The organism is Streptomyces sp. NPDC056128 (genome assembly GCF_042263835.1).
In the GTDB taxonomy this organism is placed as follows: Bacteria; Actinomycetota; Actinomycetes; order Streptomycetales; family Streptomycetaceae; genus Streptomyces.
This window is the reverse complement of sequence record NZ_JBHJVQ010000008.1, coordinates 177,425-232,687: the sequence shown is the minus strand read 5'-3', so window position 1 is coordinate 232,687 and position 55,263 is coordinate 177,425. Positions and strand designations below refer to the sequence as shown.

The following is a 55,263-nucleotide window of genomic DNA, read 5'->3' as shown; positions in this document are numbered from 1 at the left end:
GTCCGTCATCGGTGACCGACACCGTCACCTCGCCCGCGCGGTAGGCGAGTTCGACGGTGGCGTCCGCTCCGGGGGCGTGCTTGAGCACGTTGGTGAGCGCCTCCTGCACCACCCGGTAGACGCACAGCTGCATGCCGGACGGCAGTGGGCGCGGCGCACCCGTGACTCGCAGTTCCACGCGCACGCCGCCGGCGCGCACCCGGGTGACCATCTCGTCCAGCTGGTCGAGGCCCGGCGCGGGGGCGGAGTCCGCGCCCTGGACGCCTTCGGCGCGCAACAGGCCGAGCATGCGGCGCAGTTCGGCCAGGGCCTCGCCGCTCGCGCCCTCCACGGTGTCGAGGGCGGTGCGCGCGGTGCGGGCGTCGGAGTGGAAGACGAAGCGGGCGAGGCCGGTCTGGACGTTGATGACGGCGATGTGGTGGGCGACGACGTCGTGCAGCTCACGGGCGATCCGCACGCGCTCCTCGGCCACCTCGCGCCGGGCCCGGTCGGCCTGTTCGGCACGGAGCTGGCGGGTGAGTTCGGCGGTCCGGCGGGCGACGTACCCGAACCGCCAGAGCACCAGCGGGAATCCGACGGCCTGCCCCACCACGGACGCCATCGCCTCGGCACCGGCGACCACCCCGGCGTAGATCCAGACGCCCGCGAGCAGGGCGGCGCAGGCGGCGGCGGTGCGGGTGGGGCGCAGGGAGGCGACGGTGTAGAGGGCGAGCATGGGACCGAAGGAGCCGACGACGGGCCAGTAGCCGAGGGTGACGTACAGCGCCCAGCAGGCGTGGACGGTGAGGCAGACGGTGACGGGGGCCCGGGTGCGCAGGGCGAGCGGGAGGGTCAGCAGGGCGACGAGCGACCAGGCGCGCGGATCGAGCGCGGGCCACCCCTGGGCGACGGCCTCGGTGCCGAGCAGGACGGCAACGGTCGTCAGCGCCGCGGCGATCAGGCCGTCGGCCGCCAGGGGATGCAGGCGCATTGCCGCAGCGTAGGTCCACCGCCCGGCGTCGGCGTCATCCTTTCGCGGTACCGCGGAAGTTGCAGGAACCGGCCGGGTACCGCGGCGGGTTGGGTTCCGTCTCCACCCACGGCCCGATTCCGCGATCGGCCGCGCGGCCTTAGGTTCTCGGTGCGGGCGATCCACAGGGGGTGTGGCGGTCCGTCCGCACGCGGGGGAGGAGGGCGGGCCGCCGCACGGGGTCGTACTCGGGTCGTCCGGCCCCGGCTCCGCGTCCCCGGCGGGCTCAGTACCGCGGATGCACCAAGGTCGACGGGGGCAGATCCGGGATCCGGGTGCGGGACGCGGCGCGGGCGTCCCGGGTGAGCGACCGGGGCGTGAGGGTGCGCGGGCGGGGGCCCGGTGCCGTACCCAGGCGCAGTGCGGGGGGCGTGCGGGCGGCCAGGAGGAAGCCCCAGTCGCGGGGGGCGCCGGGGCCGGCGGCCGTGCGGTCGGGGCCGGGCGCGAAGCCGTCGTCCCGGGCGGCGACGCGGTAGGCGACGGTCGGCAGTCCGGCCGCGCGGAGCGTCGCGTCCACCGTCCAGAAGGTCCGGGGGCGGGCGGCGGCCGGGCCCGCGTGCACGGCCAGCCGCCCGTCGGGGGCGAGCACCCGCCGCAGCAGGCCGTAGAACTCCTGCGAGTACAGCTTGGTGCTGGCGGTGATGCCCGGGTCGGGCAGGTCCGAGATCACCACGTCGTACGTCGCGGAGGGCGTCGACCGCAGCCGCCGGAAGGCGTCCTCGGTGGTGACGTGGACGCGCGGGTCGCCGTAGGCGTGCTCGTTGAGGGTGGACAGGCCGGGGTCCTGCCGGGCCAGCCGGGCGAGCCCCGGGTCGAGTTCGACGACGTCGACGCGCCGGACACCGGGGCGCCGCAGTACCTCCCGCGCGGCGAGGCCGTCGCCGCCGCCGAGGATCAGCACGCGCGCGTGCGGGCCGCTCATCGCGGGGTGCACCAGGGCCTCGTGGTAGCGCCGTTCGTCGCTGCCGCTGACCCGCAGCCGCCCGTCCAGGAAGAGGCCGAGGGACCGGCCGTCGGGGTCCCCGGTGAGGACGACTTCCTGCACGCCGGTCCGGACGGCCACCCGGACGTCCTGGCCGTACACGGCCTGCCGGGCCGCCCGTTCGAAGTCGTCGGCGAGGACGGTGGCCGTGGCGAGGAGGGCGAGGACGAGGACGTTGGCGGTCAGCAGCAGCCAGCGGGCCCGGCGCGTCAGGTCGCGCCGGAACAGGCCGAGGACCAGGGCGGCGCCGACGACCACGTTGACGGTGCCGGTGAGCAGCGCGCCGGTGAGCTGGCCGAGGAAGGGGAGCAGTACGAAGGGGAAGGCGAGGCCGCCGACGAGGGCGCCGACGTAGTCCGCGGCGAACAGGTCGGCGACGGCGCCGCCCGCGTCCTGCCTGCGCACGCGCTGGATCAGCTCCATCAGCAGCGGCACCTCGGCGCCGATCAGCACACCGATGGCGAGCGAGAAGGCGACCAGCAGGAAGCGCGGGCCGTCGGCCCACAGGCCGCCCCAGCCGCCGGTCCAGGCGAAGACGGCGTACAGGATCATCGCGCTGGAGCCGCCGACGAGGGCGAGGACGGCCTCGACCGCGCCGAAGCCGGCGGCGGCCAGCCGGCGCAGCCGTTTGGCGGCGAGCGAGCCGAGGCCCATGGCGAAGACCATGACGGACAGGACGACGGACGCCTGGGTGACCGAGTCGCCGATCAGGTACGAGGCGAGGGCTACCAGTTCGAGTTCGTACACCAGCCCGCAGGCCGCGCAGACGAACACGCCCGCCAGGACCAGGAACCGCGCGAGGGCGGGCCTAACGGGCAGCCGCGCGGGCGCCTGCGGACCGCAGGGGCCGCCCCAGGACGGCGGAGAGCCGGGCGGGGCGGGCGCGTGCGGATCGATCACGGAGTGACGTTACGTCACTCCCCCACTGCGCTTCGTCACCCACACGTGTGAAACTGGCGTCGCGTTCGGCCCCACAGGTTTATCCGGGAGCGGCCCGGCGGCGCACCGCTCCCCGCCCGGCGGCGCCCCCCGGCTCACACCGCGGACGGTCTGAGCTGCGACGTCGGCACCCGGACGCCCACGCGGGTCCGGGTCGCCACCAGCTGCCCGTCCTGCGGATAGGCGTGCCAGGTGCGCCAGTGCACCTGCCCCTCGCGCCGCTGGGCCAGCAGCGCGGTGAAGGCGTGCGGGCTGCCCGGGAAGACGCCGGCCAGACCGTGCGGGTGGTCGGAGACGAGGGCCAGCAGCTCCTGGGCGCGGCCGGCGAAGGAGCCCGGTGTCAGTACTTCCACCCGGGCGGCGAACTCGTACTCCCAGTCGCCCACCCGTTTGGCGACGCCGAGCGGCAGCGGGGTGCTGCTGCCGGGGATGCACGCCACCGTCTCCGAGCAGCTGCCCCGCTCCTCCTCGAGGAGCACTTGATGGGAGGCGCCGAGGAGTCTCAACTGCAGTTTTGCGTCCGTGAGTTCGACATCGAGACAGGCGAGCGCGGGCAGGGGCTCGCGCCCCAGGGCCCAGGCCAGGTCTGCGGCGCGCGTGTCGGTGTAGGCGGTGTTCAGGGTCGTGAGCATGGATCGGCTCCGCAAGCACACAAGGAGAGGAAGGTGTGGGGCCTGCGCATCCCGGCGACTGCCGGGGATGCGGCCCGCTCAGCCCAGTCGGCCGGTCAGGAGGGGGGTCAACAGGTCGTCCGAGGAGCTGCGTTGGTGAAGGAGAGGGAATCATGAACTTTGGCGCCGCCACAGCGTTTTTACCCAACTTCGTGGCGTTTCCATCCCTCAGGGGGCTCCACAGCTCAACTGTTCAACCCGGGCGCGCACCCCGCCCGAACAGAGTGCGCCGGTGTGCGGAAGCGCCCGCCGGGCGTACTGCCCGACGGGCGCTCTTGGTGGGGCCCGGGGCCCGGTCCCAGGTGTGGGCCCCGTGGCGGGGATGCGGTTCCCCCTGGCTGGAGCTCAGCTGCCCCGTGTCAGCTGCCTCCACCGCATCCGCCGCCGCCCCCTCCTCCCCCGCAGGACGACCCGCCTCCGCAGGACGAGCCGCCACCGCAGGAGTGGCTTCCGTGGTGCCCGCCCGAGGACGAGCCACCGCCGCTGTCACCGGCCCACCAGCTGCCGCTGTTGCCGGGGCTCGGGTCCGTCCACCCCGAACGCCTGCCGCGCCGCGACCGGACGGTTCGGTCGACCCGCCGGCCGACCACGATTCCCCTGATCACCAGGGCCGCGACCACGATCAGGATGATGACTGTGACCATGACTCCACCCTCCTTCCATTTCCGGGCGTACACCCGGAAGGTCCCCCGAAGCAGTCCCCCGTCGGATGCCTCGCTCTGTCGGAATCTGTCGTGAAGCTCGTTGCGTGAACGGGAGATGCCCCTCGCCGCCGCGGCCCAAAGCAGAGTTGAGGAAGTCCAGAGCTTCGGCGCAGGATGACCGCCATGACCTCCATGAGCTCCAGCGCCCGCCCCCTTCTGAACCGCCGGCTGGCGGAGTTCGGAACGACGATCTTCGCCGAGATGTCCGCCCTGGCCCTGCGGACCGGCGCGATCAACCTGGGCCAGGGCTTCCCGGACACCGACGGCCCCGAGGAGGTCCGGGAGGCCGCCGTACGGGCCCTGCGCGACGGGCACGGCAACCAGTACCCGCCGGGACCCGGCGTCCCCGAACTGCGGGCCGCCGTCGCCGGCCACCAGCAGCGGCGCTACGGCCTGTCCTTCGACCCGGACACCGAGGTCCTGGTCACGGCCGGTGCCACCGAGGCCATCGCCGCCTCCCTGCTGGCGCTCCTCGAGCCCGGCGACGAGGTGATCGCGCTGGAGCCGTACTACGACTCGTACGCGGCCTGCATCGCGATGGCGGGCGGCACCCGCGTACCGGTGACCCTGCGTCCGCACGTCACCGACGAGGGCGCCGCCTTCCGCCTGGACCTCGACGAGCTGCGCGACGCGGTCACCGACCGCACCCGGCTGCTGCTGCTGAACACCCCGCACAACCCGACGGGCACGGTCCTGAACCGCGCCGAACTGGCCGCGATCGCCGAGCTGGCCGTGGAGCGGGACCTGCTGGTGGTGACCGACGAGGTGTACGAGCACCTGGTCTTCGACACCGCCGAGCACATCCCGCTGGCGACCTTCCCGGGGATGCGCGAGCGCACGGTGACCATCGGGTCGGCCGGCAAGACGTTCTCCTTCACCGGCTGGAAGGTCGGCTGGGTCACCGCGGCGCCGGCCCTGGTCACGGCGGTCCGCTCGGCCAAGCAGTACCTGACCTACGTGGCCTCCGGCCCGTTCCAGTACGCGGTCGCCGAGGCCCTGGCGATGCCCGAGTCCTACTTCACCGCCTACCGGGAGGACATGCGGGCCAAGCGGGATCTGCTGGCCGCGGGTCTGACGGAGGCGGGCTTCGGCGTGTTCCGGCCCGCCGGGACGTACTTCGTCACCACCGACATCCGCCCGCTGGGCGAGAGCGACGGCTTCGCCTTCTGCCGGGGCCTGCCGGAGCGCGCGGGTGTCGTCGCCGTCCCCAACGCGGTCTTCTACGACCACCGGGAGGCGGGCGCGCCCTACGTCCGGTTCGCCTTCTGCAAGCGGATTCCGGTGCTGGAGGAGGCGGTGGGGCGGCTCAAGACGCTGGCGGGGTGAGCCGGCGCGGGACGACGGGCCGGGTCAGGACAGGGAAGAGCCCGGCCCCCCGTGCTGCCGGGGACCGGGCTCGCCGCACGTGGGGCGGACTACTCGCCGTCCTCGTCGGTCGGCTTCTCCGCCTCGTTGACCTCCTGCTCCAGGCCGAGCTGCTCCACGAGCCACCGGTCGAACTCGATGGCGGCCCGCACCCAGCTGACCGTCGAGGAGACGAAGTGCTCCAGGCTGACGCCCATGCCGATCAGCATCTGCGCCTCGCCGATCAGGCGGACGGTGCCGTCGTCGTGGGTGTGGGAGTACACCTTGGGCCACAGGGTGCGCCGGTTCCAGTCGTCGACCGACTCGAGCAGCTGCGGCTTCTCGTCGATCTGGTGGGGCCGGTCGTAGAACGTCCGCACCGAGAAGACCTGCTGGTCACCCTCACCGCGGAACATGAAGTACGTACGGAACTGCTCCCACGGCGCCGCGAGGTCGCCCTCGTCGTCGACGACGTACTTCAGCTCCATCTGTTCGAGGAGCTGCTTCACAAGATCCTGATCCGGGACGACGGGGCCCGCCGGTCCTTGGGGCTGCGGCTCGGGCTGCTTGCCCCCGAAGTTCGGAATCGAGGACGGGTCGATGGTCACCGTGAATTTCCCTTCGTACGGATCTGGCCATCCTCCCCCATGCGGGGAGGGGCGTGGCAAGCCCGCCGGGGGCCTGTCAGCCCTGGGCTGACATGATCCGGCCGGTCGGGTGGATGTTCGACGGACGGAGGCGGGGGCGATGGCGCGCCACCGAGGGCGGGCGGGGGCCCACCAGTGCGCGCACGGTGCAGGGCTTCCACGACATCCACTACAGCGCCGCCTTCCGCATGCACCGCACGGGTGTCCAGGACTGGCTGATACACACCTGTCCGGACGTGCGGGTGCGGGTGCGGGTGGTGCACGAGGACGCCGGGACGGCGCTGGTGCGGTTCACGGCGTTCACCCTGTGACACACGGCGGCCCGCCACCCACGCGGGGTGACGGGCCGGGCGGTGTTCAGAGCGTCTTGCCCTCCGCCGCGGGTCCCACGATCAGGCCCTCGCCGAACCGGTCCACACGGACGGCGTCGCCGTCCTTGATCTCGCCGGACAGGATCTCCCGGGCCAGCCGGTCGCCGATCGCGGTCTGGACGAGGCGGCGCAGCGGGCGGGCGCCGTACGCCGGGTCGTTGCCCTCCTCCGCCAGCCAGGCCAGGGCCTCGTCGGTGACCTCCAGGGTGAGCCGGCGCTCGGCGAGGCGCCGGGACAGGCCCTCGATCTGGAGCCGCGCGATCCGGCCCAGCTCCTCCTGGCTCAGCGCCGAGAAGACCACGAGGTCGTCGAGCCGGTTGAGGAACTCCGGCTTGAACGAGGTCCGGACGACCTCCAGCACCTGCTGCTTCTTCTCCGCCTCGCCGGTGGTCGGGTCGACCAGGTACTGGCTGCCCAGGTTGGAGGTGAGGACCAGGATGGTGTTGCGGAAGTCGACGGTGCGGCCCTGTCCGTCGGTGAGGCGCCCGTCGTCGAGCACCTGGAGCAGGATGTCGAAGACCTCGGGATGCGCCTTCTCCACCTCGTCAAGGAGCACGACGGTGTACGGCCGCCGCCGCACCGCCTCCGTCAGCTGGCCGCCCTCCTCGTACCCGACGTAGCCGGGCGGCGCGCCCACGAGCCGGGCGACGCTGTGCTTCTCGCTGTACTCGCTCATGTCGATGCGGACCATGGCCCGCTCGTCGTCGAAGAGGAAGTCGGCGAGTGCCTTGGCCAGTTCGGTCTTGCCGACGCCGGTGGGGCCGAGGAAGAGGAACGACCCGGTCGGCCGGTCCGGGTCGGCGATCCCGGCCCGGCTGCGGCGCACGGCGTCGGACACGGCCCGTACGGCCTGCCCCTGCCCGATGAGCCGCTTGCCCAGCTCGTCCTCCATCCGCAGCAGCTTCTGCGTCTCGCCCTCCAGCAGGCGGCCGGCCGGGATGCCGGTCCAGGAGGCCACGACGTCGGCGATGTCGTCGGCGCCGACCTCCTCCTTGACCATGGTGTCCTTGGCAACCTCCTCCTCGGCCTCGGAGGCGGCCTCCAGGTCGCGCTCCAGGGTCGGGATCTCGCCGTACAGCAGCTTGCTGGCGGTGTCGAAGTCACCGTCGCGCTGGGCCCGTTCCGCCTGCCCGCGCAGCTCGTCGAGCTTCTCCTTCAGCTCGCCGACCCGGTTGAGGGACTGCTTCTCCTTCTCCCAGCGGGCGTTGAGGCCGCGCAGCTCCTCCTCCTTGTCGGCGAGGTCGCGACGCAGCCGCTCCAGGCGCTCCAGCGAGGCGGCGTCGGTCTCTTTCCCGATCGCCAGCTCCTCCATCTTCAGCCGGTCGACGGCGCGCTGGAGTTCGTCGATCTCGACGGGCGAGGAGTCGATCTCCATGCGCAGCCGGGAGGCGGCCTCGTCGACGAGGTCGATGGCCTTGTCGGGCAGGAACCGGGAGGTGATGTACCGGTCGGACAGGCTCGCCGCGGCCACCAGCGCACTATCGGCGATCTGCACCTTGTGGTGCGCCTCGTAGCGCCCCTTGAGCCCGCGCAGGATGGCGATGGAGTCCTCGACGGTCGGCTCGGCTACGAGCACCTGCTGGAACCTGCGCTCCAGCGCGGGATCCTTCTCGATCCGCTCCCGGTACTCGTCCAGCGTGGTCGCACCCACCATGCGCAGCTCACCACGCGCGAGCATGGGCTTGAGCATGTTCCCGGCGTCCATGGCGGAATCCCCGCCGGCCCCCGCCCCCACGACGGTGTGCAACTCATCAATAAAGGTGATGATCTGCCCGTCGGAGTCCTTGATCTCGGCGAGCACGGTCTTCAGCCGCTCCTCGAACTCACCCCGGTACTTGGCGCCGGCCACCATGGCGCCCAGGTCCAGCGCCACCAGCCGCTTCTCCTTCAGCGACTCGGGCACGTCCCCCTTGACGATCCGCTGGGCGAGCCCTTCCACGACGGCGGTCTTGCCGACGCCCGGCTCACCGATGAGGACGGGGTTGTTCTTGGTACGCCGGCTGAGCACCTGCACGACGCGGCGGATCTCCTGGTCCCGCCCGATGACGGGGTCGAGCCTGCCCTCCCGGGCGGACGCGGTGAGGTCGGTGCCGAACTTCTCCAGCGCCTTGTACTGGCCCTCGGGGTCGGCGGTGGTCACGCGGCGTCCACCCCTCGCCTTGCGGAAGGCCTCCTGCAACTTCTTCGCACTGGCACCCTGCCCCTCCAGTACCTCACCGGTCGCGCCGCCCTTCGCGGCGATGCCGAGGAGCAGGTGCTCGGTGGAGAGGTACTCGTCCCCGAGTTCCTTGGCGCGTGCCTGGGCGTCGGCGACCACGGCGAGCATCTCACGGCTGGGTTGCGGCGGTGCGACCGTGGACCCGGTCACGCTGGGCAGCCCGCCGACGATGCGTTCGGCGCCGCTCCGTACGGCGGCCAGGTCGGCCTCGACGGCGGCGAGCAGGTCGGTGATGTTCTCGTTGTCCTGCCCCTGGAGCAGAGCCAGCAGCAGGTGGGCGGGGGTGAGGTCGGCGTTTCCCTCGGTCACGGCCCTGCTGCTGGCCGCGTTGATGGCGTCCCGGCTCCGGTTGGTCAGCTCGGCGTCCACGTTCTGGCTCTCCTCCGTGTCTCCATGTCTCCCAGTGCTGACTCAAATAACGTACACAAAGTTGAGTCTATTTCACTCAAGGAGTGCGGCGGGAGGTGTGCCCACATAACGACAGCGGCGTCACCGTGTTCAGGTCACGGTGACGCCGCTGCCGGGGGGAAGCACCTGAGCGATTTGTTACGACGGGGGAATCGCGTCAGGCACTGCGGGGGGTGGCCGAGATGGTCCTGATGTCGGAGACCTCCGGCGGCGCGAGCCGGTGGTCCCGCTGGTCCAGGTTCACAAAGATCATTCCGTATCGGATGGCGCAGCGCACTGGCTGCGGCGCCCCCCGAGGCCGCCGCAGACACCGGTACGCCCGCACGTCACCGTCCTCGTCCAACGTGACGACGACCGGCTCGCCGAAGACGGTCACCATCAGGGAGTCACCGGGGTGGGGGATCGCGGTGACCAGGTCGATGAAGTGCCAGCCGGAGCGGTAGGCGGTGGCCATTTCTCGGCGGAAGGAGCGGTCGTCGGGTGGCGTCGTCATGTCAGGACCACGCACTGTCGTCAGTGAGAGCTTCTCCGGCCGGGGAGGCGGCTACCGCTTCCACAGACCAGGCGCTGTCCGCTCGGGCGTCACCCTTCGCCACAGAGAGGCCACTCAGTGTTCCGAAGGCCACAACGGCGGAGAAGGCGGCGACAAGCACCGAGCGAAGCATTCTCTTAGACATAGTCGGCTTCGTCCTCACTTGAAGGTCCCCTCTTCCCCCGTCGGATAAGACGATGGCTCATTCAGGCACGTCATGGCCACACAATCGGTGCATCATGTTCCTGCACGTTCAGGACCCTGGGGGGTGGAGATTTGACAACAAATCAGGCCAAAGCGACACATCCCCATGCAGTTACTGAACTGTGTGAGGAGGGGGCGCGCCTGTACGCGAACGCGCTGCGCACTGGACGTATCGCACGCGCCGAGGCGGAGCCCGTCCCCTGCCTGATGGAGTTCGCCCTGCTCCACCCCGACCCCGACGATGCCAACTGGCTCCTTCCCGTGGCACCCGCGGTCGCCCTCGCACGGCGGCTGAATCCGATCGAGCACGAGATATCCGAGCGGAGGCGGACGTCGATCGAGCTGGCCGCGGCCTTCGAGCCCTTCATGGCGCTCAGCGCGCAGGGCGCGGCGCCGACCCACTCGATCACCGTGCTGGAGGGACTCGACCGCATCAACGCCGCCCTCGATCTGGCCACGGACCAGTGCCTGATCGAAATGCTCACGGTCCAGCCGAGCGCTCGGCACCCCGAACGCCGTCTCATCGAGGCGCTGGAACGCGACCGGACTCTCATCGAGCGGGGTGTGCGGATCCGCACGCTCTACCAGCACACGGCGCGGTACAGCCCCGAACGCCTGGCCTACGTGGACCAGTTCCCGAACGGGAAGGCCGAGTACCGCACCATCGACGAACTCGTCGAGCGGCTCATCATCTGCGACGAGACCGTGGCCTTCATCCCCATCCGGGACGACCGCCAGGTCGCCCTGGAGATCCGGCACCCGGGTCTCGTCCGCTACCTGATCAAGGTGTTCGAGTTCATCTGGGGCCGCGCGGTGCCACTCACGGCCGGCGCACCGTACGAGACCGCCCCCGACGGCATCACCGACATCCAGCACTCCATAGCCAAGCTGCTGGTCGAAGGCCACGTCGACGAGGCCATCGCCCGCCGCCTGGGCATGAACGTCCGTACCTGCCGTGCCCACATCGCCAAACTGGCCCTGGCGCTGGGAAGCGGGAGCCGCGCTCAACTCGGCTATTTGATAGCCCAGTCGGGGATCCTGGAACAGGACCAGCATGGACTCGCGAATGAGGCCGGCCCGTGACCGGGGAGGCGCGTGACCCGAGGGGGGAGCGCCCGATCGAGCCGCACCTCGACCACGGTCCGGAGGAACTCTGCGCGGCGGGGACGGACCTCTACACACAAGCTCTGCGTGAAGGCCGCGTGCCCGCCCGGGAGGCTCTGGCGGTGCCCTGCCTCACGGGCTACGGACTGCTGCAACCTACGGTGGGCAACCTCGACTGGCTCGAACCGGTCGCCCCGGCTGTCGCACTGCACCGGATGCTGGACTCCTCGGCACAGCGTGTCGCCGCGGAGCGGCGGCGGGAAGCCCGGCTGGCCGCGACGTTCGAACCACTCATGCTGGTCGACGGCCGCCGCACGGCGGGAGGGGACGCCGGGGCCGTTCGGGTCCTCAACGGAGTCCCGCAGATCAACCAGGCCATCAGCGAGGTCATGTCCGACGCGACGAGCGAGCTGCTGTGCATACAGCCCAACGCCCACTACGGCGACCGGCGCGGGGAAGTGGCCCAGACCCTGTCCATGCGCCGGGACCAGGACATGCTCGACCGCGGCGCCCGCATCCGCACGCTCTACCAGCACACACAGCGTCACCTGCCGATGGTCAGGGCCCGTTACGAGCAGTTGCGCGGAGACGCCGAGGCACGCTCCCTGGACGAGGTGACGGACCGGCTCATCGTCGTCGACCGCAAGATCGCCTTCATCCCCGCCGACGGAGAAGCCACGCTGGCCCTGGAGGTCCGCCACCCCGCCCTCATCTCGTACTTCGTGACCACCTTCGAGCGCCTGTGGCGGCTCGCCACGCCCATGCATCCCCAGGCTGCGCAACGCCCCTCTCTGGGCGGCATCACGCCCCGCCAACGCACCATCGCGTCCCTCCTCGTCGAGGGCCACACCGACGCCGACATCGCAGAGCGCCTCGGCATGAACGTCCGTACCGCCCGCGTCCACATCGCCAAACTCGCCGCCACCCTCGGCAGCGAGAGCCGGGCTCAGCTCGGGTACCTGATCGCGGAGTCCGGGATCCTCAGGAAGGGAGTCGTCGCTCAGTGAGGAACTCACACCTGGCACACGGACCGGAAGAACTGTGCGCTACGGGACTGGAGTTGTACCACAGAGCGCTACGAGAGGGTCACGTAGCTGCCCCGGCCGTCGAAGCCGCGCCCTGTCTGATCGACTTCGGCCTCCTGCACTTTGCCGTCGACTACCTCGAACGTCTCGAGCCGGTCGCTCCGATCGTGGCCTTGCAGCGGCTGCTGCGCACATCGGACGAGCGCATCGCCGACGAGCGCCGGCGCGGACAGCACATAGCCGATGCTTTCGCGCCTTTCATGAGCCTCGTCCCGCCCGCCCTGGCGGACCCGGCCGCCTCCACACTCAATGTCATCAGTAGCAAGGATCGAACCAGCCAGGCCATCGCCGAGGCCATGGCCACGGCGAGGACCGAGGCACTCACGATTCAGCCCTACCGTCCACACCTCACGAGACGTCCTGAAGTCCACGACGCCGCGGTGACACGGGACCAGGCGTTCCTCGACCGCGGCGGACGAATCCGTGCTCTCTACCAGCACACCGTCAGGCACTCCCCTTACACCCGTGCTCGATATGACCACCTGACCGGCGACGTCGAAGCCCGCACCCTCGACGAAATCACCGAACGCCTCATCATTGTGGACCGCACCGTCGCCTTCATCCCCGCCAGCGCCGACCGCTCACTCGCCCTCGCAGTCCGCCATCCGGCCCTCATCGACTATTTCGTCAACACCTTCGACCGCCTCTGGCACCTGGCCACCCCCATGCACCCACTGGCGGTCCACGAACCAACCCTCAACGGCATCACCCCCCGCCAACACGCCATAGCCGCCCTCCTCGTCGAGGGCCACACCGACGCCGACATCGCGGAGCGCCTCGGCATGAACGTCCGTACCGCCCGCGTCCACATCGCCAAACTCGCCGCCACCCTCGGCAGCGAGAGCCGGGCTCAACTCGGCTACCTGATCGCCGAGTCGGGCATCCTCAAGACGGTAGACGTCGCTCGGTGACGCTCTCGCACTCGACACACGGACCAGAGCAACTGTGCGCCACAGGACTGGATCTGTATCGCCAGGCGCTGCAGCGAGGACACGTATCGCCCGCCGCTGCTGAAGCCGCACCCTGCCTCGTCGACTTCGGGCTCCTACACCTGTCACTCGATGACCACGACAGACTCGAACCCGTATCTCCGGTGGCCGCGTTGCACGGGCTGCTGCGCGCCTCCGGCGAACACATCGCCGACAAGAGGCGCAGCGAGACACATCTGATCGAGACCTTCAGCAAGCTCATAGAGTCCGACACCCGTCCTCGGACCGCCGAAGACACCCCAACCCTGAAGGTGCTCAGCGGCAAGGAACGCATCGGGGAGGCCATCAGCAGATCGATGGTCGTCGCCTCTGAGCAGGTCCTCACGGTCCAGCCGCACGACGGTCTCGTCAGGCCGCCCTTCCACCACCACGAAGCCGCCATGGAGCGGGACCAGGCGTTCCTCGACCGCGGAGGCCGCGTCCGCGCCCTCTACCAGCACACCGTTCGCAATGCCCCCTACGTCCTCGCGCGCTACGAGAAACTGACCGGCGACGTGGAGGCCCGGACTCTCGACGAGATCACCGAACGCCTCATCGTCGTGGACCGCACGGTCGCCTTCATCCCCGCCAGTGCCGATCGCTCGCTGGCCCTGGAAGTGCGGCACCCGGCCCTGCTATCCCACTTCATCACGACGTTCGACCGGCTCTGGCGCCTTGCGACGCCCATGCACCCCGAGACCGTCGAGCGTCAGTCCTCGGACGGCGTCACCCCCCGCCAACACGCCATAGCCGCCCTCCTCGTCGAGGGCCACACCGACGCCGACATCGCGGAGCGCCTCGGCATGAACGTCCGTACCGCCCGCGTCCACATCGCCAAACTCGCCGCCACGCTCGGCAGCGAGAGCCGGGCTCAGCTCGGGTATCTCATCGGGCAGTCGGGGATTCTTGACCGGGAAGGATGACGGGGGCCGGCACGCCCTGTGAGGTGCCGTCCAGGCCCGCCTGGGCTATGCGGACGCCCAGCTGGGTACGGCTCGCCGCGCCCAGGGTCTCCGAGAGGCGGGCGATGTGCGCGCGGGCCGTGCGGACGCTTATGCCCAGCCGTTCCGCGATCACCGCGTCCTGGTGGCCCTCCGCCAGCAGCGCCGCGATGGACTGCTCGCGGTGCGAGATGCCCTCGATGCCGGTGTCGGGGAGGGCGGCGGAGAGCGGGATCGCGAGGCGCCAGAGGCGTTCGAAGACCGTGACGAGGTAGGCGACGATCGCGGGGTGGCGCAGTTCCAGGGCCATGGTGCGGTCGGTGTTGGCCGGGATGAAGGCGACCGTGCGGTCGAAGAGGATGAGACGGTCGATGACCTCGTCCAGCGTGCGGGCCTCCACGGCGTCGCCCATCAACTCGAGGTAGTTGAGCAGGCCCTGGCCGTGCCGGGCGACGTGCGTGTACAGGTCCCGCATCCGCACCCCGCGCCCGCGCAGCGCCAGCGCCCGGTGAAGCCCCTCGGAGAGCTCCGCCTCACGCCGGATGCCGCCGGGCTGCACGGTCAGGACCTCCGTCGTGCACGCCTGCGTGGCCTCGTCCATGGCGGCCTGGATACGGGCCAGCCCGTCGAGGACCCGGATCGCCGAACTCTCCGTCCCGGCGGAGGAGTGGATGAGCCGGCCGAGCCCCGCGTACCACTCGAAGGCCTCCACCGCCGAGCCCACCCGCCGCTGACTCGCGCTGACCTCGTCGTGGACCCCGCGCAGCAGCCGCGTCATGACCTCCTGCGGAGAGGTCGGCACCAGCCAGTCCATGTCGTCGGGGTCGGGGTGCAGCAGGGCCAGTTCCAGGAGGCAGGGGACCGGTTCGGCGTCCTGGCGCGGCACCCGGCCGCGCCGTACGGCCCGGGAGTACACACGGTCCCCGGCCGCGCACAGCCGGTCGGCACCGTGCGGATGCTCCTGAGCCCCGTGCCCGGCCATCGCCCATCCCACCCCCGGTTCCGGCTCCTCCGCAGCGCAACTATGCGCGGCCGGGACCGGCTCCGCAACACGGCTCCTCCCCCACCGCAGGTGAGTATGCGCCGTAATGACCCTTTACGCACGCCCCCCGGTTCCGCTCATTGCAACAAGCTGAAGGTGTCGCGGGGTTGTACGCAGCGTGCATGCTGGGTGACGGCGGAGCATGACCGGCTCCGTCTGCCGTACTGAGGCCGCCTTGCCGTCGCGTGGGCAAGGCCAAGGGCCCGGACGGCGCGTGGGGGTGCGCATGGGGGAGGACAGAGATCGTGATACGCGTAGGCGTACTCGGCCGGGAGCCGCTGGAACGAGCCGGGGTCAGACGTGTGCTGGAGGAGGACACCAGGATCCGGATCGTCTGCGAGAACTCGGACCCGGCGTCCCCTCTGATCAGGACGTCCCGTCCGGACGTCCTGATCAGCATTCACCGCAGTGCGGACGAGGCGCTCGACGCTCTCCGGCGACCGAAGCCGGCTTCATCGGGGGCGACTGACGCCCCGGCCTCCGCTCCCGCACACGTCGTACTGGTCGACTCCTTGTCGGAATACGGCACACGCATGCTGCTCCGCCACGGAGCGCGCGGGATTCTGCTGCGCGGCAGCTCCGTACGGCACCTGCCGTGGGCGGTCAGGGCAGCCGCCGAAGGCACCGTCGCCCTCGGACCGGTTGCCGCCCGGTTCCTCGTCGATCAGTACGTCCGGCCCGGCCGCATGGCGGACGCGGTGGTCGCCGCGCGGGGGATGCTGAAGAAGCTCAGCGCCCGTGAGCGGGAGATCGCCCGGTTACTGGCAGACGGCGCCTCGAATCCCGACATGGCCGAGGCACTGGGGATCAGTGCGCACACTGTGAAGGACCACATCCGCGGGGTCTACGCCAAGCTCGGTGTCGACAACCGCGTCCAGGCCTCCCGGGTCGTGTGGCAGGCACAGATGCCCGAAGAGCCGACTACGAGCACGCAGGCGAGGAACTTCGTCGGCTGCGCGGGCCCGCAGGCACCGTGACGACCGCTCGCGCGGCGCGCGTTCCCCGGGCGCGAGCGGCGCGGGGCACGGCGGTGGCAAGGTCAGCCGTCGTACGGCGGGAGGCGCCGCCCCCGGCTCTCGGCGACGTTGAGAACGTCCGTCAGACTCTCCACGAGGCGGCGGATGATCCAGCGGAGTTCATCCACTGTGAGACCCGGTGTGTCCTCGACCACTGGACGCGCCAGTTCCACCACGGCGGCTGCCGACTCGATCTGCTCCTTCTCGACTCTGTCAGCCAGAAGGGAGAGCGGGCCGGCCGTGGCTTCGGTGATCAGGTACGCGGGCTTGCCTCCGGATCCTTTCCAAGGCAGTAGGCGGACGATGCCGGTGTGGCTCATGTCGTCAGCTCCTCGGTGGCTGATGGCTGTGCCCCGCCTCGATCTCATGGATCTTGATCGCTCGGTGCCCGTATGGCCTCAGGTCGCAGATGAGCTGCGGCGAAGGCTCGACGCGGGCCAGTACCCGCCCGCTACGCGCTTCCCGGCGGTGAACGAACTGGCTGCCGAGCTGGACGTGGCACCGAGCACGGCACAGAAGGCCGTGGCCGCTCTGCGGGCGGAAGGACGGCTCTACACCGTTCTGGGACAAGGCTCGTTCGTCGCGAGGCCGTGAGGCACCCCGGGGGGTGGACGACCTTGTGCCCCCCTTTGTGCCTCCCCCCGTCGGGGTGGGCCGCCGCCGGTTTCCGAGCAGACGCAGCCCCGGCCCACCGCCGCGAGACGCCTCGCCTCAGTCGTTGCGCGGGCGCCACACCAGTCCCGCGGCGGAGGCCGTTCGGGCGCCCCACCACGCCATCACCGCGGCGCACGCCAGACCGGCCGCGCCCACCGCCGACAGCGCGGACAGCCGGTCGGCGGAGTCGGCCATCAGCGGTGTGGTCACGTACCACGTCACGGCGACGGCCGCGCACACCGCGAAGGCGGTCGGCGCCAGGAGGGACCAGACGGAGACGGCGTAGTAGACGCGGCCGTTGCCGCTCAGTACCGAGACCGGCCCCAGTTCGCGGCCGGTCCGGACGAACTGGGCCACCGAGCCGATCCCCGCCACGACCACGATCACCAACACGCCCGCCACGGAGAGCAGCTCGAGCCACCGCTGGGCCGCGATGCCCTCGCCGCTGCCGCCGAAGGTGCCCGCCATCGCGAACACCTGGACGTCCGTCGCCATCGCCACGTGCGCGTTGGCGGCCTGGTGCACCCGTGACAGCGACAACTGCCGTTCGTCCCGGGCCAGGACCACCAGGGCCGCTTCGTCGGACGTACGCACGGTCTTGGACACGTCACCCGTACGGGCGTGGAGGTCTGCCCCGACGGACCGCTCCAGCTCGGCCGCAAGGGCCAGACCGGCGTGCCGGGTTCGCAATTCGACAGGGGCCGCGGCCGGACACGTGACTCCCAGGTCCCGCCACACCGGGCAGTCCGCGACGAGATCGATCCGCCCCGACCGGGAATCCCTCGTCATGGCCAGGGCATGCACCCCCGTCCCCAGGTCCCGTTCGAAGGAGGCCACGTCTGCGGTGGTCGTGGACAAGGTGGTCGACACCCGCAGGACGCTGGTGCCGAGGTGGTCCTCCACGGCGTGGACCCGGTCGCTCATGTCCGTGAACAGGCTGATCGCGATCTGGCCCTGCGCGGCCAGTCCGATCGCGACCACCACCGCGGCCACCAGCCGGGCCACCGGGCGCGCGCCCACCGCCAGCCGCCGGCCCGCGACCAGCATGCCCACCCGCCCGCGCGCGGCGCCCAACCGGGCCAGTGAGGGTCCGGTCGCCGCCACCACCGCGCCGGCCACTCCGGGCAGCAGGGCGATGGTGATCACACTCCCGGCCGCCAGGACCGGCAGGCGCAGGTCGTACGGAGCCAGCCCGGTGCCCCGGACCGTGCCGAAGAGAGCCACGGGGAACAGCCACAGCATCCACTCGCGACGCCGTCCGGCGGCCACGGGCCGGGTCGAGCCACCTGGCCGGTGGCGCGGCTGGAGCAGTACCACCGCGGCCAGAACCGCGAGCGGTACGCCCAGCAGGGCGCCCACCAGACCGGGGAGCGCGGCGCGCGCGTCCGGTTCGTACAGCACGAAGTCGACGACGGGCAGTGGCACGTCGGTGAGGAGTACGGGGGCGACCGCCACGGCCGCGGCCGACGCCCCGAGCGCCACGGGAAGGAACGCCTCGCCCACGGTGAACCAGGCCCGGGCGGTGGCGGAGGCGCCCAGCGCGGTCAGGACCGCGGCCCGCCGGTCCCGGGCCGCGGCGCCGACCCGGGCGGCGATCACGACGAACAGGCCGGCGGGAAGGCCCACCATCGCGAGATAGGCCCAGTGGAACTCCTTCGGCCCGAAGTTGTACATGTGCTCACCGAGCGACGGTGTCCAGGAGACACCGAATCCCGAGGCCCTGGTCATGTTCCCGGGGTCCAGTCGCTCCTCCGTCGGCCGTACGTACGCGAAGTACTCGCTCGGCGACTCCAGGCCGTCCGGGGCGATGGTGCCCACGCTCCGGCCGTACTCGCGGCGGACCTGGGGCCCGAGCGCCTTCAGGGCCGGGGAGAGCACGGCCTGTCCGGGCTCCGGCCAGCTGTTCAGGCCGGGGGGCAGGGGTGCCTGCGGGTTCAGGGGCTCGATGTAGACCACGTCGTACTGGCGGTCGCCGGCGCTCGCCAGCGTCGCCCGCCACAGCAGAGCGGCGGAGCCGGTGTCGGCGACTTGCGGCCAACGGGCCTGACTGCGCTCGGTCCGGCCGTCGAAGGAGGACACCGCGAGCAGGAATCCGCAGACGGTGAGGACGGCCACGGTGGTGGCCGCGAACAGCGCGAAGTACCGGATGCGGCCCGCTTCGGCCGCCCCGGACGCGGCTCGCCCCATGCGCAGCAACTGCCCCCGCAGGGCACCGCCGTTCACCGTGCGTCCTGCGCCTGGACCAGACGCCCCTCGTGCAGGTGCAGCCGCACATCGGCACGGCCCGCCACCAGGGGGTCGTGCGTCACCACCACCAACGCACACCCGTGTTCGCGCGGGGTACTGAACAACAGGTCGGCCACGGACTCCCGTTGCTCTCCGTCCAAGGCTCCGGTCGGTTCGTCGGCCAGCAGCAGTTCGGGGGTGTTGACCAGGGCGCGGCCCACCGCGACGCGCTGCCTCTCGCCGCCCGACAGGTCACGCGTGTCCGCGGCCCCGGGCACACCGAGGCGGGTGAGCAGGGACTCGGCGCGGGAGCGGGCTTCGGCCACCGCCTCCCCGGCGAGCAGGCTCGCGATCATCACGTTCTCCACCGGCGTGAGTTCGGGCAGCAGCTCGCCGAACTGGAAGACCATGCCCACGTGCCGCCGCCGGTGCGCGGCGAGGGCCCGCGCGGACAGCCGGGTCACGTCCTGCCCCACGACCTCCACACGACCCGACTGCGGGCGAATCAGCCCCATGACGCACATCAGCAGGGTCGACTTCCCGCTCCCGGACGGCCCCATCACGGAGACGGAACTACCCGGCGGCACGGTGAGATCGGCACCGGCGAGCAGACTCCGGCCGGACACGCCGTAGACCACCTCGCTCAGCCGCAGAACAGGGGGACGGGGGGTTGAGGTCACGCGGAGCTCCCTTGGTCGGGGGGATCACTCGATGTGTACGTCGCTGACAACGCATGCCTGACCGAGGGGCCGGGTCGGCCCCTCGGTCAGGCAGTGGTCGGGCTGCGTGGGCGGGACTGCGTCAGCCCGAGTGCCAACTGGTGTGCCAGTCGGGCAGGTTGTTGCGGGCCACCGTGCCGCGGGCCTTGTAGATCTCGGAGTGCCTACCGCTCTCGACGGTGCCCCTGTTCCCGTCGTTGTCGGAAGGACCGTTCGGGCCGTTCTTGTTCCACAGGGTCAGCTTGGTGCCCGAGTGGGCCACACGGTAGTACTCCGCCTTCACCCAGTGGCTGGAACCCGTGTCCTTGATGTTCATGATGGACCGGTTGCCCTCGGTCCAGAACCGGAGTTCGCCGCTGTAGGAGTGCGGGCCGATCTCGTACGCGAAGGCGGGCGTCGCCGTGCTCAGGGCCAGGGCGGCGATGGCCCCGACCCCGAGCCGTCGAGCGATTCTGACGTTCACTGAAGTGTGTCCCCTCGTCTGACGGAGTACCCGTGCCGCGACAGGCGGCAGGGAGGGAAACGCACCGCGGAGAGCCGTGCGTTTCCTGTGGCTCCCAGACTGCTCGGGGACGATCGAACGGAGAATCCACCCGTTGGGGGGTGTGAACGCGCCCCCCGCCCTGCCGGGGGGGTGGACTGCCTACTTCAGGCCGATCTCCGCGCAAGCGTCCGCGTACTTCGCCGTGCAGATGTCGCTGACCTTGTAGAAGCCGTCCGCGATGACCGTCTCGTCGATGTTGCCCTGGGTGAGGGCGACGACGGGGACGAGCTGGGCGGGGATGCCCTTGTGGGTGGGGCTGTCGACCTTGTCGCGGGCGAGTGCGTCGAACTGGATGTCCCGGCCCTGGACCCGTGCCACGGCCATCTCCGCGGCGTTCTCGGCCTCCTGCGGGTAGGACTTGTAGACGCTCATGTACTGCTCGCCGGTGACGATCCGCTGCACCGCGGCGAGTTCCGCGTCCTGGCCGGTGATCGGCGGCAGGTCGGTGACGCCCGCGTCCTCCAGGGCCTTGATGATGCCGCCCGCCATGCCGTCGTTGGCGGAGTAGACGCCCGCGATGTTGTTCTTGCCGATCTTCTCGATCGCCTCGGTCATGTTCGCCTCGGCGTTCTCCGGCTTCCAGTCCTTGGTGTCGAAGGACTGGGCGATCGTCACCTTGCCGTTCAGCTCGGACATCGCGCCGGCCTTGAACTGCTTGGCGTTCGGGTCGGTGGGCGAGCCGTTCATCATGACGACCTTGTCGGAGCTGTCCGCGCCACCGAGCGCGTCGAGCAGGGAGCGGCCCTGCACCTCGCCGACCAGCTCGTTGTCGAAGGAGATGTACGCGTCGATCGGGCCCTCGGCCAGCCGGTCGTAGGCGATGACCGGGATGCCGGCGTCCTTGGCCTTCTGCACGCCGTCCCCGATGGACTGCGAGTCGACCGCGTCCAGCACGATCACGTCGACCTTGTCGTCGATCATCTGCTGCATCTGCTCGGCCTGCTTCGACGCGCTCGCCTCGGCGTTGGCGTACTTGACGTTGCCCGCGTCGTTCGTGAGCTCGCCGACCTTGGCCTTGAAGAAGGGGTAGTCGAACTGCTCGTAGCGCGTGTTCGCCTTCTCCGGCAGCAGCAGCCCCACGGTGATGTCGTTGCCCTTGGTCGGGCTCGCCTCGTCGCTGCTCTCCGTCGCGCCGAGCACGCCGCAGCCGGCCAGCACGAGGGACATCGAGGTGGCAGCCATGGTGATGGCGATACGGCGCATGTGAGGGCTCACTTCAGGTGCGATTCGGGACGTGGGTACAGCAGTGCGACCCATGTGACTGAAAAGCCAACGCTTCACCCACCATCGGCGTCAAGGGGAACCACTTAACGAGATGGGCACAGTACGTTCCACTTATCCGGCGAAAGTTCTGCGAACAGTGTGCGGAGATCTTCCGGGAGCGCTCTCACGCCCCGGTCACACCTGGGTGCACAACGCGCGGGCGCCCATGGGCGTCTGACGTACTGAGCCCCGGTCGCACACCGACCACCTGACGCATACCGACCACCCGTCAGCCACCGCACGGCGAAGGAAGACCGCATGGCCCACGTCACCGAGGACGCGCGCTTCGGCGCCCTGACCGTCCGGCTGGACACCGGCCTCGGGGAGGTCACCGTCGAGGGCGACGCGCTGCCCCGCGTCGAGCTGCGCCGCGCGGAGGGCACGGAGACCGACGAGCACACCCCCGTCGGCACCCGGGACGGCAGCCGGCTCACGCTGACCGTCGACGGCGAGGAGGCCGTGATCAGCCCGTCGAAGGGGCGGCTGACCCGGCGCTCGTTCGCCGTCGACGTCCGGTACGCCGGCCGCACCTGGCGCCTGGTGCCCGACTCGGCCCTGGGCAGCCGCCTCTCGCGCGACGGGGAGCACGTGGGGGACTTCTCCGGTGACGGCGAGGGACGAGGCCACGTGCGGGCGGAGTGGCGCGAGGACGCCGGGTGCGAGGCCCTGGACGCGTCCCTCGGCTACGCGCTGGCCACCGCGTTCGGCACCGGCGCCCAGTCCATGTGGACGCTGGCCGTCGACGCGGCCGGCGAGCTGCTTCCCGGCTGACGCCGGCTCGGGGGGGCGCGAGCGGGTGGCGCACGCGAAGGGGCCCGGGAGCGGCGCGCTTAGTGCGCGCCCCCGGGCCCCTTCAATGGCGCCGTCAGTCCGACTGCTGCCGCTTGGGCCGCCACACGACCAGGGCGCTGGTCTGCTGCACCTCCTGGTACGGGACCAGGTCACGGCGGTACGACGCGTGCACCGCCGCCTCGCGCTGGCGCATCGCCGTCGCCGCCCCGTCGAGGGCGTCGGCCATCTCCGCCACGCGGGCCTGCAACGCGGCGACCTGGTTCTCCAGTTCGATGATGCGCTTGATTCCGGCCAGGTTGATTCCCTCGTCCTGCGACAGCTGCTGCACCGTGCGGAGCAGCTCGATGTCACGGGCCGAGTAGCGCCGGCCGCGCCCGGCCGTGCGGTCCGGGGAGACCAGGCCGAGGCGGTCGTACTGGCGCAGGGTCTGCGGGTGCAGACCGGAGAGCTGGGCCGCCACCGAGATGACGTAGACCGGGGTCTCCTCGGTCAGTTCATACGGGTTGCGTCGACGACCGTCCATCCCCATCAAGCTCCCTTCGCGGCCTGGAACAACTCCGCCCGCGGATCCTCGTCCGCGGTCGCCTCGCGATACGCCTCAAGCGCGTCACGAGCCTTCCCCGTCAGGTCCTTCGGAACACTCACCTCGACGGTGACCAGAAGGTCGCCCCGGCTGCCGTCCTTGCGGACCGCGCCCTTGCCGCGGGCCCGCATGGTACGCCCGTTGGGCGTGCCCGGCGGAAGCTTCAGCGTGACGGGCGGACCGCCCAGGGTCGGCACCCGGACCTCGCCGCCGAGGGCCGCCTCGGCGTAGGTGACCGGGACGGTGACCGTGAGGTTGTCGCCCCTGCGGCCGAAGACGGAGTGGTCCTTGACGTGCACGACCACGTACAGGTCGCCTGCCGGGCCGCCCCGCTCGCCCGGCGTGCCCTTGCCGCGCAGCCGGATGCGCTGCCCGTCCGACACCCCGGCCGGGATGCGGACCTGCATCGTCCGCGAGGACTTGGCGCGTCCGGAGCCCTTGCAGACGTCGCAGGGGTCCTCGGCGATCAGGCCGCGGCCCTTGCAGTCCGGGCACGGGTCGGTGAGCGAGAAGCCGCCGCCCGAGCCCCGCGCGACCTGGCCGGTGCCGACGCAGGTCGGGCACACGCGCGGTGTGCCGTTCTTGTCGCCGGTCCCCGAACAGGCCTTGCAGGGCGCCTGCGAGGACATCCGCAGCGGGACCGTGGCGCCCTCGATGGCCTCCGTGAAGCTCAGCGTGACCTCGGACTCGATGTCCTGGCCGCGCCGCGGCTGGGTCCGCGTGCCGGTGCCGGGACCGCCACCGGTGCGGTTGAACAGGCCGCCGAAGACGTCCCCGAGCCCGCCGCCGAAGCCGCCGGCGCCGCCTCCCTGGCCCCCGCCCTGGGCGCCGCCTCCGAAGAGGTCGCCCAGGTCGAAGTTGAAGGTGCCGCCGCCGCCCGCGCCCGGCCCCGGACGGAATCCGCCGTTGCCGAAGAGGGCGCGGGCCTCGTCGTACTCCTTGCGCTTCTTGGGGTCACCGAGGATGTCGTTGGCCTCGGAAATCTCCTTGAAGCGCTCCTCCGCCCTGACGTTCCCCTTGTTGGCGTCCGGGTGGTACTCGCGGGCGAGCTTCCGGTACGCCTTCTTGATCTCGGCCTCGGTGGCGTCCTTGGGGACGCCGAGGACCTTGTAGTAGTCCTTCTCGATGAAGTCCTTGGTGCTCATCCCCGACGTCCCTCCTTCCCGCTTCGCCTACTGACGTCAGCCCTCCTCCGGGCCACCGCTCTCCTTGTTCTCCGGGGAGTCGGAGCCGTCCTTGGCCTCGGTGCTCTCCTCGGCCGGCTTGACGGTCTGCGCGCCGGGCTGCGGCTCGGCGACGGCCACCCGCGCGGGGCGGATGGTGCGCTCGCCGATCCGGTACCCCGGCTGGAGGATCGCCACGCAGGTCGTCTCGGTGACGTCCGGTGCGTAGGAGTGCATCAGGGCCTCGTGGATCGTCGGGTCGAAGGGCTCGCCCTCCTTGCCGAACTGCTGGAGGCCCATCTTGGCGATGACCGTCTCCAGCGACTCCGCGACGGACTTGAAGCCACCGACCAGCTCCCCGTGTTCCCGGGCGCGGCCGATGTCGTCCAGCATCGGGAGCAGCTCGGTCAGGAGGTTCGCGACGGCGACCTCCTTGACCGCGACGCGGTCCCGCTCCACGCGGCGGCGGTAGTTCTGGTACTCGGCCTGGAGCCGCTGGAGGTCCGCCGTGCGCTCGTTGAGCGCCGTACGCACCTGGTCCAGCTGGGCCACCAGGCCCGCGTTCTCGCTCGCGTCCCCGGCCGGGGCCGCGCCCTCCTCCGAAGAGGGGGCGGCGGCCTTCGGCTCGGCGTCGTCAGGGCTGGCGCCGGAGGGGACGTCGGGCTTCTCTTCGAAGCCCGGGGTCTCCTCCGTCACGCGGCACCGTCCTTGCGCTCGTCGTCCACGATCTCGGCGTCGACGACGTCGTCGTCGGCCTTGTCGCCGTCACCGGCGGTGGCACCGGCGCCCGGGGCCTCGCCACCGGCGGCCTGCGCGCCCTGGGCGTCGGCGTACATGGCCTGGCCCAGCTTCTGCGAGACGGCGGCGACCTTCTCCGTGGCGGTGCGGATCTCGGCGGTGTCCTCGCCCTTGAGCTTCTCCTTCAGCTCGGCGACGGACTCCTCGACCTCGGTCTTGATCTCGCCCGGGACCTTGTCCTCGTTGTCCTTGAGGAACTTCTCCGTCTGGTAGACGAGCTGCTCGCCCTGGTTGCGGGACTCGGCGGCCTCGCGGCGGGCGTGGTCCTCCTCCGCGTACTTCTCGGCCTCCTGGCGCATCCGGTCGACCTCGTCCTTCGGCAGCGAGGAGCCGCCGGTGACGGTCATCTTCTGCTCCTTGCCCGTGCCCAGGTCCTTCGCGGTCACGTGCATGATGCCGTTGGCGTCGATGTCGAAGGCGACCTCGATCTGCGGGACGCCGCGGGGCGCCGGCGGCAGACCGGTCAGCTCGAACATCCCGAGCTTCTTGTTGTACGCCGCGATCTCGCGCTCGCCCTGGTAGACCTGGATCTGCACGGAGGGCTGGTTGTCCTCGGCGGTGGTGAAGATCTCCGAACGCTTCGTCGGGATCGTCGTGTTCCGCTCGATCAGCTTGGTCATGATGCCGCCCTTGGTCTCGATACCGAGGGACAGCGGGGTGACGTCGAGGAGCAGGACGTCCTTGACCTCGCCCTTGAGGACACCGGCCTGCAGGGCGGCGCCGATGGCGACGACCTCGTCCGGGTTGACGCCCTTGTTGGCGTCCTTGCCGCCGGTCAGCTCCTTGACCAGCTCGGCGACGGCCGGCATACGGGTCGAGCCGCCGACGAGAACGACGTGGTCGATCTCGGACAGCTGGATCCCGGCGTCCTTGATGACGTTGTGGAACGGCGTCTTGCAGCGCTCCAGCAGGTCGGCCGAGAGCTGCTGGAACTGCGCCCGGGTGAGCTTCTCGTCCAGGTGCAGCGGGCCCTCGGCGGAGGCCGTGATGTAGGGCAGGTTGATCGAGGTCTCGGTGGACGAGGACAGCTCGATCTTGGCCTTCTCGGCGGCCTCGCGGAGGCGCTGGAGGGCCATCTTGTCCTTGGACAGGTCCACGCCGTGACCGGCCTGGAACTGCTTCACCAGGTAGTCGACGACGCGCTGGTCCCAGTCGTCACCACCGAGGTGGTTGTCACCGTTGGTGGCCTTCACCTCGACGACGCCGTCGCCGATCTCCAGGAGCGAGACGTCGAAGGTGCCGCCACCGAGGTCGAAGACGAGGATGATCTGCTCGTCCTTGTCGAGGCCGTACGCCAGCGCGGCGGCCGTCGGCTCGTTGACGATGCGCAGGACGTTCAGGCCCGCGATCTCGCCGGCCTCCTTGGTGGCCTGGCGCTCGGCGTCGTTGAAGTACGCCGGGACGGTGATGACCGCGTCGGTCACCTTCTCGCCCAGGTAGGACTCGGCGTCCCGCTTCAGCTTCTGCAGCACGAAGGCGCTGATCTGCTGCGGGTTGAAGTCCTTGCCGTCCAGGTTGATCTTCCAGTCGGTGCCCATGTGGCGCTTGACCGACCGGATGGTCCTGTCGACGTTCGTGACCGCCTGACGCTTGGCCACCTCGCCGACCAGCACCTCACCGTTCTTGGCGAAGGCGACGACGGACGGCGTGGTCCTGGCGCCCTCGGCGTTGGTGATGACGGTGGGCTCGCCGCCCTCCAGAACGCTGACGACGGAATTAGTCGTGCCCAGGTCGATGCCGACCGCACGTGCCATGGTGAATAACCTCCAGCTGACTTGAGTGGAACAGGCTCAAGTGTGCATGACGGCCTTCGCGCGGTCAACGTAGGTGAGTCGAGCCGACTCAACTCTTATCCGTTCCTTACGCGCAACGGCGCGCTGACCTGGGCTTCTTCGGTGCGTCTGGCCTGACGAACCGGGAAAATCGACCCTCGGGAGGATGCACCCCTAGGGGGTCCGATCGCCTCGGGAGGCACCGGGGACTCCGTACGCGGCCGCCGCACCCGCGCCTGCGGCCGACCGGACACCGGCCCCTCCGCCTGCGCCTGCGCCCGCGCCTGGGGCCGACCGGGCGTCTGTCCCGGCACCCCTGCCGCCCCTGCCCCGCGCCGCGGCCCGTACACCCGCACCCGCAGCAGTCCCGCCAGCGCGGCGACCGCACCGCCCGCCACCCACCACACCGCCGTCCCGTCCAGCCGGCCGGTGTGCACGAGCACACCCACGAGCACCGCGCCGCACGAGACCACGCCGACGACCAGCGCGGCGCCCTGCGGAGTGAGCCCGAGCCGGCGCAGCCGGTGGGCGAGATGGTCGGGTCCGGCCCGCAGCGGCGGCCGCCCGGCCAGCCGGCGCGAGAGCAGGACGAGTACGACGTCCAGGCAGGCCGGCACGGTCAGCGCGAACAGCACCGCCGTACCACTCACGGGCGCGTGCCCCACGCGGGTGAACACCGCGGCCCCGGCCAGCAGGAACCCCGCGAAGAGCGCCCCGCACGCACCGAGCGCGATCCGCGCGGGATGCCAGTTGTGCAGCAGCAGTCCGGTCAGCGCGGCGGCCAGCGCGAGCAGCGCCACCGCCAGCCCGTCGCGCAGCTCCGCCGCGGCACAGGCGGCGACCCCGAAGGCGGTCACGACCCCCACCGTGCCGGCCACCCCGTCGGCGTGGTCGAGCCCCCGGAAGGCGGAGGCGACCAGCGTGATCCATCCCACGGCGAGCACGCCGGCCACCGGCCCCGTCTCGCCGTACGGCACGACGCACGCCGCCGCGACGGCCGTACCGGCGGCCACCCAGCGCCGGCGCAGCCGCCAGACGTCGGCGGCGAGGCCCACGACACCGACGGCGGACGCGCCCAGGAGCAGCCGGCCGGCCGCGGAGCCGAGTGGCACGACGCCGGTCCAGTCCCCGGCCCACGCGACCAGCGCGGTGACGAGGGCGACGGCCACCCCGCCGGAGAGCGGGACCGGCCGCCGGCGGCGCCGGTCGACAAAGGCGAGGGAGAGGGCGGGTGCGCGCAGCAGCGCGGCGAGGAGGGTGGCGAGGAGGAAGGAGGCGGTGGCGGCGGCGATCCCGTAGAGCACGGGGATAAGCTATGCCGGATATCACGTTTTGCTATGAATTGCGCGCCCGCTACGGCGTGGCGCCGGGCGGGCGACCGGTCCGGCGACCGGTCCGGCGACCGGTCCGGCGGTCAGGGTTGCCTCAGCGACGCAGATCACCGCACGTCCGACTACAGTGCGGCGGAGGATCGGGGTAGTCTCGGACGGACTGAATAAGTTACCGCTTAGTAATATCGATCCCCTCGCAACCTCGCAGGCCCGAGGAGCCCCCAAATGCAACTCGCCGCGATCATCGTGTCGCTGGTCCTGATCGTGGTCGGCGTGGCACTGTTCGGCCGCGCCGTCCTGCAGATCCTCACCTACATGCGGCTGGGTCAGCCGGTGCCGGCCGGCACGCGGACCGACGATCCCACAGCGCGCACCGTCACCGTGGCCCGGGAGTTCCTCGGCCACACCCGGATGAACCGCTGGGGCATCGTCGGGGTGGCGCACTGGTTCGTGGCGGTGGGCTTCTTCTCCCTGCTCCTGACGATCGTCAACGCGGTCGGGCAGCTCTTCGAGGCGGACTGGATCCTGCCGGTCATCGGCGACTGGGCGCCGTACAACGTCTTCGTCGAGTTCATCGGCACCATGACGGTGCTCGGCATCCTCGTCCTGATCGTGATCCGCCAGCTGAGCAGGCCGGACAAGCCGGGCCGCAAGTCCCGCTTCGCCGGCTCCAACTTCGGCCAGGCGTACTTCGTCGAGGCCGTCATCCTCATCGTCGGCGTCTGCATCTTCATGCTGCACGCGCTGGAGGGCGCCCTCCACCACGTCGACGGCTACGAGGCGTCGTTCTTCATCTCGTACCCGGTCGTCTCCGCGCTCGGGGACCTGGACGTCTCGACCCTCCAGAACCTCGTCTACCTCTTCGCCGGCCTGAAGATCGCGACCTCGTTCATCTGGATGATCACCGTCGCCCTGAAGACCGACATGGGCGTCGCCTGGCACCGCTTCCTGGCCTTCCCGAACATCTGGTTCAAGCGCGACGCGAAGGGCGGCACCGCCCTCGGCGCCCTGCTGCCGATGACGTCGGGCGGCAAGCCGATCGACTTCACCGACCCCGGCGACGACGACACCTTCGGCGTCTCCCAGGTCGAGCAGTTCTCCTGGAAGGGCCTGCTGGACTTCTCCACCTGCACCGAGTGCGGCCGCTGCCAGTCGCAGTGCCCCGCCTGGAACACCGGCAAGCCGCTCTCCCCCAAGCTCCTGATCATGTCCCTGCGCGACCACGCGCACGCCAAGGCCCCCTACCTGCTGGCCGGCGGCGGCAAGACGATGGAGGGCGAGGAGAAGGCGTCCGAGGAGCAGCTGGCGGGCGTGCCCGCGGCCGCCCTCGCGGAGTCCGAGCGCCCGCTGATCGGCACCCTCGAAGAGAACGGCGTCATCGACCCCGACGTCCTGTGGTCCTGCACCACCTGCGGCGCCTGCGTCGAGCAGTGCCCGGTGGACATCGAGCACGTCGACCACATCGTCGACATGCGCCGCTACCAGGTCATGATCGAGTCCGCGTTCCCGTCCGAGGCGGGCACGATGCTCAAGAACCTGGAGAAGAAGGGCAACCCCTGGGGCCTGGCCAAGAAGCAGCGCCTGGAGTGGCTCAAGGAGCTGGACTTCGAGGTCCCGGTCGTCGGCAAGGACATCGAGGACCTCACCGAGGTCGAGTACCTCTACTGGGTCGGCTGCGCCGGCGCCCTGGAGGACCGCGCCAAGAAGACCACCAAGGCCTTCGCAGAGCTGCTGCACATCGCGGGCGTCAAGTTCGCGATCATGGGCGGCGACGAGAAGTGCACCGGTGACTCGGCACGGCGCCTGGGCAACGAGCCGCTGTTCCAGGAGCTGGGCATGGAGAACGTCATGTCCCTCAACGCCGCCTTCGGCGAGGAGATGGACGACGACGGCAAGGTGACGCCCGAGTCGGCGAAGCCCAAGTCGGCCAAGAAGATCGTCGCCACCTGCCCGCACTGCCTCAACACCCTGGGCAACGAGTACCCGCAGCTCGGCGGCGACTACGAGGTCATCCACCACACCCAGCTGCTCCAGCACCTCGTCGACGAGGGCAAGCTGCTCCCGGTCACGCCGGTCGAGGGCATCATCACGTACCACGACCCGTGCTACCTGGGGCGGCACAACAAGATCTACACGCCGCCGCGCGAGATCATCGCCGCCGTCCCGGGCGTCCGCAACGAGGAGATGCACCGCCACAAGGAGCGCGGCTTCTGCTGCGGCGCCGGCGGCGCGCGGATGTGGATGGAGGAGCGGATCGGCAAGCGCATCAACAACGAGCGCGTCGACGAGGCCCTGTCCCTCAACCCGGACATCGTCTCCACCGCCTGCCCGTTCTGCCTCGTCATGCTGACCGACTCGGTCAACGGCAAGAAGAACGATGGCAAGGCCAAGGAGTCCATCCAGGTCGTCGACGTCGCCCAGCTCCTGCTGGACTCCGTGAAGACCCCGGCCGACCCGGCGGGCGAGCCGGAGGCCGAGAGCGAGCCGACGCCGGAGCCGGTGAAGTAGCCGCCCGGCGGTCCCTTCCGCCGACACCCCCTGGTCCCGCCCGGACCGGGGGGTGTCGCCGTTCACCGGAGTGCCGCCATCCAGGGGAAGCCGCCATTCGCCGGGGGTGTCGCCTTTCGTCGAACACGTGCATCATTACTCGGTCCTTGTCGGTGATACGGGTTCACCGGTGATACGGGTTCGGACGGACGGGGTGAATGGTGCGCAGGCGAAGAAGCACCCGGGTCGGCACGGCGGCGGCCGTCGGCTGCATGCTGCTGCTCGGCGCCTGCGGCCAGGGCGGCGAGGCTCCCGCCACCAAGGACGCCGAACCCACCCCCGTACGGGCGGCCCAGGCCCCCGCCGCGCTGCCCGTCCCGCGCGGCGACGGCAGCGAGGTCCCCGACGACTTCAACGGCGACGGCCACCGCGACCTCGTCCTCGACGACCTGGTCAAGGCGCAGAGCCACGCCGACGACGCCGGGATCGGCATCGTCTACGGCTCCTCGCGTGGACTGGTCCCGGGCGCCCGGCAGTTGCTCACCCCGGCGAAGTACGCGGCCCCCACGGACGGACAGACACCGGCCGTCTTCGAGGTGGAGGCGACCTGCGACCTCGACGGCGACGGCTTCACCGACCTGGTGGTCACCACCGACCCGCCCTACGACGGCCAGGGCCGCCCCCCGGTCCCGCTCCAGCTCCTCTTCGGCTCCCCGACCGGACCGGCCGCCCGCGCGGTCCCGCTGAACGTCCCCGACAAGGCCCGCTTCGGCAACGACTGGCCCGAGCGACCGGTCTGCGGCGACTTCGACGGCGACGGCGCCGAGGACCTGGTCGTGCACGCCTCGGCCGGTCACCTCAGCTATCTGCGCGGCCCCTTCACCCGCAAGGGCGCCCCGCGGAAGGCCGGCGCGCCCGTCCTCTCCCCCGGCGAGGTGCCGACCGGCCCCGCCGCCGACGTGAACCGCGACGGGTACGACGACCTGGTCGTCCGCGCCTCCGCGGGCCCCGGCGCCGCGGCCCTCGTCCTCGGCGGCCCGGCGGGACCCACCCGCACCGGGGCCACCCTCCCCGCCGGCACCGACGTCGCCCTCGGCGCGTTCGGGCGGGGCAAGGCGCTGGACGCGGCGGTGGGCGACGCGGACGGCACGGCTCTGCACTTCGACCTGCCCACCCCCCGGCGGGGCACCCTCGACACCCCCGGCACCCAGCTCGACGCCGCCGACTTCGACGGCGACGGTCTGATGGAGCTGGTCACCGGCGACTCCGGCATACGCGTCCTCCCGGTCCGCGGGACGGGCCCGACGACGCGGGGCGCGGTCACGGTGGAGCCCGCCGCCGAGGGGACGACGCGGGTGCTGACGGCGGGCGACTTCGACGGCGACGGGCGGGCGGACCTGGTCGTGCGGACGTACCAGGGCGACACGAAGGACACGGTCGAGGTCCACCGGGGCGCGGCCGAGGGGCTGGTGACGACGGAGCCGGCGCTGACCTTCTCGACGTCGTACTTCCTGACCCCCTAGGGGCCGGGCGGGCGAGTCCCCTGGTGAGGGCGCCCGCCCCCGCCACAGCCCCTCGGGGACACCCGTAAGGGATGTCACAGCTCGGCCGCAAAGGGTCCCCCGAATGGCCGGGCCCCGCACGTCACTCTCCGGGACCAGGTACGTTCGAAGGCGTGGCTGGATTCAGGATCGGACGCGGCCGGGACAACGGCGCTCCAAACGCGCGACCGCAACGCCCACCGTACGGACAGCAGGCTCCCCAGGGACCGCCGTACGGCGGCCAGGCGGCGCCTCGGCAGCCGTACCCGCAGCAGCCGTACGGGGGTGGCGGACCCGGACCGGGCGGCTCGCCGTGGCCCCAGGCACCCGGCGGCGGCCACGGGGAGCCGGAGTACTTCGGCGACGGCGGCCACCACCCCGGCCCGCACGGCGGCCAGGCCCCGTACGACCCGTACGCCGCCAACAACCCGGGCCACACCCAGGCGTTCACGGTCGACGACCCCTACAACCAGGGCGACACCTACCGCGCCGGCTCCGCCTCGGCCCCCGGCCCGGTCGGCCCGCGCCTGCACTGGAAGGACCTGCTGAGGGGCGTCGTCCTCGCCCCCAACCAGACCTTCCTCCAGATGCGGGACTACGCGATGTGGGCCCCGGCGCTCATCGTGACGTTCCTCTACGGCCTGCTGGCGGTCTTCGGCTTCGACGGCGCCCGCGAGGAGGCGATCAACGCCACCCTGTCGAACGCGGTCCCGATCGTCCTGACGACGGCCGTGGCGATGGTCCTGAGCGCGTTCGTCCTGGGCGTGGTCACCCACACCCTGGCCCGCCAGCTCGGCGGCGACGGCGCGTGGCAGCCCACGGTCGGCCTCTCCATGCTGATCATGTCCATCACGGACGCCCCGCGCCTGGTCGTCGCCCTGTTCGCCGGCGGCGACGCGCCCTTCGTCCAGATCCTGGGCTGGGCCACCTGGATCGCGGCCGGCGCCCTCCTCACCCTGATGGTCACCCGCTCCCACGACCTGCCCTGGCCGAAGGCGCTGGGCGCGTCGGCGATCCAGCTGATCGCACTGCTGTCGATCGTGAAGCTGGGGACGTTCTAGTAGCTCTGGTCGGTCTCGGTCTCAGCGGGAAGGGCCCCCGGCATGATGCCGGGGGCCCTCCTCATGCACGCACTCCTCCTCGACGGCCCGGTCAGGCGTCGAGCACCTGCCCGGCCCGCCGGACGACCGGAGGTTCGACGGACCACGGGAAGTTGATCCACTCATCGGTCCGCTTCCACACGTACTCGCACTGGACGAGCGAGTGCGACTTCTCATAGACCACCGCGCTGCGGACCTCGGCGACGGTGTCGAGGCAGAAGTCCCGCACCAGCTTGAGCGTCTTGCCGGTGTCGGCGACGTCGTCGGTGATCAGGACCTTCTTGTCGGAGAAGTCGATGACGTTGGGGACGGGCGCGAGCATGACGGGCATGTCGAGCGTGGTCCCGACCCCCGTGTAGAACTCGACGTTCACGAGGTGGATGTTCTTGCAGTCCAGCGCGTAGGCCAGCCCGCCCGCCACGAAGACCCCACCGCGGGCGATGGAGAGCACTATGTCCGGCTCGTACCCGTCGTCGGCGATGGTCTGAGCGAGTTCGCGCACGGCGACGCCGAACTGCTCGTAGGTCAGATTCTCCCGAACATCACTCATGCGCTCGTCCTGCTCATACCTGGGTTCATACCTGGGTCCGATGGAAGTTGAGGAAGGAGCGGGAGGCGGTCGGCCCCCGCTGCCCCTGGTAACGGGACCCGTACCGCTCGCTCCCGTACGGGTGCTCGGCCGGCGACGTGAGCCGGAACATGCACAGCTGCCCGATCTTCATCCCCGGCCACAGCTTGATGGGCAGGGTCGCGAGATTGCTCAGCTCCAGCGTCACGTGCCCGGAGAACCCCGGGTCGATGAACCCGGCGGTGGAGTGCGTGACGAGGCCGAGCCGCCCGAGCGAGCTCTTCCCCTCCAGCCGCGAGGCGAGATCATCGGGCAGCGAGACGACCTCGTACGTACTGGCCAGCACGAACTCGCCGGGATGCAGGATGAACGGCTCGTCGCCCTCCGGCTCCACGAGCCGGGTCAGATCCACCTGCTCCACGGAGGGGTCGATGTGCGGGTACCGGTGGTTCTCGAACACCCGGAAGTAGCGGTCGAGGCGCACGTCGATGCTCGACGGCTGCACCATGGAGTCGTCGAAGGGATCGATCCGCACCCGCCCGGAGTCGATCTCGGCCCGGATGTCCTTGTCTGAGAGAAGCACGCACCGAGGATACGCAAGGCGCGCGGAGCTGCGACAACCGCCGCCTCACCGCGCGCCCGATCCTGCCCCGGGGCAGCCCCCCGGGGGTGCTGCTACCGCTCCTGCGAACCCACCGGCACGGCACTCCGCAGCCGCGCACACCGCGGACATCGGACGAGCCTGCCGGGGCCGAGTCGCTCGGCCTGCTGCATCGGGAACGAGGCGGCGGTGAACACGTGCCCATCGGCACAGCGGACGACGGTGGTGCGCTCCATCAAGTCCTTCAAGTCCCTTCCCCAGAAGCCGCGTCTGGCTGTGTTCTACCCTGACGACAAAAGCCACAGTACGGGATGAAAGAGACGACTCTCCAGGCGGCACTCCGCCCTCACGCACACCCTCTCCAACGCCCCACCGTACGCGCCAACTCGGCCCGCCCGCAGCCGCATCCCACCCCCCGGAACGACCACCGGCCCCGCGGCGGGAACACCGGGGGCCAGCGATGGGGTAGAGTGAGCGAGCGTCCAGGCACCGACCGTGGTCGGCGTCTTACGCGGGTGTAGTTTAATGGTAGAACATCAGCTTCCCAAGCTGAGAGCGCGAGTTCGATTCTCGTCACCCGCTCCAATTAACCCCCTGCTCATCGGCCGGGGGTTTTCTGTTGCCCCGGTGCGGTCACGCCTTCCCCTACCGATTCGCTTGGCCCCTCCTGACATATCGAGATGGAAGGGCCACTCGATACGTCATAGCCCCCGGTCGCGGTTCCAGCGACTTACGTGCATCGCGTAGAAGACGTTGCCGATGCCGGCGGTGAACATGAACAGCCAGAAGTGGACCAACAGGGACTGGCGCCGCCGCCTGAGCCCCACTCCGCCGACGATGGCTGCGGCAGACGCAGCGGCGGAATTGTTGTTGTTGATGATGATCGTCGGAGGCTGTCCGTACGGCTGGACAGGCTGCTGATTCGGCGGTGTCGCCATACCTGTGTCGGCTCCTCGGGTGCGCTGAGTGGGCGAGAGCGAGACGCACAGTAGAGCCGCCGAGCCAACCTCCGAGACCGAACCAGTTGCCCGTCACTCGGTTGAGTTACGGTGTCCCGCTCCTTCCCCCAGGACTGGATGCGGTACGCGGGCGATGAACGACTTCGTCAGGCCGGCCAGGCATCAGCGACCACGAACGAGACGACCGTGCCGCCGAGGTGGCTGGGACCGGAGTGCCAGGAATCCGCGATGGAGTCGACAAGGAGCAGCCCTCGCCCGTGGGCGTCGTCCGCGTCGGGATGACGCAGCCGTATGCTCGCCGGGAGCCCGGGGTTGTGCACCTCGACGCGGAGCGAGGTCCCGACGCGGAACCACTCGACCCGCACCAGCCACGGATCCTCCGACTTGCCGTAGCAGATGGCGTTCGTGACCAGCTCAGAGATCAGCAGTGCGCAGTCGTCGATCGAGCAGGCCGGGTTGTACGGGGCGATGAACTTACGGAACCAGCGACGAGCACGGGAGACTGACTCGGGCTCCGGATGCAAGGTCATCGCCCCGAGCCTCGGCGAGTCCTCACAGGAGTGTCGGTCGATCGTGTAAGCCATGCGTGCTCACTCCTTGCCGCTGCCGTCGCAGCCGAGGCAGCGCCGCTTCGACGTGGCACGGTTGCGGTCATTGGCCGCGGAGAGCGTCAGCGCCACTCGGGAACCGACGCGCTTCCCTCCACGCCCCCGACACCCCCGGCAAGCTAATCGCGCGTCCTGCTTCGGCCGCCGACTCGTCACGTCGCGCCCTCTTCATCTCCAAGTGGCCTTAGCCACTTTGTGGATAGTGGCATTGGCCACTTGCAGAGCGCAAGCGATACGACGGAACTGGCGCGCCGTCAGGTGAGCGGGTAGCCCTGCTCGAACGCCCAGCGGTGCGGCGGATACGTGGCTTCGGCGAACTCCAGAGGCCGGTCCTGAAGGTCGAAGACGACGTGGTGAACGATGAGGACGGCGGACTCGGGCTCCAGCCCCAGGTCGGCAGCCTCCTCCTCCGTGGCCGACCGAGCGCACATGCGGTCCTCGGCGTAGCTGCCTTGACGTCCCGTCATGCGCTCGACGTACATGAGCGTCCCTTCCTGGATGCGTCCAGGGTCGGTGAGCTTGGGCGCACGCTGGCCGACGTCCGGGGCGAACCACGAGGTGGACAGGGTGATCGGGGCGTCCTGGTTGTTCGTGACACGCCGACGGTGCACGGCCCGCCGATCCCTCACCAAACCCAGAGCTTCAGCGACGTAGTCCGGGGCATCCAGCCAGCCGGCCGACGTAATCACGGCATACTCACCGGGCGTGTAGATCTTTCCGGTCTGCCGAGCCCGCCCGTACAACTCCCGCGCACGACGGTTCACTTCGAGACTGCGCACATACGTGCCGGACCCCTGACGCTTCTCGACCAGGCCCTGATGGCTCAACGCCTCAAGCGACCGCGCAGCCGTAGGCCGGGACACCTTCCAGTCCGCAGCGAGCTGCCGCTCAGAGGGCACCTCGTCCCCAGGCCGCAGGTCCCCCCGAAGGATCTGGTCGCGGATGAAGTGAGCGATCTGAAGGTACTTGGGTTGAGCCTCCTCGATCTGAGGCATGTCCCCTCCTTGTCCAAGTGGCTATAGCCTTTGGCCACTATAGGCTGAGTGGCCAATCTGGGAACCCGTAGGCTGATCGCATGACGCGGTTGATCGTCGCAGCAGGAGGAGGGGGCGACGCAGTCGCCGCCGCCATGCTTCACGCCGCCCTCTACGGCGACGAGGACCAGGCGGTGATCCTGACCTACGCCTGGGACCGCCTCCTAATCGACCCCCTACCGGGCCCGCGGCGCCCCGCCGACTTCACCGGCCTGGAACGCCTCACGCCAGACGTCTGGTCAGTGCCGGCGCAGGCCCGCCCGATTGCACCCGCAGGCTCCACCCTCCCCAGACTGGCAGCGGAGCTCCCGGCCACCTTCGCACTGCTCGACCCACACCAGGGAGCCGCGGGCCTTACCCGGCAACTTGAATCACTCGTCGACCACGTGCAGCCCGCATCAATCGATCTCCTGGACGTGGGCGGAGACATCCTCGCGCAGGGCGACGAGCCGACGTTGAAGAGTCCGCTGGCCGACGCTCTGACGCTGGCGGCGTGCTGCCAGTTGAACGTACCTGTGCGGCTCCTCGTGGCAGGACCGGGCCTGGACGGCGAACTCCCGCCAGAAGCTATGACCAGCACGCTGGGACCCGTTGTCCGCATGCTCACCGCGGAGGACACGGCCGCCATCAGCGGCGTCCTTGAGTGGCACCCATCCGAAGCGACGGGGCTCCTCGCGGCCACAGCCCGAGGCGTACGCGGCACATGCGAAATCCGAGACGCGGGACTTCCCGTACTACTCACGGACGAGAGCCCGGCCGTGCACGAAGTCGACTTGGACGACGCTCTGAGCCGCAACCGGTTGGCCCGAGCGATCATGTCCACTACCGACCTGGACGAGGCCCAGGCGTACAGCCGCGAAGTGTGCGGGTACTCCGAGATCGACTACGAGCGCAACAAGGCCCTCTGGCTCAACGAGCAGCAGCCAACGAACCTGCACCCTTACGCGATCCGTACGCAACTAGACCAGTTCGAGGCCGAGGCCCGCACCCGCGGAGCCACCCACACAACGTTCCGCCGCATCACTGAGGCCCTGGGTCTCAGTGGCGCACAGCGCGACGAGTTGCGGCATCTCCTCATTGCCAGTCGCCCGAAGCAGTACGAGGCGCCTCTGTGGCGCGTCGCAGACGAAGCCTGAGTTACAACCTTCTTCACGGGTTTCAAGCACCCGGCTGCGCTCCGCTCCGCCGGGCGGGCTTCCCGGCTCCGCTCGGGGCGCCGCTCCTGCCTTCGGCCCGCTCCGCCCCGGCTGCGCCGACGCCCGCCCAGTGTGGATAGGCCCGGAGGTCATGAGTCGAGTACACGACACGCTCGCGGCCCACGGTCACAGACGATGCCTCCGGCGGGGGATCGGCCGGCACCGGGTGGGAGGGGGCGCCGTTCCCGGCCGCGGGCACTTCGTGGCGAGCGTTTGGGGGCTCCCATCCCGTCCGCCGTCGACCCAGGCAGAGCCGAGCAGACGCGGCCCATGGCGTCCAGGTCGTTCGTACAGTGGCGCGCTCCACCTGGACGCCATGAACCACGCCCGCTCCACAGACGTGTGCGTCGACGGCGGACGGGATGGGAGCCAGGGAAGGTGGTGGGTTGAGGTTGTGACCAAGGTGCGCTACTAGGCAGCGATCGACGCTCAGCGGATCACGATAAGTTTAGTAGCAGGGTTGCCTTGGCTTTGGGTCAGATCGGATTCAAGTCCCGCAGGGTTCATCAAGTGTCTTCCAGGGTCGTACACCAGGGCAAGAATCCCTCGGCAATCTGGGTGCTTGGCGTACCTATTCCAATCGATCGCGAGTTCCTCCCCCACTCTCCTGTCGGTTAGGGAATCCCGCGTCATTTTCGTCTCGACGACAATTCCCGCAGCAGGCAGAAGGAAGTCAACGCGAGAGCGTCCACCTGCTTGCTCTGGCACGTAGTCTTCCGGCCTAACGTCGTCGTACATCAGGCGCAGGCAGGCACCTACCAGCACCTGCAAGTCCTCTTCCTTTTCGATCTTTGGCGCTGGAACATTCGCCTTCTTGGAATTCATGAGGGTCTGCAAGAAGCTGGGGAACCGGGAGAGCATCTCTCCGATCTCATTCAACGCTAGGGATGGTTCGGCAACCGCGTAGATCTCCGCCTGAAGCAGAGTGCGCTGGGTTTGGAAGCAATCAAGGAACGCCGACGCGTACACGTGTAGCCATTTCGGAATTGGCGAATCTTTCGAATTGGGGTCATAGAATTGATTGATCTCCAGGGGGTGGGCGAGGAAAGATTTAATTCTCTTAATCACCATACCCCCCTCGTACATATCCTTGAATGTCTCGCGGGAGGAAGGCTCTGAGATGAGCGGAGTGGCACGCGCATACCAGGATTGATACTTCTCCTGGCCCGCCCTCAGCTCTGCTGGTGTTACAACACCGCGGGGCTGCCATTCAGAAAGTAGCGATTCGATCTCGTAGGTCTCATCGATCAGTCGCTCGATTTCTGCGCGCTTGCTCGCCGACATCATCGCTGCCGCACCTCCTGGTAAGTGATCCGTAGCATTGCAGACGGCACTGACAGCGCGAGGGCAACTGGAGGTCTCCGGCCCTGACCCTTGCGCCCTGAAGCTGGGCCGTCCCTGGGCCTTCCGATGTCGCTCAACACCGGCCGACAACGACCAATGACGACCAGTCAGTCAGCCGTGACCAGGTCCCAGAGCTGCAAAAAAGCAGGCCGCCAAGATCCCCGGCAACACCCAGGGCAAGAAAACATCTCTTGCCTTACCCATTGAGACTCCACTGACCTCACGCCTCCGTACCCCCGTCGGACCGGCTCCCATTGCCCTGACGGAAAGCCACTGTTGGCGCAATCGCCTATCTCCACCACTCCTATTAGGTTATTCCATCCTCGAGAAGATCTCGGAGACGGGCAGATAGCAGTGACCAGTCTGGCTGGCGTGCTTCCTCTTGTGAGTCATCAGGTCGTCCAGGCGGATGCGTTGGTCCAGCACAGCCATGAAGTCGCCGCCGTCCATCGTGATGAACGGTGTGCTAAGGCTGTAGATCGCCAGGGCATCGGAGGTGAAGCCGCTCATGCTGACGTACAAGCCGAGGGTGTTCTTGCCCTTGCGCTCGATGTTGGTTTTAAAGATATCCAGCTCCCGTCGACCGATGCGTTCCTTCCACCACTTGGCCTCAAGAACGTAGTAGTCAGTGTCGAAGGAGAACGCGCCATCGATCTGCTCGTACTCCATGATGTAGGCCGCCCGCGGCTCCAAGTCGTACAGGGCGAACAGCTCGTTGATGAATCCCTCAAAGTCCGTCCCCCGCTGGTGCTTGTCGGTCGCCGTGTGCATCACCGTGAACCGTTGCTTCAGATCGTCATGAACTTGGGCGAAAACCCGGCCGTCCTGGTCCTTCTTCGCACTCTCGGCTATGGCCGCCGCGTGCTCCTCGTGTTCCTTGATGATGTCCTGCTGCTTGCCAGTCCAGCGCCGCAGTTCCGCGACGGCCGCCGTGGCCTTGACCACCATGACGTCACCATCGACCTGTCGTTCGAGGTTCGGAAACCGGTCCATGGCGGCGATGTCGAGCATGAGCGCCACGGTCACGTCCAGGTACCGGGTCTCATTGGCCCGCAGCAGTTTGACCAACTGGCCGGAGACTTCGCGCTTGGTGGCCTGGAAGTTGAGCTGCGGCAGGAGCTCGCTGTGGTCCTTCAGCATCCCGCGGACGTACAGCTCAAAGGGATCTTTGTTCCAGTAGATCAACCAGAGTGCGTCGGCCAGTGCGTTGTACGCGCTGGGGTTGATCGTCTTCTTGCGGGCATCAGGCTGCTGCACCTGCCCCCTCCTCCACACGCACTGTCACCGACCTATCACGGTACCGCGCGATCAGTCGATGACCAGCCTGTACGACAAGGCGTGATCCAACGGATCGTGATGTCCCGTCATTCAGCTGGCGCCGGCGGGCCGATGACGCAAGCGGATGGCGAGTGGCAGAGGCGGCTTGTTCTGGCTGTCATCGGGACGGACTGACCAGCCTCAGGCCCGGAAGTGGGCCGCCACGTCGTCGAGCATGTCCAGGTAGTCGCCCGCACCAACAGTGCCGCCAGCCGCCTTGGAGCCGTGCAGCGCCGATGTCAGCACAATGCCGCGCAACTCTGCTGGCTGCCTCGGTTCCGCGTTCTGAAAGTGCCAACGATTGCCGTGCGCACAGGCGTTGCGGAAGTGCCGCACGAACTGAAGCAACGGGCTTGTCCTGTCACTCAGCCCTGCGCGCTGGACGGCATCACCCAGGCGGGCTGCACCATGCATCGTCGCAAAGTTCAGCAGGTCCTCACCGAGTCCAGCACCCGCAGTTGAGCTGGCCTTGGCAAAGATGTCTGTCAGCCGCTCCGCAGAGTGTGGCGTACCGTCATTGCGGTAGATGACCAGCGGTGAGTCAGCGGTTTGCTCGTACAGACCGCGGTAGATGGCCATGAGCGGCTGACGGGGGTCAGCTAGCGGAAGTATGGCCAGGCTGAGACCGCAGAACCCAATCTTGAGTTCGTCAGCCAGCTGCGCGATGCGTTCCGCCTCGATGCCCATGGCCCGGCATGTTAAGGGCTTTACTGCTCCCCTGCCCCGGTGGTCCCTCGCTTCCTCTTGATGAGCAAGTCCGCATCGCCTGGCGCGTGCCGGAGCCTGAGTCCATGCCCGCCGAGAGGGTGATTCACCCACGCCGGCTTGCCGGCTGGGCAGGAGACCGAGGAGCAGAGCCGGGCCCGCACGGCGAGCACCGTCTCTACAAGGCGCCGTGGCTCAGACCTTCTCCGCGCTCAGGCGCGGATGCTCGGCAGTGAGCAGCCCGATGTCTTCCACGTCCGAAGTCAGGATCGTCACCCGGCCTGGATGCTGTAGGGCGGTCGCGCACAGCATGGCGTCGATGGCGTACTTGTGCCCGTGCAGCCCCGCCGCCCGCAGCAAGGCGGCAGCGGATTGCGCAACGGCTTGGGTCACCGGCTCGACACACAGGCGGGACAGGGTCCACTTCAGTGCCGCGTCGTTGATCTTCGGATGGATCACCTCGACCAACACGGCCGCCGAGGTGATCACGGGCAGGTCCGCGTCGCGAGCCGCCGTCAGCCACTCGTGGAGTTCTCGATCACGCTGTACGGCCTTTGCCAGGCCCTCGCTGTCCAGAACCAGGGCACCGCTCACGCGACCGCACCGGCGTTCGTGGCTCCACCAGTCAGCCAGGCACGCTTGGCCGCCACGGCCTCGGGATCGGCCGGACCATGCACCTTGTCGAAGTCCGCGATCAGCTCGTCCAGGTTGTCGCGCTCGATCTGCCGCTGGGCCGCCTTCTCCAGGTAAGCCGAGACGCCTCGCTTGCCGACCCGCTCACGGATCGCCTGCAGAGTTCCGGCGGTCAAGGTGACGGAGATACCGCTGGTGGGGCCGTCACCGGGCGGGAAGTCAACGTCGTCGTCAGTCACACTCTAAGTATGCCATTGAATATAGCATAGCGGGAGATGTCCAACAGCTGCCTCCTTCAGCCTTCCGTCGCCACCCTCCGTACCACCGCCAGCGCCTCGCGCACCGCCCCCGGGATGTCCGTCACCGGAAAGCGGGCCAGGCGCACCACGCGTTCGTGGTCCACCACCAGGACCGCCCGCTTCAGTCGCAGCGTCTGTCCTGCGCGGAACACGGGGAGTCGCAGAGCGGCGGTGAGGCGCAGGTCGACGTCTGAGAGCAGGGTGAAGGGGATGTCCTCCTGGAGCGCGAATGCCCGCTGCTCGTCCGGGCGTTGGGTGCTCACGCCGCGTACCTCGGCGCCTGCCGCGCGGAAGTCGTCGTAGGCATCTCGGAACAGCCGGTTTTCCAGCGTGCAGCCGATGGCGCCCGGGATGTCGGCCCAGCCGTCCGGCAATGGGCTCGGGCGGCCGGTCGCCGGGTAGCAGAAGAGGACGGTGGCCGCGGCCTCGGCCACCGGGTCCAGCGGCTCACCGTCCCGGTGCCCCGGCAGTTCGAGGCGCGGCAGCCGCTCGCCCAGCAGGCCCGCCACCCGCCGCGCCTCGGCGCTCTCCTCGTCGGCCGTGCCGCTCAGCGAGCCGTCGCCGAGCAGCCAGCGGTCCGCCCAGTCCTGCATCGCAAGCAGCATGGGCAGCAGCCCCCGACCCCTCTGCGTCAGTCGGTACTCGTACCGCACCGGGCCGCTCTGATACGGGACCTTCTCCAGGACCTCCGACTCCACCAGGTGCGCGAGACGCTCGGTCAGCACTTTGCGGGAGATCCCCAACTCCTCCTGGAGCACGTCGAACCGGTGGTGCCCGCGTGCGGCCTCCCGCACCAGGAGCAGGCTCCACCAGTCGCCGACCACCGCCGCCGCCTGTGCGATCGCACAGGCGGCGTCCCGCTCGGGCACCGACCTGACCATGGCTCCCCTGTCCTTCGGATACAGCTCCAGTCTTGGAAACCATCTTGCGCCCTCGAGTCAGTTTCGGATAGGAACTCAGTCGCAGTAAGTAAGTTCCCATAGGAGACTCACAGGGGGTGGGCGTCGTATGAGTGAGACACCGACGAGCGAGACACCGACGGTCCCGGAGCATGATCGCCGCAGTACCGGCCACGCGACCTCGCCTTCGGCCGTCTTCTGGCGCTACTGGGCCGCCGCCACCGTCAGCAGTGCGGGCACCGCCGTCACCGCCCTCGCCCTCCCCTTGGTCGCCCTCACCGTCCTCGACGCCACCGCGCTGCAGGCCACCCTGCTCGCCGCCGCCGGACAGATCTCCTGGCTGCTGCTCAGCCTCCCGGCCGGAGTGATCGCCCAGCGCCTCCCGCTCCGCCGCCTCCAGGTGACCCTCGATCTCGTACGGTTCGTCGCCATCGGATCCCTCCCGCTCGCCTGGTGGCTCGACCGGCTCAGCTACCCGCACCTGTTTCTCGCCGCTCTGGCCACCGGCGCCGCGACCGTACTCTTCGACATCGGCAACTCGACCTTTCTGCCCGCCATCGTCCCGGAGCGGCAACTCGCCGCCCGCAACAGCCTGATGTCCGGCACGCACGCCGTCACCGAGACCGGAGGGCCCTCCGGGGGCGGCCTCCTCGTGCACGCCGCGGGCCCGGTCGGCGCGCTCCTCGTGGACGCCGCCAGCTACCTGCTCTCCGCCGTGCTGCTGCGCACCCTCCCCGAGCGCCCTCCCGCCACCCGCACCGGCGACGGCGTCCGCCGGCTGATCCGTGAGGGCTGGACGTACGTGACGCGGCACCCGGTGATGCTGCCCTGCATGCTCTGGGCCACCGCCACCAACTTCGTCTGCGCCGCCCTGGTCGCCCTCACACCCCTGTACCTGGTCCGGGAGGCCGGACTGACGCCCGCACAACTCGGCCTGGTGCTCGCCATGGATGGAGTCGGCGGGCTCGCGGGGGCCGCAGTGGCGGTCCGGCTGACCCGGCGGTTCGGCACTGCCCGGGGCCTCGTCGGGACCGCGCTGGTCGGCGGCGCTGCCGCCCTGCTGGCCCCGCTGACCACATCCGCCGCCGACGCGTACTGGTTCGCCCTGGGCAACGCCGGCTTCGCCTTCGGGGTCGCCATCGGGTCGATCACCACCCGCACCCACCGCCAGACCGCGTCCCCGCCCGAGCTCCTCTCCCGTGTCATGGCCACCGTCCGCTTCGTCTCCTGGGGCGCCCAGCCCCTCGGCGCCCTCACCGCCGGTCTGCTCGCCACGTATGCCGGGACGCACGCGGCCCTGTGGACGGTGTGCGCGGCCGCACTCCTGCCGCCGCTCTACCTGCTCACGTTCCCGGTGGGCCGCCGCCGGGACTTCGTCTGACGCAACGCAGCCCTGGAGCCGCGTGCCCCTCGTCCGACACCGCACCGGAGGCACTCGTGCCGGGTCACCCCGATGGTGAAGACGGCCGACGTCAAGGCATCTGCCGAACGCCGGTGCATGCCACCAACGCGCTGCCCTTCTGGTCGAGGAACAGCATGAAGACCCACGAGCCGTCAGCAGCCCTGATCTGGCCCAGCCGAACCGGTCGGCGGTGTTGGTCGAGGCGCTGCACGGCCTGCTCCAGGCCCGTTGTCTCGATGCCCTTCCGGAGCGTGTGCCTGAGACGGCGCCCGTAGATTCGGGCGAGTGACTCGGCGGGTGTCGTGCCCTCCCAGACGATGTAAGAAGCGCCAGCACGGAGGGCGGCTCCAGCAGCCGCCGACGCTGCGTCGTCACCACCCAGTAGCCGTTCGAGTCGATCCCGCTCCATGGCCTCACCCCTGACCAGGATCGTGGACCCGCCAGACCGCCCGGCATACCGGACGTGTGTGGCCCAGGCATTCGAGGCGGGGAATCAGTGAGGGCCCTGGGCGCCGTACGTGTCGCGATGCCGGAAGTCCGCCTGCGCGGCGAGGGGTTGGTCCGGCACCGCGACACGGGTGAGGTGATCGACCGCCTCCTCCTGCCGGGCGGCGCCACACGTCACACAGTCCGTCAGAGAGCCACCGAGTCCACGGCCGGGGTCCGCAGCATCCGGCGTGCCGTGCCCAGTGCGGCGCCCAGGGTCGCGGTGACCGCGATGGTGATGATGCCGAGCAGGATCCAGAGCGGTAGGTCGGGGATCCAGCGGTCCGCGCGGACCACGCTGTACGGAAGTACCGTGACCGAGCCGGCAAGGGTGCCCAGGACCGTGCCGGTCGCCACGATCAGCAGGGACTCGGTACGGACCATCCCCAGCACCTGGCGAGGTGTCGCGCCGGCGAGCCGCAGTCGGCCGAACTCGCCGCGACGGTAGGTGGTCGAGGCCACCAGGGTGTTGATCAGCATGATGCACGCGAACACGACGATCATGCCGATCACGACGAGGTTGAGCGTCTGGATGCTTTGGTGCTCGACGCTGCGCAGTTGGCCGGACGCGGCGACGGCACGGTCCTCGATGAGCTGGAGGTAGAGGACGCCGGTGCCGATGCCGGTGAACACGATGATCGGCATGAGCGCGCCGGCCGCCTGGCTGGTGCGCTGCCTCAGGTGCTGCACCGTCAGGTAGCCGGACACCCCGCGGCCGCGCAGCACGCGGCCGGTCAGCGCGGTGGCGGCGCGGACCAGGCCGGGAGCCAGGATGGCAAGGCCCATGGAGGTCAGGATGGACGCCTGCGCGGCGATCGGCATGGCGTCCGTGCCCTTGTCGCGGAAGGCCGTGACGGTCAGCACGCCCAGGTAGAGGCCGCCGGTCAGCAGAACGCCCGCCGGGACGAGCCGCTTCCAGGTCATCCGCCCGGGGTCGGCGTCCGCCAGGGACGCCGCGACGCTCCTCCCGGTGGCGTGGCGGGCCGTCCACAGTGCGCCGATCACCGCGGACAGTACGGTGATCCCGAAGCCGACGAGCAGCGCGATCGTGCCGAAGGCGAAGGCGGTGCCTGCGCCGACCTGGCCGGTGTCCGTCAGCAGGCCGAGCAGGGCCCGGCCCAGCAGGTAGGACGGGCCCACCGCGAGCACCGCGGCGGCGACCGAGACCAGTGCCGCCTCGCCCACGATCATCCGTGTGATCTGTGCCGGGGTGGCTCCGGCGCTCTTGAGCAGGGCCGTTTCGGCCGCGCGCTGCCGCACCGACAGCCCCAGGGTGGAGACCACCGCGAACACGACCAGGCACATGCCCCAGCCGCCGACCACACCGCCCATGGTCGTCAGCGTCTCGACACTGGTCGCGTCCACGCCGGTGCCACGGCTGGTGTCCAGCATCGAGGCGAACGACATGACCATCGTCGCGCCGAAGAACAGCACCAGGAAACTGCCCGCGAAGGACCCGGCCCGGCGTCGCAGGGAGGCCCAAGCCAACCAGAGCAACGCCCTCACACCCCTTCGCTGACGCGACGCTCGGCGGCGACCTGGTCGGTGAGCCGGGTCATCGTGTCGGCGACCGTGACGGCGGTCGGCCGGTCCAGCCGCCCGACGAGCCGGCCGTCGGCCAGGAAGAGGACCTGGTCGGCGTGGGCGGCGGCGACCGGGTCGTGGGTCACCATCACCAGGGTCCGGCCGTCGATGCGTACCGCTTCCTGGAGGAGTGCCAGCACCTCGCGCGCGCTGCGGGTGTCCAGCGCGCCGGTGGGTTCGTCGGCGAACACCACCCGCGGCCCGGCGACCAGTGCCCGGGCGATCGCCACCCGTTGCTGCTGCCCGCCGGACAACTGCGAGGGCAGATGGTCGAGCCGGTCCCCGAGCCCCACACGGTTCAGGGTCTCCACGGCCTGCGCACGGTTGACGCGCTTTCCGGCCAACCGCACCGGCAACGTGGTGTTCTGCAGGACGGTCAGCGTCGGCAGCAGGTTGAAGTGCTGGAAGACGAAGCCGATCCGGCCGCGGCGGAACGTGGTGAGCTGGGCCTCGGAGCCACCGCTCATCTCCGTACCGTCCACGAACACCCGGCCGGAGCTGGGGCTGTCGAGCCCGGCGGCGCATTGCAGCAACGTGCTCTTGCCCGACCCGGAGGGGCCCATCACCGCGGTGAACGAACCGCCGTCCAGGGCCAGGGAAACGCCGTCGAGCGCCCGCACCAGGCCGCCCGGTGACTCGTAGTGCTTGGTGACCGCGTCCAGACGCAGTGCGTGGCCGGCGCCGAGTGCGTCGGCGGGCGGTGCGTGTTGAGACATGAGGAAGTCCTTCGCGTCGTGGAGAGGGCGGCCGGCACCCCGGCCAAGGGATCGGAACGACACGGCACGGTCCGTGCCGTTCCGCCGTCAGCATGGATGCGGACCGCTCATGTGTCAACACGGCACGTGCCGTGCTGTACGGTGCTGACATGACCGACCGCCGTGCCGCCCGCGCCGCCGACCTCACCGAAGCGATCATGCGCTGCACGCTGGAGCTGGCCCAGGAGACGGGGTACGCCAAGCTCAGCATCGAGGCGGTCGCTGCCCGCGCGGGCGTCGGCAAACACACCATCTACCGCCGCTGGCCTTCCCGCGGGCTACTGTTCCTCGACGCAGTTCTCAGCCTCAACGAGTCCGGCCTCGCTCACCCCGACACCGGCGATGTCGTCGCCGACCTGCGCGCAGTGATGACCAGGGCCGCGGGCCTGCTCGGCCGTCCGCCGTGGGGGCCGCTCTACCAGGACCTCATCGGCGAGGCCCAGCACGACCCGGCGGTCGCGGCCGCTCTGAACGAGCGCTTCATCGAGCCGCAGACCGCCGACACCCTCGCCCGCTTGCGAGCCGCCAAGGACCAGGGGGAGATCGATCCCGACTTCGACCTGGACGTGGCCATGGACATCCTGTCGGGTCCCCTGTACTTCCGGCTGCTGGTCACTCAGCAGCCGCTTACGGACGCCTACATCGACCGCGTCCTGCGAGCGGTCTTCGCCGGGATGAGTCCCAGGCCGTAGACCGAACAGTGAGGGGTGCCCTCCTCACGTCATCCCTCAGTGGGTGCGCCCTAGTTCGCAGGGCGGAAGTGGTCCGCCGTGACGGACGACGCGTGGGGGCCGGGGGCAGGGCCAGCATGTGGGTCATGTCGACAGCGACCGTCCCTCTTCCCGCCTCCGCACCCGCATCCGCGCCTGTCTGGGCTCGCCGCGCCGCCCATGCCATCGCTCTGTGTGCCGTCCCGTCCGGGCTGTGGCGCGTCGCCATGGCGTCCGGGGTTTACGTGGGTTACAGCGACCAAGTGCTGCGTGACGTCTTCGGCATCCCGGGCTGGGGCATCGCCTACGTCGTCGGGCTCTCCGTGCTCGCCGAGGTGGCCGCGCTGTTTCCGCTGCTGCTCGTCAGCGAGCGGTGGCGGCCGTTGCCGAGCAGGGTCGTCGTTCCGCTGGCCTGGACCGTCTCGGGTGTCCTGGTCCTGGTGGCTCTGTGGCAACTCGTCGTCGCTTTCACCGTCGAGAGTCAGACGTACATGTCGAGCGGTGCGGCACAGACGGTCTGGGGGTTCACCTTCGCACCGCTGTTCGCCATTCCGGTCCTGATGACCGCGGTGACCTGGTCGTACGCGAAGCGGCACCGGGCACGGGGGCGGGCGTAGCCGCAGGCGGCCCAACAGGCGTGAATCGCGTGGGAAGATGTCGGTCGTGACCGATACGTCGCCCTTAGTTGTCGCCGAAGGCAAGGCGCGCGTGCGTGGGTTGGGGGCCCGTGCCGCCGTTGCGCTCGTGTTCGGGTCGTCCGCCGCCGTGCTCGTGGTCGAGATCGTCGCTCTGCGGCTGCTGGCTCCCTACCTCGGGCTCACTCTCGAGACCAGCACCATGGTGATCGGTATCGCCCTCACGGCGATCGCCGTCGGGTCGTGGCTCGGGGGAAAGATCGCCGATCAGGTCGATCCCCGGCGGCTTCTCGGGCCCTCGCTCGGGGTGTCGGGGGCGGTCGTGGGGCTCACCCCCGCCGTGCTGCGCACCACCGCCGAGTGGGCGCCGACGGCGCTGTTGTTCATCGCGTCGCTGACCATCCTTGTGCCGGGCGCGCTGTTGTCCGCGGTGACGCCGATGGTGACGAAGCTGCGTCTCACCAGCCTCGCCGAGACCGGGACGGTCGTCGGACGGCTGTCCGGCGTCGGCACCGTCGGGGCCATCTTCGGCACCGTCCTCACCGGCTTCGTCCTCGTGTCGCGGTTGCCGGTCAGCGGCATCCTGATCGGCCTCGGCACGCTGCTGGTGGCCGGATCGGCGCTGGTCGAGTGGCGCACGCGCGGGTGGAGCGGTGCCCCCGCCCTGGCCCTCGTGATCGTCGCCGGGGGTCTCGCCACCGCGGTCGCGCCCGGTGGCTGCGACGCCGAGACCCGGTACCACTGCGCGCGGGTGGTCGCGGATCCCGAGCGGGACAGCGGGCGCACGCTGGTCCTGGACGGTGTGCGGCACTCCTACGTCGACGTCGACGATCCGACCTTCCTGGAGTTCGCGTACGTGCGCGCCATCGCGTCCGTGGTCGACTCCGCGTTTCCCAAGGATGAGCCGCTCGCCGCCCATCACCTGGGCGGTGGCGGGCTCACCCTTCCCCGGTACCTCGCCGCCACGCGGCCCGGGACCCGCAGCCTCGTCTCCGAGATCGACAGCGGCGTCGTACGGATCGACCGGGAGCGGCTCGGTCTGAGTACGGTCGCCGGTGTCGACGTACGCGCCGAGGACGGCAGGCTCGGGCTGCGGCGCCTGGACGCCGGCAGTCGGGACCTCGTCGTCGGCGACGCCTTCGGGGGCGTCAGCGTGCCGTGGCACCTCACCACGGTGGAGGCGATGACCGACGTACGGCGGGTGCTGCGGGAGGGCGGGCTGTACGTCGCCAATCTCATCGATCACGGGGGACTGGACTTCGCGCGTGCCGAAGTCGCCACCCTCGGCGAGGTCTTCGAGCACGTCGTCCTCGTCGGCGAACCCGTTGACATCGGCCTCGAACCGAGCACCGAGCCCGACGGCGGCAACCTGGTCGTGATCGCCTCCGACCGGCCCGTCGACCTGCGTGCGGCGCAGCAGGCGCTCGACGGCCGGCGGACCGGCTGGAAGATCGCCAGCGGTGACCGGCTCACCTCCTGGATCGGCGACGCCCGACTGCTCACCGACGACTACGCACCCGTCGACCAGCTCCTCCAGCCGGCCGCCACGCGGCGCGGCCCGTGACGCAGGACCGGCGCGCTCAGCCGATGGGTGCCGGCATCGGCTGGACGTCGTACTGGAGGCGGATCGTGTCCCCGGTGGCGGGGTCGGCCAGCTCCACGCTCCAGCCGTCGGCGAACTGGTCGACGCCGGGGGTCATGGGGATGGTGCCGGAGATCAGGACGGTGCCGGGCGTCAGCCCGCCGCGTGAGCGCAGGACGTCGATCCAGTAGGCGGGGGCGAGGAGTTCGGCGAGGGTGCCGTGCTGGATCTCCGTCGACGTGTCGCCGTGGGTGACCCAGGCGCGCAGGGTGAGGTCGTCGAGGCGGGACTCCACGTCGGCCAGGCGCCAGGCGCGGCGGGCCAGGACGTCGGGGCCGGCGTTCTTGCTCCAGGCCACGCCGTGCACCTCCAGGTCGCGGTCGGTGTGGTCGCAGGCGGCGGTCAGCAGCAGCTCCCCGTCGTCCGCCACGACCAGTGCCCACTCCGCCTCGCCGGAGGTGTGCCCGTGCTGCGCCTGGACCCGGTCGGTCTGCTGGGCGAGGTAGGGGGAGACGGGGTACAGAGCGGGCGTCACGGACGGGCCGGGCACGCCCAGCTCGGCCAGCTCCGCGACGTGTGCGGCGACGTCCTCCTGGCTGCGTCCGGCGTACCCGGCGTTGAGGACCTGCACGACGTCGACCTCGCGCGTCGATCCGTCGGGCAGTTCGAAGGTCAGCAGCACGGCCATGAGGGCACTCCCAGAGTTCGGTCCATTGATCGGGTCACGGGCCTGTTGATCGGGTCCGCGGTGAATCTCTCGCGCAAAGGGTTGCGCATACGACCTGTATACAAGAAGTATGCCGGGAGGTCGATGTCCCCCGACGTCCCCGAGCGAGGATGGGAACCATGCGCGACACCCCGAAGGACGACACGAAGGACGGCACCACGCCGCCCGCGCGGCACTCCGGCGTCCGCCGGGCCTTCGTCGCGAGCCTGACCGGCACGGCGCTGGAGTGGTACGACTTCGCCGTCTACTCCGCCGCGGCCGCCCTGGTCTTCGGCGACCTGTTCTTCCCCTCGGAGGACCCGCTCACCGGCACGCTCCTGGCGTTCTCCACGTACGCGGTCGGCTATGTGTCACGCCCGCTGGGCGGGTTCGTCTTCGGGCGGCTCGGTGACGTGATCGGCCGCAAGAAGGTGCTGATCGCCACGCTGGTGCTCATCGGGGCGGCGACATTCCTGATCGGCGTCCTGCCCGCGTACTCGACGGCCGGCGTGGCCGCCCCGATCGCCCTGGTCGTGCTGCGCTTCGCGCAAGGCGTCGGCGTCGGCGGCGAGTGGGGCGGTGCCGTCCTGCTGTCCAGCGAGTTCGGGGACCCGCGCCGCCGCGGCTTCTACGCCTCCGCCGCCCAGGTCGGCCCACCGGCCGGAAACCTGCTGGCCAACGGCGTCCTGGCGGCCCTCGGCGCGCTGCTGACCGAGGCGCAGTTCGAGTCGTGGGGCTGGCGTGTGGCGTTCCTGTTCTCGGGCGTTCTCGTCGCGTTCGGGCTGTGGATCCGGGCGAAGCTGGAGGAGACCCCGGTGTTCAAGGCGATGGAGGCCGAGCAGTCCCGGCCCCAGGCGCCGGTCCGCGAGGTCTTCACCACCCAGCCCCGCGCGCTGCTGGCCGCGATCCTGTGCCGCGTCGGCCCCGACGTGCTGTACGCCATGTTCACCGTCTTCGTCCTCACGTACGCCACCCAGGAACTCGGCATGTCACGCGGCTCCGCCCTCGCGGCCGTGCTCATCGGCTCCTCGATCCAGGTCTTCCTCATGCCGCTGGCGGGCGCCCTCTCCGACCGGGTCAACCGCCGTCTGCTGTACGGCGTTGCCTCGGTGGCCGCCGGTGTGTGGCCCTTCGTGTTCTTCCCGATGATCGGCGGCGGCACCTGGCTGCCGCTCGCCACGGGGGTCGTCGTGGGCCTGGTGATCCACTGTTGCCTGTACGGTCCGCAGGCCGCCTTCATCACCGAGCAGTTCGCGCCCCACCTGCGCTCGACCGGCTCGTCCCTGGCCTACACCCTGGCCGGGATCATCGGCGGCGCCGTCGCCCCGCTGCTGTTCACCAGCCTGCTGAGCGCGTACGGCACCTGGGCGCCGCTGGCCGTGTACATCGCCCTCGCCTCGGCCGTCACCCTCGTCGGCGTCTGGCTGGGGCGCGACCCCGACGCCGCCCTCGGCGAGGATGCCGCCCTCGCCGCGCCGAAGGCGGACACCGTCCCCACCCGCCTCTGAGGAGGACACACCGTGCGCATCGCCCTGAGCCAGCTCACCACCGGCCCCGACCCCGAGAAGAACCTCCTGCTCGTCGAGGAATGGACCCGGCGCGCCGCGGACGCCGGAGCCCGTGTCGTCGTCTTCCCTGAGGCGACGATGGCCTGCTTCGGCACCCCGCTGGCACCGCTCGCCGAGCCGCTGGACGGACCGTGGGCCGACGGCGTCCGGCGGATCGCCGCCGCCACCGGCACGGTCGTCGTGGCCGGCATGTTCACCCCGGCCACCAGGGGGCGGGTGGCCAACACCCTGATCGCCACCGGGGCCGGGGTCGAGGCCTCGTACGACAAGATCCATCTGTACGACGCCTTCGGATTCCGTGAGTCCGACACCGTCGCCGCGGGCTCGGCCACGACGGTCGTCGACGTGGACGGCGTACGGCTGGGCCTCGCCACCTGCTACGACATCCGTTTCCCGGAGCTGTTCCGGGCGCACGCCGACGCCGGTGCCGTCGCCACGCTGCTGGGCGCGTCCTGGGGTGCGGGGCCGGGCAAACTCGAGCAGTGGGAGCTGCTGGCGCGGGCCCGTGCGCTGGACGCCACGGTGTGGCTCGCCGCCGTGGGCCAGGCCGATCCCGGCACGGGCGCCGGAGCGGGTTCCGCGCCGACCGGGATCGGGCACAGTCGCGTCGTCGGACCCGACGGGACCGTACGGCACGCGCTGGGCGCCGGGCCCGAGCTGCTGGTGGCCGACCTCGACGTGGACGAGGTCGCGGCGGTCCGGCAGCGGACGTCCGTGCTGGCGAACCGGCGCCCGGAGGTGTGGGGGTGGTGAACACCTTCCCCTGACCCCGTTACGGGACGCCAGGTTTCCCCGAGGCGGGGCACGCAAATGCCCCGCCCCTCAACCCTCCAGCAATACCTTGAGCGTCGACTGCAGATGATGGTCGATGGCCGCCCACGCGGCCTGCGCGTCACCGGCCTCCAGGGCGTCCAGGATCGCCTCGTGTTCCCCGAGCACCGCTTCCTGACGTCCCTGACGGCTGACGAGGGCGGCGACCCCGGCGCGGACCTGGCGGCTGCGCAGGCCCTCGTAATGCCGGTCGAGGAGGGTGTTGCCGACGGCGGAGACCAGGGCCGCGTGGAAGCAGTGGTCCACGGCGATGAACTCCCGGGCCTGGTCGGCACCGGTGAGCCCGCGCTGCCGTTCCAGCAGGGACCGCAGCTCCGCCACCGGCGCTCCCCCACCCGAGACCAGCTCCTGGGCGGCGTACCGCTCGACGATGCCCCGCAGCTCCATGAGCTCGCGGATCTCCCGTCCCGTCAGGGGGGAGACCCGGGCGCCCCGCTTCGGCACCAGCTCGACCAGGTCCTCGGCCGCGAGCTGCAACAGGGCTTCCCGGATGGGCGTGCGGGAGACGCCGATCCGGTCCGCGAGCTCCTGCTCGGACAGGAAGGCGCCTTGCATCCCGGGATCCGTCAGCACCGTGTCCTTGAGATACGCGTACGCCTTCTCCCGACCGGACGTCACGGCAGCAGCCCCCAGCTCTCGCATACACCTTGTATACGAACGGACGCTACCACGCGGCCCCCCTCGGGGAGTCTCTCCGTGCGCTCGGTGACCGACCGTCACGCCGCTTTTACGGGGCGAGGAGTACGCTCGGGGGACCGAGGGCATCAGGCACGCCGGTGGCGGACCGGCTCCACCCCCGGTGACCACCGGCGGTTCATCGCATCGCCCAGAACGGTCCCGGCGTCCCCCTCGAACGGCCGCACTCCTTGGGTTCAGGCATCCCCGAAGGGCACAGCGGAAGCGGGCGCACTTCGCATCAGAGAGAACTCATGTGATCAGCACAGCCCCGGCCGCATCGGCCGCGCTCCCCCTTCCCCTACTCCGCCTGCGCCTCGCACCCCACGGCGTACTGCCGCGCCGGATCGACGGGGTGTGGTGGCCGCACTCCCGCGACCTGCTGGCACAGCTCCCGCAGCTGCTCGCCGCGCTGCCGATCGCGTGGGGCGACATCGTCAGCGTCACCGTGAAGGCCACCGCCTGGACAGCGGCACCCGGGCGCATGCTCGTCGCCAACCAGGTCGTACGCCTGAACAAGTCCGCCGCACCGCACGCCCCGAACACCGTCGTCCTGCTCTCCCCCGGCCTCGGCCGCTGGGACCTGCTCGTCGTGCCGCCGGACACGACGGAGGAGGCCGCCGGCCCTCTCATGGCCGCCGCGCTCGACGTCCACGCGCCCGGCACCGACGGGGGAGTCTGAGGCGTCACTCATGTGGGCGGGGCACCACTCCGCCGGGCCCGCGTCCGGGCCTAGCCCGCACCGCCGCGCCGCCGCCGCTTGCGGTCCGCCCGGCCCGGCGCGACCACGCCGTCGCGGTTGTAGTGGTAGTCGGCGGTCCGGTTGCCGTGCTGTGAGTTGAGCCGGTGGATGAGGAAGGCGCCTGCCGCGATCACTGCCATCAGCGCGATCACGGTGACCAAGATGTCCATGACCCTCACGCCCTCGTCAGCAGGAGCGGTGCGGAACCGGCCGGGGACATGCAGGCCCGTGCCCGGAATGTCCTCGGTTTCTTCAGCGTACTCCTC

The 55,263-nt window shown here is 70.2% G+C and carries 54 protein-coding genes and 1 tRNA gene (1 of these 55 running past the window's edge); 21 read left to right on the top strand and 34 right to left on the bottom strand.

The genetic code is table 11. From position 1 onward, the window contains the following. From ACFC1X_RS18865 to ACFC1X_RS18855, 3 genes are all read right to left on the bottom strand, one after another. On the bottom strand, positions 1 to 970 hold the 5' portion of the coding sequence (locus ACFC1X_RS18865; protein WP_376355038.1) for a sensor histidine kinase. 203 nt of this gene lie to the left of the window's left edge; the window shows 970 of its 1,173 coding nt (coding positions 1-970); its start codon is at positions 968 to 970; its stop codon lies off the left edge, out of view. Between the two features lie 265 nt (positions 971 to 1,235). Then, positions 1,236 to 2,891, bottom strand: a complete 1,656-nt coding sequence (locus ACFC1X_RS18860) for a polyamine aminopropyltransferase (RefSeq protein WP_376355036.1) — start codon at positions 2,889 to 2,891, stop codon at positions 1,236 to 1,238. Positions 2,892 to 3,025: 134 nt separating this feature from the next. Beyond that, positions 3,026 to 3,562, bottom strand: a complete 537-nt coding sequence (locus ACFC1X_RS18855; RefSeq protein ID WP_376355034.1) for a DUF2617 family protein — start codon at positions 3,560 to 3,562, stop codon at positions 3,026 to 3,028. 866 nt (positions 3,563 to 4,428) lie between these two features. Between ACFC1X_RS18855 and ACFC1X_RS18850 the strand changes: the two genes are divergently transcribed. Continuing rightward, positions 4,429 to 5,631, top strand: coding sequence for a pyridoxal phosphate-dependent aminotransferase (locus ACFC1X_RS18850; protein WP_376355032.1), 1,203 nt, complete (start codon positions 4,429 to 4,431; stop codon positions 5,629 to 5,631). A gap of 89 nt (positions 5,632 to 5,720) precedes the next feature. Here ACFC1X_RS18850 and ACFC1X_RS18845 read toward each other — a convergent pair whose 3' ends face one another. Next, a complete protein-coding gene (locus ACFC1X_RS18845; RefSeq protein ID WP_122616738.1) occupies positions 5,721 to 6,257 on the bottom strand; it encodes a YbjN domain-containing protein in 537 nt (178 codons plus the stop codon). A 113-nt stretch (positions 6,258 to 6,370) separates the two neighbouring features. On the opposite strand from ACFC1X_RS18845, the gene ACFC1X_RS18840 reads away from it, so the two are divergent. Next, positions 6,371 to 6,607: a hypothetical protein gene (locus tag ACFC1X_RS18840; protein ID WP_376355029.1), complete on the top strand. Its 237-nt coding sequence runs from the start codon at positions 6,371 to 6,373 to the stop codon at positions 6,605 to 6,607. Between the two features lie 46 nt (positions 6,608 to 6,653). On the opposite strand, the gene clpB is transcribed toward ACFC1X_RS18840, so the two are convergent. Beyond that, complete coding sequence (gene clpB / locus ACFC1X_RS18835) at positions 6,654 to 9,254, bottom strand: ATP-dependent chaperone ClpB (protein ID WP_376355027.1); 2,601 nt, start codon at positions 9,252 to 9,254, stop codon at positions 6,654 to 6,656. Positions 9,255 to 9,450: 196 nt separating this feature from the next. Next, positions 9,451 to 9,786, bottom strand: a complete 336-nt coding sequence (locus ACFC1X_RS18830; protein WP_125494939.1) for a hypothetical protein — start codon at positions 9,784 to 9,786, stop codon at positions 9,451 to 9,453. Between the two features lie 315 nt (positions 9,787 to 10,101). On the opposite strand from ACFC1X_RS18830, the gene ACFC1X_RS18825 reads away from it, so the two are divergent. The 4 genes from ACFC1X_RS18825 to ACFC1X_RS18810 are packed head-to-tail and all read left to right on the top strand — an operon-like array spanning position 10,102 to position 14,109. Continuing rightward, on the top strand, positions 10,102 to 11,112 hold the full coding sequence (locus tag ACFC1X_RS18825; protein ID WP_376355025.1) for a helix-turn-helix transcriptional regulator: 1,011 nt from the start codon (positions 10,102 to 10,104) through the stop codon (positions 11,110 to 11,112). Continuing rightward, positions 11,109 to 12,140 carry a LuxR C-terminal-related transcriptional regulator gene (locus ACFC1X_RS18820; RefSeq protein ID WP_376355023.1) on the top strand — a complete coding sequence of 344 codons (1,032 nt, stop codon included), beginning with the start codon at positions 11,109 to 11,111 and terminating at the stop codon, positions 12,138 to 12,140. The genes ACFC1X_RS18825 and ACFC1X_RS18820 overlap by 4 nt, the downstream gene beginning before the upstream one ends. Continuing rightward, positions 12,137 to 13,129, top strand: coding sequence for a LuxR C-terminal-related transcriptional regulator (locus ACFC1X_RS18815; protein WP_376355021.1), 993 nt, complete (start codon positions 12,137 to 12,139; stop codon positions 13,127 to 13,129). The genes ACFC1X_RS18820 and ACFC1X_RS18815 overlap by 4 nt, the downstream gene beginning before the upstream one ends. Then, positions 13,126 to 14,109, top strand: coding sequence for a LuxR C-terminal-related transcriptional regulator (locus ACFC1X_RS18810; protein WP_376355020.1), 984 nt, complete (start codon positions 13,126 to 13,128; stop codon positions 14,107 to 14,109). Before ACFC1X_RS18815 ends, ACFC1X_RS18810 begins: the two co-directional genes overlap by 4 nt. On the opposite strand, the gene ACFC1X_RS18805 is transcribed toward ACFC1X_RS18810, so the two are convergent. Beyond that, the gene (locus tag ACFC1X_RS18805; RefSeq protein ID WP_376355173.1) at positions 14,072 to 15,109 is read right to left on the bottom strand and encodes a LuxR C-terminal-related transcriptional regulator; all 1,038 of its coding nucleotides are present in this window, start codon (positions 15,107 to 15,109) and stop codon (positions 14,072 to 14,074) included. The genes ACFC1X_RS18810 and ACFC1X_RS18805 overlap by 38 nt on opposite strands. Positions 15,110 to 15,702: 593 nt before the next feature. On the opposite strand from ACFC1X_RS18805, the gene ACFC1X_RS18800 reads away from it, so the two are divergent. Beyond that, complete coding sequence (locus ACFC1X_RS18800) at positions 15,703 to 16,146, top strand: response regulator transcription factor (RefSeq protein ID WP_376355018.1); 444 nt, start codon at positions 15,703 to 15,705, stop codon at positions 16,144 to 16,146. Positions 16,147 to 16,208: 62 nt separating this feature from the next. Here the strand turns inward: ACFC1X_RS18800 and ACFC1X_RS18795 are convergent, their stop codons facing one another. Next, the gene (locus tag ACFC1X_RS18795; protein WP_376355016.1) at positions 16,209 to 16,505 is read right to left on the bottom strand and encodes a hypothetical protein; all 297 of its coding nucleotides are present in this window, start codon (positions 16,503 to 16,505) and stop codon (positions 16,209 to 16,211) included. A 46-nt stretch (positions 16,506 to 16,551) separates the two neighbouring features. Here ACFC1X_RS18795 and ACFC1X_RS18790 point away from each other — a divergent pair, with 46 nt between their 5' ends. Continuing rightward, entirely contained in the window at positions 16,552 to 16,779 is a 228-nt protein-coding gene (locus ACFC1X_RS18790) for a GntR family transcriptional regulator (RefSeq protein WP_376355014.1), read from the top strand. 117 nt (positions 16,780 to 16,896) lie between these two features. Here ACFC1X_RS18790 and ACFC1X_RS18785 read toward each other — a convergent pair whose 3' ends face one another. The 4 genes from ACFC1X_RS18785 to ACFC1X_RS18770 form a co-directional block, all read right to left on the bottom strand. Then, on the bottom strand, positions 16,897 to 19,062 hold the full coding sequence (locus ACFC1X_RS18785) for a hypothetical protein (protein WP_376355012.1): 2,166 nt from the start codon (positions 19,060 to 19,062) through the stop codon (positions 16,897 to 16,899). Beyond that, positions 19,059 to 19,745: an ABC transporter ATP-binding protein gene (locus ACFC1X_RS18780; protein WP_376355010.1), complete on the bottom strand. Its 687-nt coding sequence runs from the start codon at positions 19,743 to 19,745 to the stop codon at positions 19,059 to 19,061. Before ACFC1X_RS18780 ends, ACFC1X_RS18785 begins: the two co-directional genes overlap by 4 nt. A gap of 121 nt (positions 19,746 to 19,866) precedes the next feature. After that, complete coding sequence (locus ACFC1X_RS18775) at positions 19,867 to 20,247, bottom strand: hypothetical protein (protein WP_376355008.1); 381 nt, start codon at positions 20,245 to 20,247, stop codon at positions 19,867 to 19,869. A gap of 180 nt (positions 20,248 to 20,427) precedes the next feature. Continuing rightward, a complete protein-coding gene (locus ACFC1X_RS18770) occupies positions 20,428 to 21,510 on the bottom strand; it encodes a sugar ABC transporter substrate-binding protein (RefSeq protein WP_376355171.1) in 1,083 nt (360 codons plus the stop codon). A 339-nt stretch (positions 21,511 to 21,849) separates the two neighbouring features. Here ACFC1X_RS18770 and ACFC1X_RS18765 point away from each other — a divergent pair, with 339 nt between their 5' ends. Next, positions 21,850 to 22,362 (top strand): hypothetical protein, encoded by a 513-nt coding sequence (locus tag ACFC1X_RS18765; RefSeq protein ID WP_376355006.1) that lies wholly within the window; start codon positions 21,850 to 21,852, stop codon positions 22,360 to 22,362. A gap of 94 nt (positions 22,363 to 22,456) precedes the next feature. Here the strand turns inward: ACFC1X_RS18765 and ACFC1X_RS18760 are convergent, their stop codons facing one another. From ACFC1X_RS18760 to ACFC1X_RS18740, 5 genes are all read right to left on the bottom strand, one after another. After that, positions 22,457 to 22,906: a heat shock protein transcriptional repressor HspR gene (locus ACFC1X_RS18760; RefSeq protein WP_376355004.1), complete on the bottom strand. Its 450-nt coding sequence runs from the start codon at positions 22,904 to 22,906 to the stop codon at positions 22,457 to 22,459. A gap of 5 nt (positions 22,907 to 22,911) precedes the next feature. Continuing rightward, positions 22,912 to 24,111, bottom strand: a complete 1,200-nt coding sequence (gene dnaJ / locus ACFC1X_RS18755) for a molecular chaperone DnaJ (protein ID WP_376355002.1) — start codon at positions 24,109 to 24,111, stop codon at positions 22,912 to 22,914. A gap of 36 nt (positions 24,112 to 24,147) precedes the next feature. Continuing rightward, on the bottom strand, positions 24,148 to 24,825 hold the full coding sequence (gene grpE, locus ACFC1X_RS18750; protein ID WP_376355000.1) for a nucleotide exchange factor GrpE: 678 nt from the start codon (positions 24,823 to 24,825) through the stop codon (positions 24,148 to 24,150). Then, positions 24,822 to 26,681: a molecular chaperone DnaK gene (dnaK, locus tag ACFC1X_RS18745; protein ID WP_122616724.1), complete on the bottom strand. Its 1,860-nt coding sequence runs from the start codon at positions 26,679 to 26,681 to the stop codon at positions 24,822 to 24,824. The genes grpE and dnaK overlap by 4 nt, the downstream gene beginning before the upstream one ends. Positions 26,682 to 26,776: 95 nt before the next feature. After that, positions 26,777 to 28,003 (bottom strand): MraY family glycosyltransferase, encoded by a 1,227-nt coding sequence (locus ACFC1X_RS18740; protein ID WP_376354998.1) that lies wholly within the window; start codon positions 28,001 to 28,003, stop codon positions 26,777 to 26,779. Positions 28,004 to 28,255: 252 nt separating this feature from the next. Between ACFC1X_RS18740 and ACFC1X_RS18735 the strand changes: the two genes are divergently transcribed. The 3 genes from ACFC1X_RS18735 to ACFC1X_RS18725 all read left to right on the top strand — a co-directional run bounded on the left by ACFC1X_RS18735 (position 28,256) and on the right by ACFC1X_RS18725 (position 33,119). Then, positions 28,256 to 30,538, top strand: coding sequence for a (Fe-S)-binding protein (locus ACFC1X_RS18735; protein WP_376354996.1), 2,283 nt, complete (start codon positions 28,256 to 28,258; stop codon positions 30,536 to 30,538). A gap of 197 nt (positions 30,539 to 30,735) precedes the next feature. Beyond that, on the top strand, positions 30,736 to 32,040 hold the full coding sequence (locus ACFC1X_RS18730; protein WP_376354994.1) for an FG-GAP repeat domain-containing protein: 1,305 nt from the start codon (positions 30,736 to 30,738) through the stop codon (positions 32,038 to 32,040). 71 nt (positions 32,041 to 32,111) lie between these two features. Then, positions 32,112 to 33,119 (top strand): Yip1 family protein, encoded by a 1,008-nt coding sequence (locus tag ACFC1X_RS18725; RefSeq protein WP_376354992.1) that lies wholly within the window; start codon positions 32,112 to 32,114, stop codon positions 33,117 to 33,119. Between the two features lie 91 nt (positions 33,120 to 33,210). On the opposite strand, the gene ACFC1X_RS18720 is transcribed toward ACFC1X_RS18725, so the two are convergent. Both ACFC1X_RS18720 and dcd read right to left on the bottom strand, forming a co-directional pair. Then, entirely contained in the window at positions 33,211 to 33,708 is a 498-nt protein-coding gene (locus ACFC1X_RS18720) for a phosphoribosyltransferase (RefSeq protein WP_376354990.1), read from the bottom strand. A gap of 25 nt (positions 33,709 to 33,733) precedes the next feature. Next, positions 33,734 to 34,309, bottom strand: coding sequence for a dCTP deaminase (gene dcd, locus ACFC1X_RS18715; RefSeq protein WP_064728971.1), 576 nt, complete (start codon positions 34,307 to 34,309; stop codon positions 33,734 to 33,736). A gap of 529 nt (positions 34,310 to 34,838) precedes the next feature. Here dcd and ACFC1X_RS18710 point away from each other — a divergent pair. Next, positions 34,839 to 34,912: transfer RNA gene (locus ACFC1X_RS18710), tRNA-Gly, on the top strand. A 116-nt stretch (positions 34,913 to 35,028) separates the two neighbouring features. On the opposite strand, the gene ACFC1X_RS18705 is transcribed toward ACFC1X_RS18710, so the two are convergent. From ACFC1X_RS18705 to ACFC1X_RS18695, 3 genes are all read right to left on the bottom strand, one after another. Beyond that, complete coding sequence (locus ACFC1X_RS18705; protein WP_376354988.1) at positions 35,029 to 35,265, bottom strand: hypothetical protein; 237 nt, start codon at positions 35,263 to 35,265, stop codon at positions 35,029 to 35,031. A gap of 167 nt (positions 35,266 to 35,432) precedes the next feature. Further along, entirely contained in the window at positions 35,433 to 35,870 is a 438-nt protein-coding gene (locus tag ACFC1X_RS18700; protein ID WP_376354986.1) for an ATP-binding protein, read from the bottom strand. Positions 35,871 to 36,148: 278 nt separating this feature from the next. Continuing rightward, entirely contained in the window at positions 36,149 to 36,889 is a 741-nt protein-coding gene (locus ACFC1X_RS18695) for a GntR family transcriptional regulator (protein ID WP_376354985.1), read from the bottom strand. 80 nt (positions 36,890 to 36,969) lie between these two features. Between ACFC1X_RS18695 and ACFC1X_RS18690 the strand changes: the two genes are divergently transcribed. Then, positions 36,970 to 38,064, top strand: a complete 1,095-nt coding sequence (locus ACFC1X_RS18690) for a DUF1152 domain-containing protein (protein WP_376354983.1) — start codon at positions 36,970 to 36,972, stop codon at positions 38,062 to 38,064. A 489-nt stretch (positions 38,065 to 38,553) separates the two neighbouring features. Here the strand turns inward: ACFC1X_RS18690 and ACFC1X_RS18685 are convergent, their stop codons facing one another. The 6 genes from ACFC1X_RS18685 to ACFC1X_RS18660 form a co-directional block, all read right to left on the bottom strand. Further along, positions 38,554 to 39,411 carry a hypothetical protein gene (locus ACFC1X_RS18685; RefSeq protein ID WP_376354981.1) on the bottom strand — a complete coding sequence of 286 codons (858 nt, stop codon included), beginning with the start codon at positions 39,409 to 39,411 and terminating at the stop codon, positions 38,554 to 38,556. A 369-nt stretch (positions 39,412 to 39,780) separates the two neighbouring features. Then, positions 39,781 to 40,725: a restriction endonuclease gene (locus tag ACFC1X_RS18680; RefSeq protein ID WP_376354979.1), complete on the bottom strand. Its 945-nt coding sequence runs from the start codon at positions 40,723 to 40,725 to the stop codon at positions 39,781 to 39,783. A gap of 201 nt (positions 40,726 to 40,926) precedes the next feature. Further along, positions 40,927 to 41,472: a hypothetical protein gene (locus ACFC1X_RS18675; RefSeq protein ID WP_376354977.1), complete on the bottom strand. Its 546-nt coding sequence runs from the start codon at positions 41,470 to 41,472 to the stop codon at positions 40,927 to 40,929. A gap of 213 nt (positions 41,473 to 41,685) precedes the next feature. Beyond that, positions 41,686 to 42,084: a PIN domain-containing protein gene (locus tag ACFC1X_RS18670; protein ID WP_376354975.1), complete on the bottom strand. Its 399-nt coding sequence runs from the start codon at positions 42,082 to 42,084 to the stop codon at positions 41,686 to 41,688. Continuing rightward, positions 42,081 to 42,362: a hypothetical protein gene (locus ACFC1X_RS18665; protein ID WP_376354973.1), complete on the bottom strand. Its 282-nt coding sequence runs from the start codon at positions 42,360 to 42,362 to the stop codon at positions 42,081 to 42,083. The genes ACFC1X_RS18670 and ACFC1X_RS18665 overlap by 4 nt, the downstream gene beginning before the upstream one ends. A gap of 56 nt (positions 42,363 to 42,418) precedes the next feature. Continuing rightward, positions 42,419 to 43,303, bottom strand: coding sequence for a winged helix-turn-helix transcriptional regulator (locus ACFC1X_RS18660; protein WP_376354971.1), 885 nt, complete (start codon positions 43,301 to 43,303; stop codon positions 42,419 to 42,421). 127 nt (positions 43,304 to 43,430) lie between these two features. Here ACFC1X_RS18660 and ACFC1X_RS18655 point away from each other — a divergent pair, with 127 nt between their 5' ends. Further along, a complete protein-coding gene (locus tag ACFC1X_RS18655; protein WP_376354969.1) occupies positions 43,431 to 44,702 on the top strand; it encodes an MFS transporter in 1,272 nt (423 codons plus the stop codon). A gap of 91 nt (positions 44,703 to 44,793) precedes the next feature. Here the strand turns inward: ACFC1X_RS18655 and ACFC1X_RS18650 are convergent, their stop codons facing one another. The 3 genes from ACFC1X_RS18650 to ACFC1X_RS18640 form a co-directional block, all read right to left on the bottom strand. Then, complete coding sequence (locus tag ACFC1X_RS18650; RefSeq protein ID WP_376354967.1) at positions 44,794 to 45,132, bottom strand: hypothetical protein; 339 nt, start codon at positions 45,130 to 45,132, stop codon at positions 44,794 to 44,796. Between the two features lie 224 nt (positions 45,133 to 45,356). Next, positions 45,357 to 46,706: an FtsX-like permease family protein gene (locus ACFC1X_RS18645; protein WP_376354965.1), complete on the bottom strand. Its 1,350-nt coding sequence runs from the start codon at positions 46,704 to 46,706 to the stop codon at positions 45,357 to 45,359. 5 nt (positions 46,707 to 46,711) lie between these two features. Then, a complete protein-coding gene (locus ACFC1X_RS18640; protein WP_376354963.1) occupies positions 46,712 to 47,509 on the bottom strand; it encodes an ABC transporter ATP-binding protein in 798 nt (265 codons plus the stop codon). 149 nt (positions 47,510 to 47,658) lie between these two features. On the opposite strand from ACFC1X_RS18640, the gene ACFC1X_RS18635 reads away from it, so the two are divergent. The 3 genes from ACFC1X_RS18635 (at position 47,659) to ACFC1X_RS18625 (ending at position 50,457) form a co-directional block, all read left to right on the top strand. Beyond that, positions 47,659 to 48,240, top strand: coding sequence for a TetR/AcrR family transcriptional regulator (locus ACFC1X_RS18635; RefSeq protein ID WP_376354961.1), 582 nt, complete (start codon positions 47,659 to 47,661; stop codon positions 48,238 to 48,240). Positions 48,241 to 48,485: 245 nt separating this feature from the next. After that, complete coding sequence (locus tag ACFC1X_RS18630) at positions 48,486 to 48,875, top strand: hypothetical protein (protein ID WP_376354959.1); 390 nt, start codon at positions 48,486 to 48,488, stop codon at positions 48,873 to 48,875. 37 nt (positions 48,876 to 48,912) lie between these two features. Then, entirely contained in the window at positions 48,913 to 50,457 is a 1,545-nt protein-coding gene (locus ACFC1X_RS18625; protein ID WP_376354957.1) for a fused MFS/spermidine synthase, read from the top strand. Positions 50,458 to 50,473: 16 nt separating this feature from the next. Here the strand turns inward: ACFC1X_RS18625 and ACFC1X_RS18620 are convergent, their stop codons facing one another. Continuing rightward, a complete protein-coding gene (locus ACFC1X_RS18620; protein ID WP_161332745.1) occupies positions 50,474 to 51,163 on the bottom strand; it encodes a DUF2848 domain-containing protein in 690 nt (229 codons plus the stop codon). A gap of 158 nt (positions 51,164 to 51,321) precedes the next feature. On the opposite strand from ACFC1X_RS18620, the gene ACFC1X_RS18615 reads away from it, so the two are divergent. Both ACFC1X_RS18615 and ACFC1X_RS18610 read left to right on the top strand, forming a co-directional pair. Continuing rightward, complete coding sequence (locus tag ACFC1X_RS18615; protein WP_376354955.1) at positions 51,322 to 52,689, top strand: MFS transporter; 1,368 nt, start codon at positions 51,322 to 51,324, stop codon at positions 52,687 to 52,689. A 12-nt stretch (positions 52,690 to 52,701) separates the two neighbouring features. After that, positions 52,702 to 53,502, top strand: coding sequence for a carbon-nitrogen hydrolase family protein (locus ACFC1X_RS18610; RefSeq protein WP_376354952.1), 801 nt, complete (start codon positions 52,702 to 52,704; stop codon positions 53,500 to 53,502). 69 nt (positions 53,503 to 53,571) lie between these two features. Here the strand turns inward: ACFC1X_RS18610 and ACFC1X_RS18605 are convergent, their stop codons facing one another. Then, positions 53,572 to 54,222, bottom strand: coding sequence for a GntR family transcriptional regulator (locus tag ACFC1X_RS18605; protein ID WP_376354950.1), 651 nt, complete (start codon positions 54,220 to 54,222; stop codon positions 53,572 to 53,574). Between the two features lie 289 nt (positions 54,223 to 54,511). Between ACFC1X_RS18605 and ACFC1X_RS18600 the strand changes: the two genes are divergently transcribed. Continuing rightward, positions 54,512 to 54,937, top strand: a complete 426-nt coding sequence (locus ACFC1X_RS18600; RefSeq protein WP_376354947.1) for a DUF5994 family protein — start codon at positions 54,512 to 54,514, stop codon at positions 54,935 to 54,937. Positions 54,938 to 54,987: 50 nt separating this feature from the next. Here the strand turns inward: ACFC1X_RS18600 and ACFC1X_RS18595 are convergent, their stop codons facing one another. Next, positions 54,988 to 55,167: a hypothetical protein gene (locus tag ACFC1X_RS18595; RefSeq protein ID WP_376354944.1), complete on the bottom strand. Its 180-nt coding sequence runs from the start codon at positions 55,165 to 55,167 to the stop codon at positions 54,988 to 54,990. Positions 55,168 to 55,263: the final 96 nt, after the last annotated feature.

Coding starts and splice junctions, on each gene's coding strand:
- ACFC1X_RS18850 (WP_376355032.1), top strand. CDS start 4,429: ATGACCTCCATGAGCTCCAGCGCCCGCCCCCTTCTGAACCGCCGGCTG.
- ACFC1X_RS18795 (WP_376355016.1), bottom strand. CDS start 16,505: ATGAGCCACACCGGCATCGTCCGCCTACTGCCTTGGAAAGGATCCGGA.
- dnaK (WP_122616724.1), bottom strand. CDS start 26,681: ATGGCACGTGCGGTCGGCATCGACCTGGGCACGACTAATTCCGTCGTC.
- ACFC1X_RS18760 (WP_376355004.1), bottom strand. CDS start 22,906: ATGGACGGTCGTCGACGCAACCCGTATGAACTGACCGAGGAGACCCCG.
- ACFC1X_RS18855 (WP_376355034.1), bottom strand. CDS start 3,562: ATGCTCACGACCCTGAACACCGCCTACACCGACACGCGCGCCGCAGAC.
- dnaJ (WP_376355002.1), bottom strand. CDS start 24,111: ATGAGCACCAAGGACTTCATCGAGAAGGACTACTACAAGGTCCTCGGC.
- ACFC1X_RS18605 (WP_376354950.1), bottom strand. CDS start 54,222: ATGCGAGAGCTGGGGGCTGCTGCCGTGACGTCCGGTCGGGAGAAGGCG.
- ACFC1X_RS18685 (WP_376354981.1), bottom strand. CDS start 39,411: ATGATGTCGGCGAGCAAGCGCGCAGAAATCGAGCGACTGATCGATGAG.
- ACFC1X_RS18840 (WP_376355029.1), top strand. CDS start 6,371: ATGTTCGACGGACGGAGGCGGGGGCGATGGCGCGCCACCGAGGGCGGG.
- ACFC1X_RS18735 (WP_376354996.1), top strand. CDS start 28,256: ATGCAACTCGCCGCGATCATCGTGTCGCTGGTCCTGATCGTGGTCGGC.
- ACFC1X_RS18805 (WP_376355173.1), bottom strand. CDS start 15,109: ATGGCCGGGCACGGGGCTCAGGAGCATCCGCACGGTGCCGACCGGCTG.
- ACFC1X_RS18690 (WP_376354983.1), top strand. CDS start 36,970: ATGACGCGGTTGATCGTCGCAGCAGGAGGAGGGGGCGACGCAGTCGCC.
- ACFC1X_RS18615 (WP_376354955.1), top strand. CDS start 51,322: ATGCGCGACACCCCGAAGGACGACACGAAGGACGGCACCACGCCGCCC.
- ACFC1X_RS18695 (WP_376354985.1), bottom strand. CDS start 36,889: ATGCCTCAGATCGAGGAGGCTCAACCCAAGTACCTTCAGATCGCTCAC.
- ACFC1X_RS18625 (WP_376354957.1), top strand. CDS start 48,913: ATGTCGGTCGTGACCGATACGTCGCCCTTAGTTGTCGCCGAAGGCAAG.
- ACFC1X_RS18770 (WP_376355171.1), bottom strand. CDS start 21,510: ATGGCTGCCACCTCGATGTCCCTCGTGCTGGCCGGCTGCGGCGTGCTC.
- ACFC1X_RS18730 (WP_376354994.1), top strand. CDS start 30,736: ATGGTGCGCAGGCGAAGAAGCACCCGGGTCGGCACGGCGGCGGCCGTC.
- ACFC1X_RS18635 (WP_376354961.1), top strand. CDS start 47,659: ATGACCGACCGCCGTGCCGCCCGCGCCGCCGACCTCACCGAAGCGATC.
- ACFC1X_RS18830 (WP_125494939.1), bottom strand. CDS start 9,786: ATGACGACGCCACCCGACGACCGCTCCTTCCGCCGAGAAATGGCCACC.
- ACFC1X_RS18800 (WP_376355018.1), top strand. CDS start 15,703: ATGCTGCTCCGCCACGGAGCGCGCGGGATTCTGCTGCGCGGCAGCTCC.
- ACFC1X_RS18700 (WP_376354986.1), bottom strand. CDS start 35,870: ATGGCTTACACGATCGACCGACACTCCTGTGAGGACTCGCCGAGGCTC.
- ACFC1X_RS18640 (WP_376354963.1), bottom strand. CDS start 47,509: ATGTCTCAACACGCACCGCCCGCCGACGCACTCGGCGCCGGCCACGCA.
- ACFC1X_RS18655 (WP_376354969.1), top strand. CDS start 43,431: ATGAGTGAGACACCGACGAGCGAGACACCGACGGTCCCGGAGCATGAT.
- ACFC1X_RS18765 (WP_376355006.1), top strand. CDS start 21,850: ATGGCCCACGTCACCGAGGACGCGCGCTTCGGCGCCCTGACCGTCCGG.
- ACFC1X_RS18720 (WP_376354990.1), bottom strand. CDS start 33,708: ATGAGTGATGTTCGGGAGAATCTGACCTACGAGCAGTTCGGCGTCGCC.
- ACFC1X_RS18660 (WP_376354971.1), bottom strand. CDS start 43,303: ATGGTCAGGTCGGTGCCCGAGCGGGACGCCGCCTGTGCGATCGCACAG.
- ACFC1X_RS18630 (WP_376354959.1), top strand. CDS start 48,486: ATGGCGTCCGGGGTTTACGTGGGTTACAGCGACCAAGTGCTGCGTGAC.
- ACFC1X_RS18620 (WP_161332745.1), bottom strand. CDS start 51,163: ATGGCCGTGCTGCTGACCTTCGAACTGCCCGACGGATCGACGCGCGAG.
- ACFC1X_RS18595 (WP_376354944.1), bottom strand. CDS start 55,167: ATGGACATCTTGGTCACCGTGATCGCGCTGATGGCAGTGATCGCGGCA.
- ACFC1X_RS18725 (WP_376354992.1), top strand. CDS start 32,112: ATGTCACAGCTCGGCCGCAAAGGGTCCCCCGAATGGCCGGGCCCCGCA.
- ACFC1X_RS18675 (WP_376354977.1), bottom strand. CDS start 41,472: ATGGGCATCGAGGCGGAACGCATCGCGCAGCTGGCTGACGAACTCAAG.
- ACFC1X_RS18650 (WP_376354967.1), bottom strand. CDS start 45,132: ATGGAGCGGGATCGACTCGAACGGCTACTGGGTGGTGACGACGCAGCG.
- ACFC1X_RS18790 (WP_376355014.1), top strand. CDS start 16,552: ATGGATCTTGATCGCTCGGTGCCCGTATGGCCTCAGGTCGCAGATGAG.
- ACFC1X_RS18705 (WP_376354988.1), bottom strand. CDS start 35,265: ATGGCGACACCGCCGAATCAGCAGCCTGTCCAGCCGTACGGACAGCCT.